48 protein-coding genes and 2 pseudogenes (2 of these 50 cut by a window edge) are annotated in these 57,671 nt (G+C 36.3%); 11 read left to right on the plus strand and 39 right to left on the minus strand.

The window, feature by feature from the left end; all coding sequences use genetic code 11:
* Both ACFFIX_RS12535 and ACFFIX_RS12540 read right to left on the minus strand, forming a co-directional pair.
* Window positions 1–3,776: the 5' portion of a lamin tail domain-containing protein gene (locus ACFFIX_RS12535; RefSeq protein WP_378934384.1), read on the minus strand. 2,188 nt of this gene lie to the left of the window's left edge; only the first 3,776 of its 5,964 coding nucleotides appear in the window; the start codon lies at window positions 3,774–3,776; its stop codon lies beyond the left edge, outside the window.
* 263 nt (window positions 3,777–4,039) lie between these two features.
* On the minus strand, window positions 4,040–4,495 hold the full coding sequence (locus ACFFIX_RS12540) for a nuclear transport factor 2 family protein (protein ID WP_378934386.1): 456 nt from the start codon (window positions 4,493–4,495) through the stop codon (window positions 4,040–4,042).
* Between the two features lie 204 nt (window positions 4,496–4,699).
* On the opposite strand from ACFFIX_RS12540, the gene ACFFIX_RS12545 reads away from it, so the two are divergent.
* Window positions 4,700–4,960, plus strand: coding sequence for a hypothetical protein (locus ACFFIX_RS12545; RefSeq protein ID WP_378934388.1), 261 nt, complete (start codon window positions 4,700–4,702; stop codon window positions 4,958–4,960).
* Between the two features lie 291 nt (window positions 4,961–5,251).
* Here ACFFIX_RS12545 and ACFFIX_RS12550 read toward each other — a convergent pair whose 3' ends face one another.
* Window positions 5,252–10,744, minus strand: a complete 5,493-nt coding sequence (locus ACFFIX_RS12550) for a pullulanase (RefSeq protein ID WP_378934390.1) — start codon at window positions 10,742–10,744, stop codon at window positions 5,252–5,254.
* A 518-nt stretch (window positions 10,745–11,262) separates the two neighbouring features.
* Between ACFFIX_RS12550 and ACFFIX_RS12555 the strand changes: the two genes are divergently transcribed.
* Window positions 11,263–11,493, plus strand: a complete 231-nt coding sequence (locus ACFFIX_RS12555; RefSeq protein WP_378934392.1) for a hypothetical protein — start codon at window positions 11,263–11,265, stop codon at window positions 11,491–11,493.
* Window positions 11,486–11,644, plus strand: coding sequence for a type II toxin-antitoxin system RelE family toxin (locus tag ACFFIX_RS12560; RefSeq protein ID WP_378934394.1), 159 nt, complete (start codon window positions 11,486–11,488; stop codon window positions 11,642–11,644). The genes ACFFIX_RS12555 and ACFFIX_RS12560 overlap by 8 nt, the downstream gene beginning before the upstream one ends.
* Before the next feature lie 390 nt (window positions 11,645–12,034).
* On the opposite strand, the gene ACFFIX_RS12565 is transcribed toward ACFFIX_RS12560, so the two are convergent.
* Complete coding sequence (locus ACFFIX_RS12565) at window positions 12,035–13,135, minus strand: plasmid pRiA4b ORF-3 family protein (RefSeq protein ID WP_378934396.1); 1,101 nt, start codon at window positions 13,133–13,135, stop codon at window positions 12,035–12,037.
* A 480-nt stretch (window positions 13,136–13,615) separates the two neighbouring features.
* On the opposite strand from ACFFIX_RS12565, the gene ACFFIX_RS12570 reads away from it, so the two are divergent.
* On the plus strand, window positions 13,616–13,801 hold the full coding sequence (locus ACFFIX_RS12570; RefSeq protein ID WP_378934398.1) for a hypothetical protein: 186 nt from the start codon (window positions 13,616–13,618) through the stop codon (window positions 13,799–13,801).
* A gap of 75 nt (window positions 13,802–13,876) precedes the next feature.
* On the opposite strand, the gene ACFFIX_RS12575 is transcribed toward ACFFIX_RS12570, so the two are convergent.
* The 9 genes from ACFFIX_RS12575 to ACFFIX_RS12615 form a co-directional block, all read right to left on the minus strand.
* Complete coding sequence (locus ACFFIX_RS12575) at window positions 13,877–14,656, minus strand: transposase (RefSeq protein WP_378934400.1); 780 nt, start codon at window positions 14,654–14,656, stop codon at window positions 13,877–13,879.
* A 1,032-nt stretch (window positions 14,657–15,688) separates the two neighbouring features.
* Entirely contained in the window at window positions 15,689–17,251 is a 1,563-nt protein-coding gene (locus tag ACFFIX_RS12580) for a CehA/McbA family metallohydrolase (protein WP_378934402.1), read from the minus strand.
* Between the two features lie 21 nt (window positions 17,252–17,272).
* Window positions 17,273–18,553, minus strand: a complete 1,281-nt coding sequence (locus tag ACFFIX_RS12585) for a hypothetical protein (RefSeq protein ID WP_378934404.1) — start codon at window positions 18,551–18,553, stop codon at window positions 17,273–17,275.
* A gap of 20 nt (window positions 18,554–18,573) precedes the next feature.
* Window positions 18,574–19,446, minus strand: a complete 873-nt coding sequence (locus ACFFIX_RS12590) for an ABC transporter permease (protein WP_378934406.1) — start codon at window positions 19,444–19,446, stop codon at window positions 18,574–18,576.
* The gene (locus tag ACFFIX_RS12595; RefSeq protein ID WP_378934408.1) at window positions 19,443–20,603 is read right to left on the minus strand and encodes an extracellular solute-binding protein; all 1,161 of its coding nucleotides are present in this window, start codon (window positions 20,601–20,603) and stop codon (window positions 19,443–19,445) included. Before ACFFIX_RS12595 ends, ACFFIX_RS12590 begins: the two co-directional genes overlap by 4 nt.
* A complete protein-coding gene (locus ACFFIX_RS12600; RefSeq protein WP_378934410.1) occupies window positions 20,590–21,711 on the minus strand; it encodes an ABC transporter ATP-binding protein in 1,122 nt (373 codons plus the stop codon). Before ACFFIX_RS12600 ends, ACFFIX_RS12595 begins: the two co-directional genes overlap by 14 nt.
* A gap of 13 nt (window positions 21,712–21,724) precedes the next feature.
* Window positions 21,725–22,546, minus strand: a complete 822-nt coding sequence (locus ACFFIX_RS12605; RefSeq protein ID WP_378934412.1) for an ABC transporter permease — start codon at window positions 22,544–22,546, stop codon at window positions 21,725–21,727.
* A 287-nt stretch (window positions 22,547–22,833) separates the two neighbouring features.
* A complete protein-coding gene (locus tag ACFFIX_RS12610; protein WP_378934414.1) occupies window positions 22,834–23,547 on the minus strand; it encodes a GntR family transcriptional regulator in 714 nt (237 codons plus the stop codon).
* A 1,278-nt stretch (window positions 23,548–24,825) separates the two neighbouring features.
* Entirely contained in the window at window positions 24,826–26,331 is a 1,506-nt protein-coding gene (locus tag ACFFIX_RS12615) for a bifunctional metallophosphatase/5'-nucleotidase (RefSeq protein ID WP_378934416.1), read from the minus strand.
* 494 nt (window positions 26,332–26,825) lie between these two features.
* Between ACFFIX_RS12615 and ACFFIX_RS12620 the strand changes: the two genes are divergently transcribed.
* Window positions 26,826–27,185: a helix-turn-helix domain-containing protein gene (locus ACFFIX_RS12620; RefSeq protein ID WP_378934418.1), complete on the plus strand. Its 360-nt coding sequence runs from the start codon at window positions 26,826–26,828 to the stop codon at window positions 27,183–27,185.
* A gap of 278 nt (window positions 27,186–27,463) precedes the next feature.
* On the opposite strand, the gene ACFFIX_RS12625 is transcribed toward ACFFIX_RS12620, so the two are convergent.
* Window positions 27,464–27,613, minus strand: a complete 150-nt coding sequence (locus ACFFIX_RS12625; RefSeq protein ID WP_378934420.1) for a hypothetical protein — start codon at window positions 27,611–27,613, stop codon at window positions 27,464–27,466.
* Window positions 27,614–27,824: 211 nt separating this feature from the next.
* Here ACFFIX_RS12625 and ACFFIX_RS12630 point away from each other — a divergent pair, with 211 nt between their 5' ends.
* Both ACFFIX_RS12630 and ACFFIX_RS12635 read left to right on the plus strand, forming a co-directional pair.
* Window positions 27,825–28,139 carry a transposase gene (locus tag ACFFIX_RS12630; protein ID WP_378934422.1) on the plus strand — a complete coding sequence of 105 codons (315 nt, stop codon included), beginning with the start codon at window positions 27,825–27,827 and terminating at the stop codon, window positions 28,137–28,139.
* Entirely contained in the window at window positions 28,070–29,005 is a 936-nt protein-coding gene (locus tag ACFFIX_RS12635) for an IS3 family transposase (protein WP_378934565.1), read from the plus strand. Before ACFFIX_RS12630 ends, ACFFIX_RS12635 begins: the two co-directional genes overlap by 70 nt.
* 986 nt (window positions 29,006–29,991) lie before the next feature.
* Here the strand turns inward: ACFFIX_RS12635 and ACFFIX_RS12640 are convergent.
* The gene (locus tag ACFFIX_RS12640) at window positions 29,992–30,699 is read right to left on the minus strand and encodes an SH3 domain-containing protein (protein ID WP_378934424.1); all 708 of its coding nucleotides are present in this window, start codon (window positions 30,697–30,699) and stop codon (window positions 29,992–29,994) included.
* A gap of 440 nt (window positions 30,700–31,139) precedes the next feature.
* Between ACFFIX_RS12640 and ACFFIX_RS12645 the strand changes: the two genes are divergently transcribed.
* Entirely contained in the window at window positions 31,140–31,454 is a 315-nt protein-coding gene (locus tag ACFFIX_RS12645) for a helix-turn-helix domain-containing protein (RefSeq protein WP_378934426.1), read from the plus strand.
* Between the two features lie 26 nt (window positions 31,455–31,480).
* Window positions 31,481–32,329 (plus strand): IS3 family transposase, encoded by an 849-nt coding sequence (locus tag ACFFIX_RS12650; protein WP_378934428.1) that lies wholly within the window; start codon window positions 31,481–31,483, stop codon window positions 32,327–32,329.
* A gap of 257 nt (window positions 32,330–32,586) precedes the next feature.
* Here ACFFIX_RS12650 and ACFFIX_RS12655 read toward each other — a convergent pair whose 3' ends face one another.
* From ACFFIX_RS12655 to ACFFIX_RS12765, 23 genes and pseudogenes are all read right to left on the minus strand, one after another.
* Window positions 32,587–33,717, minus strand: coding sequence for a DegT/DnrJ/EryC1/StrS family aminotransferase (locus ACFFIX_RS12655; protein WP_378934430.1), 1,131 nt, complete (start codon window positions 33,715–33,717; stop codon window positions 32,587–32,589).
* A 17-nt stretch (window positions 33,718–33,734) separates the two neighbouring features.
* Entirely contained in the window at window positions 33,735–34,298 is a 564-nt protein-coding gene (locus ACFFIX_RS12660) for an N-acetyltransferase (RefSeq protein ID WP_378934432.1), read from the minus strand.
* A 65-nt stretch (window positions 34,299–34,363) separates the two neighbouring features.
* Window positions 34,364–35,689, minus strand: a complete 1,326-nt coding sequence (locus ACFFIX_RS12665) for a nucleotide sugar dehydrogenase (protein ID WP_378934434.1) — start codon at window positions 35,687–35,689, stop codon at window positions 34,364–34,366.
* Between the two features lie 4 nt (window positions 35,690–35,693).
* Window positions 35,694–35,951, minus strand: coding sequence for a UDP-N-acetylglucosamine 2-epimerase (locus ACFFIX_RS12670; protein ID WP_378934437.1), 258 nt, complete (start codon window positions 35,949–35,951; stop codon window positions 35,694–35,696).
* A gap of 297 nt (window positions 35,952–36,248) precedes the next feature.
* Window positions 36,249–37,158 (minus strand): annotated as a pseudogene (locus ACFFIX_RS12675) (nucleotide sugar dehydrogenase); the annotation flags it as partial.
* A gap of 1 nt (window position 37,159) precedes the next feature.
* Window positions 37,160–38,257 carry a non-hydrolyzing UDP-N-acetylglucosamine 2-epimerase gene (gene wecB / locus ACFFIX_RS12680; RefSeq protein WP_378934439.1) on the minus strand — a complete coding sequence of 366 codons (1,098 nt, stop codon included), beginning with the start codon at window positions 38,255–38,257 and terminating at the stop codon, window positions 37,160–37,162.
* A 764-nt stretch (window positions 38,258–39,021) separates the two neighbouring features.
* Entirely contained in the window at window positions 39,022–40,626 is a 1,605-nt protein-coding gene (locus ACFFIX_RS12685; RefSeq protein WP_378934441.1) for an asparagine synthase-related protein, read from the minus strand.
* 20 nt (window positions 40,627–40,646) lie between these two features.
* A complete protein-coding gene (locus ACFFIX_RS12690) occupies window positions 40,647–41,939 on the minus strand; it encodes an oligosaccharide flippase family protein (protein WP_378934443.1) in 1,293 nt (430 codons plus the stop codon).
* A gap of 556 nt (window positions 41,940–42,495) precedes the next feature.
* Entirely contained in the window at window positions 42,496–43,698 is a 1,203-nt protein-coding gene (locus ACFFIX_RS12695) for an O-antigen polymerase (RefSeq protein ID WP_378934445.1), read from the minus strand.
* Between the two features lie 211 nt (window positions 43,699–43,909).
* A complete protein-coding gene (locus tag ACFFIX_RS12700; protein ID WP_378934447.1) occupies window positions 43,910–44,251 on the minus strand; it encodes a hypothetical protein in 342 nt (113 codons plus the stop codon).
* Between the two features lie 218 nt (window positions 44,252–44,469).
* Window positions 44,470–44,967, minus strand: a complete 498-nt coding sequence (locus ACFFIX_RS12705; protein WP_378934449.1) for a hypothetical protein — start codon at window positions 44,965–44,967, stop codon at window positions 44,470–44,472.
* 235 nt (window positions 44,968–45,202) lie between these two features.
* Window positions 45,203–46,315, minus strand: coding sequence for a glycosyltransferase family 4 protein (locus tag ACFFIX_RS12710; RefSeq protein WP_378934451.1), 1,113 nt, complete (start codon window positions 46,313–46,315; stop codon window positions 45,203–45,205).
* Window positions 46,312–47,166: an NAD-dependent epimerase/dehydratase family protein gene (locus ACFFIX_RS12715; RefSeq protein WP_378934453.1), complete on the minus strand. Its 855-nt coding sequence runs from the start codon at window positions 47,164–47,166 to the stop codon at window positions 46,312–46,314. Before ACFFIX_RS12715 ends, ACFFIX_RS12710 begins: the two co-directional genes overlap by 4 nt.
* Window positions 47,163–47,792 (minus strand): sugar transferase, encoded by a 630-nt coding sequence (locus ACFFIX_RS12720; protein ID WP_378934455.1) that lies wholly within the window; start codon window positions 47,790–47,792, stop codon window positions 47,163–47,165. Before ACFFIX_RS12720 ends, ACFFIX_RS12715 begins: the two co-directional genes overlap by 4 nt.
* Window positions 47,793–48,181: 389 nt before the next feature.
* Complete coding sequence (locus ACFFIX_RS12725) at window positions 48,182–48,556, minus strand: prepilin-type N-terminal cleavage/methylation domain-containing protein (RefSeq protein WP_378934457.1); 375 nt, start codon at window positions 48,554–48,556, stop codon at window positions 48,182–48,184.
* Between the two features lie 206 nt (window positions 48,557–48,762).
* On the minus strand, window positions 48,763–49,656 hold the full coding sequence (gene galU / locus ACFFIX_RS12730) for a UTP--glucose-1-phosphate uridylyltransferase GalU (RefSeq protein WP_378934459.1): 894 nt from the start codon (window positions 49,654–49,656) through the stop codon (window positions 48,763–48,765).
* A 17-nt stretch (window positions 49,657–49,673) separates the two neighbouring features.
* On the minus strand, window positions 49,674–51,494 hold the full coding sequence (locus ACFFIX_RS12735) for a polysaccharide biosynthesis protein (RefSeq protein ID WP_378934461.1): 1,821 nt from the start codon (window positions 51,492–51,494) through the stop codon (window positions 49,674–49,676).
* Between the two features lie 94 nt (window positions 51,495–51,588).
* Window positions 51,589–51,732 carry a hypothetical protein gene (locus tag ACFFIX_RS12740; RefSeq protein WP_378934463.1) on the minus strand — a complete coding sequence of 48 codons (144 nt, stop codon included), beginning with the start codon at window positions 51,730–51,732 and terminating at the stop codon, window positions 51,589–51,591.
* Window positions 51,733–51,805: 73 nt separating this feature from the next.
* The gene (locus tag ACFFIX_RS12745; protein ID WP_378934465.1) at window positions 51,806–52,570 is read right to left on the minus strand and encodes a tyrosine-protein phosphatase; all 765 of its coding nucleotides are present in this window, start codon (window positions 52,568–52,570) and stop codon (window positions 51,806–51,808) included.
* Between the two features lie 123 nt (window positions 52,571–52,693).
* A complete protein-coding gene (locus tag ACFFIX_RS12750) occupies window positions 52,694–53,395 on the minus strand; it encodes a CpsD/CapB family tyrosine-protein kinase (RefSeq protein ID WP_378934467.1) in 702 nt (233 codons plus the stop codon).
* Window positions 53,385–54,131: a YveK family protein gene (locus ACFFIX_RS12755; protein ID WP_378934469.1), complete on the minus strand. Its 747-nt coding sequence runs from the start codon at window positions 54,129–54,131 to the stop codon at window positions 53,385–53,387. The genes ACFFIX_RS12750 and ACFFIX_RS12755 overlap by 11 nt, the downstream gene beginning before the upstream one ends.
* Window positions 54,132–54,376: 245 nt before the next feature.
* Entirely contained in the window at window positions 54,377–54,508 is a 132-nt protein-coding gene (locus ACFFIX_RS12760) for a hypothetical protein (protein WP_378934471.1), read from the minus strand.
* A gap of 230 nt (window positions 54,509–54,738) precedes the next feature.
* A pseudogene (locus tag ACFFIX_RS12765) lies at window positions 54,739–54,894 on the minus strand (D-alanyl-D-alanine carboxypeptidase family protein); the annotation flags it as partial.
* Between the two features lie 276 nt (window positions 54,895–55,170).
* Between ACFFIX_RS12765 and ACFFIX_RS12770 the strand changes: the two are divergent.
* Together ACFFIX_RS12770 and srtD are read left to right on the plus strand one after the other, a co-directional pair.
* On the plus strand, window positions 55,171–56,340 hold the full coding sequence (locus ACFFIX_RS12770; protein WP_378934473.1) for a processed acidic surface protein: 1,170 nt from the start codon (window positions 55,171–55,173) through the stop codon (window positions 56,338–56,340).
* 3 nt (window positions 56,341–56,343) lie between these two features.
* Complete coding sequence (gene srtD / locus ACFFIX_RS12775) at window positions 56,344–57,009, plus strand: class D sortase, LPxTATN-specific (protein WP_378934475.1); 666 nt, start codon at window positions 56,344–56,346, stop codon at window positions 57,007–57,009.
* A 64-nt stretch (window positions 57,010–57,073) separates the two neighbouring features.
* Here srtD and ACFFIX_RS12780 read toward each other — a convergent pair whose 3' ends face one another.
* A protein-coding gene (locus ACFFIX_RS12780) for an HD-GYP domain-containing protein (protein ID WP_378934477.1) crosses the window boundary here: on the minus strand, window positions 57,074–57,671 show its 3' portion. 599 nt of this gene lie beyond the right edge of the window; only the last 598 of its 1,197 coding nucleotides appear in the window; its start codon lies beyond the right edge, outside the window — the gene reads right to left on this strand; its stop codon occupies window positions 57,074–57,076.

Consider the following 57,671-nt stretch of genomic DNA (forward strand, 5'->3'; position numbering starts at 1 on the left):
GCACCTTTATATTCTTTACCTTCAATAATAGTTGTTTCGATAACTGGTGCGGTATTGTCAACAAGAATTGTAGAACTTACCTCTTCATCAGAATCTTTTACCTTAATAATATGTTCTCCATCCGAAACAGATGTTGTATTCCATTTATACGTTTTTGATTTTGCATATTTATCTGTAATGTCAAACTTAAAATCTACAAATGGATTGTCATCATGCATAGCTAATACTTTAGATGAATCACTATATGATGGGTCTTTTATAACTGTTCCATCTGCTAGAACTAACCGTACATTACGAAGATCATAGTTATCACGATTTTCTGCTGATTCTAAATCAAAAGGTGAAGCTTTATTTCCTGACCGAATCGTGATCGTATTTTCACCTAATTGTAATCGCTCTGGCTCAATTGGAATGCTAAAAGTTTTCCAGCTTGAAAGCCAGTCATCATCCATCAGATAAAGGACTTCATCCCCTATCGTCACAGCATTTTTGAAGTAGGTATTAAGTCCATTTACTTCAAAAGCAAAGTAAGCAACCTGCTCAACGGAATGATACAGTCCTTCAGTTAACTCTGTATCATCTACATACAAGTTAACATTTTCAGGTGAATCTGATTGAGATGTTCCTTTAAGTGCTTTTTCACCAGTTAAAATGTCATTATCTTTTACATTTAAACGCAGACTTGAAGTATCTATATCACTTGTAATCTTAATTTGATAGGTCTCACTTCTTACTTCATTCGTACCATCTGAAGCGACAAAGTAGTACTCTACCTGTTCATTTCCAATCAAGTCAGGTGAAGGAATTGTATGGTGATAGAGAAGATCGTCATAATCTTCTTTCACAATCACATCTTTATACTCTGTTTGATTATCAATTTTATAAAAAAAGCGAACTGTTTTAACTTCTTTATCATCTTTGATATTTGCAACAAGGTTAATATTATCTTTCTGATTAATCTCACTCACATTTGTTAAATTTTCAATTGTTGGAGCAACAGTATCTTCCTCAATATGAACTGGCTGTCCTGGAACTTGGAACGATTCAACAGCACCTGGAGTCGCATCTTCAACTCCAATCTTGATCAGTTGTGTGGATTTATCTACTGGATATTTGTAAACAATTCCTTTGTCTTGAAAAGAATCATCAACATTTGTTTCATCATTGTAGTAAGAGACTGAAATTTCTTTCCCTGTATTCGTTGCAACGACTAGTCCACGCATGCTGCCATTTGCCATTCCGGCACTATAAATTTTAACAATATCCTGGTTTTCTACTAAGCTTGTTCGATAATGCGCATTAAAATCTGCGACTGTCTGACTTTCATTCTGTCCATTAATAATCCAGAACACCAGTGTTTCTCCGGCAGGAATTAGGACATCATCAGGTACGGATGCCCAAATAACATCTGAACTTGGATCTGATCCATATCTGTAATTCATTTTATAATCTTTAAAGTTCATTGCTTTGTCCGTATTGTTATAGATTTCTATGAACTCATAACCGTCTGCAGTACCTACATTTGTGGAATCTGGCACTACCTCTGTTACAAGAAATTGGGGTATCTTTTCGTAATTAACGTCTATTTTCTCAACAACAATCGTGTATTCTTCTGTTTTATCGCTATTCGTACCATCTGTCGCCTCGATATAGTAAATAAGATCTGATTGGACGCTTGTACTCGGAATCTCCGCAGAATAAATAGATGGGTCCTCTGCACTTGGATTCATTGATAACGAGGTAAACGTATCTGCACCTTCTTCTTTAAAGTAAAGCGTTACTAATGGAACAGCCAGATTGTCTGTAATTGTAGCCTCAACCTTTACTGGTGAAACCGAGTTGCTGTCTGTAATAGGAGCGTGTGTAATTTTTGGTGCTTCTGTGTCTTCCACTTCGTCTGGTAGTGTTACCGGTGTTGTTGGCACTTGAACAGGCTCAACCTCCCCTGGAGAAGGAGCAGCTAATCCCTTGTATTTCGCCATTTCCGTTCCTGATGATGGAAACTTATAGTGAATATCAGCTCCATTGTTATCATTATCTTCTCCAAGATAAGTGGCAGAGATTACTTCCTTTCCCTCATTACTTTTTAGTACAATGGCACGATTTCCACCATTAGAGAATCCAGGGAATCCATCCTTAAATTCAACAACTTGATTGCTAGTTAAGTTCTTTCCAAAGTTGGCATTAAAATCGGCTAATGCTCGATCACCGTTATTGAACCACAAAACCGTTGTTTCTTGTGGTTCAAGTGTATCAGCTGGAACTTGGAAAATTCTTTCTTCTCCTGTATCTGTATACCGGTAGATGAATGAATAATTCGTTAGAGATAAAGGCTGATTCGTATTGTTATAGAGTTCAATAAACTCATAATAATCCGTACCACCGCCTTGTGAATTTGGAGAAAGCTCAGTGATTAAAAGTGGTAACTCGCTGAATGTTTCTTCTTGTGTATTTTCTATAGTAACCGTTACTACTTCACCACTAGATGGATGAGTTGATCGGTTATTTTTATCCGTTACTTCAATATAATAGTGCACGCTTTCTGAAGTTAATGCATCGTTAGTTATCGTAGCTTCATAGCTCGTACCAGATAATTGATTCATAGGAAGTGCTACGAACTCTGAATCAGTCTCTGTATTGTAATAAAGTGTTGCTTTTATATCGTCATGATCGTCCGAGAGAGTTGCTTGAATCTTTAAGTCCTCTCCAGCTTTAATCGATGTTACAGGTGTATGTTCAATGATGGGTGCGTTATTCTCAGGCATTGCAACAGGTTCACTTGGAACTTGAGCCGCTTCTACTGTTCCAAGAGTCGGCGCAGCTTTATTTTCATGCTTGACCATTTCAATGCCACCTATAGGAGATGAGTAGTGGACTACTAAACCCTCGCCAATATCTTCTCCTAAATAACTTGCCATAACAATTTCACTATTTTTGTCACTTATGACCACACCTCTGTCACCGCCATTGGCGAAACCAGGTGCGCCACTATATTCAACAATTTCGTCAGCTGGTAGATTTACTCCATGATGACTATTAAATTCTTCAAATGTCTTATTTTTTAGGTTTAGCCAAAAGATAATTGTTTCTTTCGATCCTAGTGTAACAGGTTCAAATTCCATTTCGACGTCTTGTTTGCCACTTCCATCTAAATAACGTAGAGCAAAAGTGTAATGATCTAATACGACCGGCTTATCTGAGTTATTATAAACCTCAAAGTATTCAAATTGTTCAGTACCAGTATTATCTGGCATGATTTCAGTAATGAGTAACTCTGGTAAATTAGCCATTTGTGCTTCTGTCATTTCTGTAGTTGGTTCGGCTTCAACAACTGGTTCGGCTGTTTCTGCTTGTGGAGCAGTCTCTTCGACAACCGGAGTCTCAGTTTTGGGTTCTACTGACTGTGTTACAGGATCTGTAGATTCTACCTCAGTGGAAGGGTTTCCAGAAGACTGCTCAGTTTCTGTTGTTGGTAATTTCTCCTCTGTTGGGGCTGTTTGTGTATCGCTTGTATTTTGTTGATTATCAGTTGGTGGTACTTCTGATGTACTTTCCTGTGTTTCTACTACTTCTTGTTGAGCCGGCACGGCATTTTCTTCAGGAACTGAAGTCGTTTCCTGATCCCCTTCAACTGTTGTCGTTGAAGTAGATGTTGATGGCTCTTGGTTTATCTCTGCATATGTAACTTTTGATGGAATGAGAGATAGGAAGTTAGTAAGAACGAGAGTGAGGATTAATAGATAGATAAGTGCGGATTTTAACTTTTTTTGTCTCATAATGTCCTCCAATGTCTATTTTTCAGCACCTCCTTAGTGTAAATAATAATTGTTAGACAAATGTTAATTTTGTGTAAAATTTGTAATCATATGTCGATAAACCGCATAAATTCACATGTTTTTGTCATATGAGCACACCTTACAGTACAGTAAATTAATAAGTAATCGAAAAAAACACTAGGAAATTACTATTCCTTAGTGTTTTTTGTAAAATTTATTACAATTTGTAAATTAAGGTGAACTCTACCGTAAGAAACACCAGCTTAGTTATACTCCCAAACAACCTTCCACTCATCTTTATATTTAATCACATATACTTCCTGTTTGATCGTAAATGTGCCGAATTTACTTTTGAAGTTCTGTTCAACGATAACGGAGTATGGATCTTTGAACTCTGGTCCATCCTTTGACATTTTCCATTTTTTAAGTTTTTTACTGTCACCTAGTTCAAACTTGAAGGTTGAAACAGCGTAATGTCCCATATAGATATGCGATCTTTCTGTCACAAAAGCATTCTTTGAGAATTTATCCTTCATTATAGGGTGAAACAAATCCCATGCACTTCCAAAATCCCCTTCTTGCTCATACTTATAAAATGATTCGACAACATCTTTTGGTGCTGATTGATTAAAAAATAAGGATAAAGACCAAATTAAAAATCCTAAGAAGATTAGACTAACAAAGATAATTGGTATTGTTCTTTCTTTTCTTCGTCGCAAGTAACTCACCCTTTTTCTGCAATCACTAGTATTGATTGATTTCAAATCTTCAATTATTTGAAAAATATACTATTGCATGTCTACTCGATTTTATGATCACTTTGCGACAAATATTCAGTTCCCCATCTCACTACTTGACGAATAATTAATTAACATTTACCATATTCTTGTTCTATAAGGTTTAACACATTTGGAGGGAATAAAATGGAATTATCTTTTGGTTTAATATTATCCATTGTAATAGCAGTATATTTAGCAATCGATGCACCAAAGCACGGTAAAAATCCATGGTTATGGGGAATCTTAGGTTTTATTTTCGGACCACTTGTATTAGGGATTTACTTGATCAAAACTGGAAGGAAATTACTTGGGTGGATTATTGTCGGTATTGCTATTCTGTTCTTTATTCTAATTATTTTACTTGTCGTGATTGGTGGGGCTCTATTGTGGAGTGGTTTTTCATAATTGATAGTAGATTGAAGAGACACCAGTTTAATAATTGGTGTCTTTTTTGTCTTACTCTTTGATGGTAGTGGAGGAGAGCAGAAGCAAAGAACCGTCCCTTTGCTTTCTTCTATCGTTCAATAACCCTTTATTCGACAATACATCCTTGCGTGGTGGTACCGAGTACAAAAATAAAAGTTATTAAAAACCAAAAGAAGTAATGCTCTCCCTTAGGCTAGAGCATTACTTCTTTTCTTGTTGTGAAACATTGTGTGAAACAAGAAAATCCAGATGGTGACCAGTCACGCAGAACTATTTGAATCCTTTGTCTTTGTCCTTATCTTTACCTAGCTTTCCCCCATCCCCACTTACCTTAATAACAACCGTCGTTAAAGGATCCAGTGTGACCTTGCTAGCAGTTAGTTCAAAGCCTGTTCTTTCTGAAACTTTTTTTACGCCTGCTTCATCTTGGTCTACTAGAACATTGGCTTTCGTTAAGTCGTTTTTCAATGTTACCGTTCTAGCTTGTTTATCTGCGTTTACAAATACGTGATATACGTCGCCATTTGTTGCTTTGTTTTGATAGGCAACTAGTAAATCTTGAGCTTTTATCTCAGGTGCACCTAGCATTGTTACATTTTCATCGACTAATTCTTTTGAACCTAGTCGGAAAGCGTCAGTTGAACGACGTAATTCGATTAATCCTTCTGTGTATTCTCTTGTCACATTGTTGACTGGGTATACCTTTTTATTTGTTGCTTTTTCCCAATCTAATCTGTTGATGATGTCAGAAGAATCGTAAGAATCATGGATAAAGTATGGGAATTTGAATGGTTTTCCGTCCTTATCTGTCATGTAAGTTGACTTATAAGGTGCCGTATCCGTTTCCTCTCTCCACTGTTTGGTACGTCCATATTCTTGACCTGCGTGAATGAACGCTGTACCTTGTGATGTTAAGATCATTGCATTCCCAATTCGGATGCGCTTATGGATCTCGAGGTTGTTTTCTGGAATATCTGGATCCTTCTTAATTGATTGTGCAATTACATCGTATAATGTTAAATTATCATGTGCCGCGATATATTGAACAACATCGCCTGGTTGATCAGCTACAAAGTTATGTGGCTGCCCTTTAATGTTATCTAGAATTTGCTGAGTGTTTCTTGCTCCATCAGTAAGGAATCTTGGTTGACCTTCACTGCCGAATCCTGATTTTAGTTCATTACGAATTTCATCAGAGAAGCTCCCAACCGCTTCTGTATCCTGCATCCAATCTTGGTCAGCTGCTTGAACTGGCTCACCTTCATCTCCGGCAAATGTTCTCCAGCCTTCCCCAATCATCACGATGTTTGGATTTAATTTCTTCGCTTTGTCAAAAGCATTTTGAATACTTTCTGCATCATGGTCTCCCATCATGTCAAAGCGGAAGCCGTCTACTTTGTATTCACCCACCCAATGAAGAATCGAGTCTTCTAGTACTCTTCTTGACATTTTATGAGTGGTACCTAAACGTCCACCACCAAAGCTTGATCTTGGGGTGCCGTCTGCATCCATAAAATGATAATAGTTTGGTACTAAGTCTTCGAAGATCGATACTTGTGCCGTATGGTTGTAAACAACATCAAGCACTACCCCCATGTCGCGCTTATGAATTTCTTTTATTAATTTTTTGAACTCTTTTATTCTCAATTCTGGATCATTTGGATTTTCCGAGTACATACCAGATAGTGAGAAATAGCTATGTGGGTCATATCCCCAATTGTAGTTCGTTTCTGTAGAAGCATACTCTAGCATTCTTTCATTGTTTTTCAACTCGTCAGCAAAGAAGTAGCTCATCACTGGTAAAAGTTGAATATGTGTGACACCTAAATCTTCAATATAATCTAGCTTTTCAACAAATGCGGCAAAGGTACCGAATTGTGATTTTAAATCTTCTGCAATCGTAGGATCTGACGTAAAGTCACGAACATGTGCCTCGTAAATAATCGCGTCTTCACGTTTTTCAAAGCCTGGAATATCGGCATAATCAAGCTTTGGTCCAATCGAAGAAATATCAACGATTGCTGCCTTACCGACCGGGTCTCCTGCTTCGTTGTTCCATGCTGCCATCGATTTTGCGTAAGGATCTAGCGCAAGCTTCGTCTCATCTCCATGGGTAATTTCATAATGATAATAGTAACCTTTTAATTTCTTTACTCCTGTGTTGTTTTTAGACAGTGTTTGGGTCCAAACTCCACGGTCGCCTTTTTTCATCTTAATCGTGTCTACAACTTTGTTTTGGTCTTTCTTATCATACAATACAACAGAAACCGCATCCGCTTTTGGAGACCATACCTTTAAGGTAGCGGAACCATCCTTATTTAGCTTAGCTCCTAGCTCTCCGTCATAGCCGTACATTTCATCGATTAATTTCCAGCCAGATTTTACTGTAATCGTGCGCTCACCATAGGTTATCGTGTAAGGTATTTTTTCTAAATCAAATGTTCCGTGGATTTGGACGCGTTCTTCCCCTTCCACCGTTACATCTGTAAATGCTACCTCGTTACCATCAACGTCTTTTATCGTTATCTGTTGTGCTAATTTTTCTACATCTAATCCTTCTGTTTTAGAGAAACGAAGGTTGATGAGTTGATCGGAAAGTACTTCTCCTGATAGTAATGCAGTCTTTCCAGTCCCATATGGATCTGTGTAGACCTTATCGTCGCCTTCTTTTAAAAATAGTGTCTTATATTGATCCAACATTTCAAATGACATATCGCCTGTTTGTTGTCCGCTTTGCTTATTAACAAAAAGGAGATTCAACGTTTTTGCGTTTTCTTTAAGTTTAATGTCATAGTAAGAACCAAACTTGCCTATTCCGGCTGCATCTGTTGCACCGTTTGGCCAACCATCAGATGGAGCTGCAACATCTCCCCAATTCCACATTCCCCAGTCTTGATAATCCTTATTTTCTCTTTCATAATAAACTCGTACCGTATTTTCCGGTAATGTAGTAGGTTCGTATAAAAATACTTGATCAGAACCTTGTTTTATCCATATTTCATTAAGATTAGGTGAAAATAATTCTACTGCTTTATCGCCACCGTCTTTGTCACCATTGGTTGTGTTTAAAACTAAAAAGCCAAGTTCTTTTGCATCTGTCTTTAATTCAACATCAATGTAACTACCGTAGCTTGTTACCTGATCTGCATTAAAAGGTGTCCCACCTGTTGGCCAATTTTCAGAAGGAGTTGCAACGTCTCCCCATAGCCATACCCCTAAATTTTCATAACTGTTGTCTGTTCTTTGGTAGTGAATACGAAGTGTATTCTCTCCGATTTCACATGTATCTCCGGGCTCTTCCACAGGTACTGTTCCTTCTTCAACTGTAAGTAGCGTGGTTCCGCCATCTTCCATAGCTGGAATCTTAATCTTTACTTTCCCATCAGCTGAAGTTGTATACGTTTTGTCTCCATAGTGGTCTGTTACAACAGCATCAGCCGATTCGAAGTCTAGTACGACTTCTTTTTCAGCGTTAGCAGTGTTTAATCCGATGAAAGCTTCTTCATCGTTATAGCTACGTGAGAAGACCAGATACTCATCACTGTCAGAACCCGCTACTTTTGTGCGATCTCCTTTAGTAAAAATATCCGTGTATTCATTTCTAAATGCTAATAGTTTTTGATAATGAGAGAGCACTTCATTGCCTTCAACTTGGTCCCAAGGAAGGTTTGGTCGGTTATCGTAGATTGGGTAATTATTTTTACCTGGTAAACCAAGCTCTTCCCCGTAATAGATAACTGGCTGACCCTTAGCCGTCATTTGTAATGAGGCTGCCACTTGATATTTTCCTAGATCACCTTCTACCGCTTCTAAAAATCGATCTTCATCATGGCTTCCTAAAAATTGTCCTAGTGTGGCATCGTTCGATAAATTTTTATTACGATTTTCTAGCTTTGATTGTGCTGTATCAATCTTTCCATCTACTAAATCCTTAGCAATATTTTTAAAATCAAAATCTAGTAACGAATCCATCATTCCAGTATTTAAGTAGCCCTGGTCATCGTTAATACTCGCTCCCCAAGACTCACCGATTAGCTTAAATTCTGGATTCACTTTAGTTAACTCATTTTTAAATTTCATCCAGGTTGTGTCTTCTACATGCTTCACCGTATCGACACGGAAATAATCAATCGAATTGCCATTAGCTGTTTTAGACTTTTCAATCCAATCTACTTGCCATTGGACGATTTGGTCACGAACCGCTGAATCTTCGGTGATTAAATCAGGTAAACCCGATAATTCTCCGCGGACCGTATCCGTACCACCGTCACGAAGCATACCGTCAAAGCGTGCACGATCCTCATCTGATGGAAAATTAGCGATCCCGCTGCCAGTATCACTTGCTTTTAATCCATATCCCGTATGATTTAGCACAACGTCTACCATGATTTTTATGCCACGATCATGTGCCTTATCAATTAGTTCATGGAAATCGGCCATCGAACCAAAGTGTGGGTTCAATTCACCAAAATTGTTTGCCCAATATCCATGATACCCATAATAGGGAGTGTCAGGATTTTCATTTCTTACATCGTATTTAATATTGTCTACGATTGGATTAATCCAAATGGTATTAATACCTAGCTTATCAAGATAGTCTATTTTTTGCGTAATTCCTTTAAAGTCTCCACCTTGGTATGTTCCCATTTTTGATTGGTCATAGCCAATTTTGTAAGGGTCATTATTCGAGTCGTCACCATCAAAGAATCGGTCGGTAAGCATAAAGTAAACGACTGCTTCATCCCAGTCAAAGTCCTCTTCCTCACCAGTGAATGTACGCGCTTTAACCTCGAGCTTGACTTCCCCGTCATGACGGTTCCCAAATTCATCAATCACCACAATTGGTAAGACTTTTGTTCCAGCTGTTACACTTTGATCAACAGCTACAGTAAGTTCATTCAGTTTTGGATCAACGATGACTTTTTCTTTTCCACCAATAGCTGTTAAGTCTAAGTATATTTCGCGAGTAGTTGTTTCTGTTTCTGATCCAAGGTCCACCGTCACAACTGCATTTTCATTGTAGTTCACTGCAGTAGGCTGCACGGTGCCTGAAACCTGAATATCTGATACTAAATACGTTACACTAGATTTTCCGTCCACTGTGTTGTAAGGGTCGGTTACTTCCTTTGTCACTCCATCTACTGTTACAAAATACGTATATTCATGCACACCCTGCGGAAGATCGTTTAACGTGTAGGAAAAACGCTCATTCTCGAGCTCAGCCTTCATTTCATAACGTTTACCTAAGATTTCAAGCTCTACTTTTTCTATCTTTTTCATTTCATTTTGTGCATATAACTCTTTATCACGGAAGAAGAAAGAAGCATTGCCATCTTCTACTTTTGGGGCAGTCCCATCCGGTACAGTAAAAAATTCCTCGACGCCACTCTTCACGTGTACCTTTGTGATTGCATCCGTTTTATTCACGGTAATATACCGGTCACCATCAAAATCTTTTTCTGCCCAATCAGTTCCTTTGCGGATAACAAATCCAACACGATCTGCATCTGGTCCAACCTTAATGTTGAAAATGGCTTTTCCATCTTTTATTTCTGTATAATCAATCTGGTCATCTTGTGCTCCTGTTCCCCAAACCCAAAGGTTCCAGCCTTCATAATTCCCATCCTCTCGTTCATAGGATAAGCTTATATGTCGGTCTTCGGTTTGTGCTACTGCACTTGGTATGTAACCCGCAAACATCGAAACGACTAAGAGAAGTGATAATAATATAGCCATCCCACTTTGAAACTTTTTCCTCTTCATACACTTCTTCCCCCTTGTTAACTTTGTGAAATCGCTTGCACAATGTTGCGAGTTTGCTAAGTTGCGAAATCGTTTGCACAATGTTGCACAAAACCCCGAACTTCCCCAAGTTAAACGCACATGAACGTTGTGCAAGCGTTATCATTTGACCTTTATCTTAAGAGTACTATGAATATTTGAACTAATCAATATCTTTTAGTAGAATCGGGAAGCAAAGGGACGGTTCTCTGCTTCCAAACTTGCCTAGATGATAAAAACTCCTATACTATGCTTTAAAAATAAGGTTAGGCGAGACGCCGAAAAATCCTTGCAGCTTGGCGTTGTGATAATCCACTTCTTTTTTGCTTGTGAGAGACATTGAGGATGCAAGAGAACCGCACCATATTTCCACATACTCCCAACCATTAGGCAAGGAAGCAAGAGAACGTCCCTATACTTCCCCTCGAAACTCAGAGAGTGGCAGCAACCAACCCTGTTGTGTAAAATAAAGAAAAGCAATCTCTTCAAGGGGTGGTATAATGAGTATTCGCAAAGAAGACCTTTATTTACTTGTAGACCTTGTCAATGATAATAATAATAAACTCGTGTATGATCTTATTAAAGTTGTAATTGAAAAAGATCATGATAAAGAGATCGTTGTTGAAGCTGATAACTCCCCAATAACTGAACGAGAAAAGAAGATACTAAAACAGGCTGAAATTGATATTGAAAACGATGATCTCGTTGATTGGGACGATCTTCGTGCCTAAATATGATGTAAAACTGAGAAAGCCTGCCGCCAAGTATTACGAAAAATTACCAACAAAATTAAAAAGCAAAGTAAAGGAAGTCATTAATCAACTTAGTGAAAATCCATATGCTGTGACGAATATAAAAACCTTTGGAGGGATCCAGTCATGATGACTTTCGAATTCGGATTGGATCTCTTCGTTTATTGTATCGAATACATAATGACAGACTGATTATTCTTGTTTTAGACATCGGTCCTCGTGGAGATATTACAAATGATGATGTACCAACTTTTAAAGACTACATAGGACGAGATAGAGATTACACATGCAATTAAGAGAACTATATTCACAAGTACACTTTTGAGGAACCTGTCTCTTCAGAGAAAGTGCTTATAAAACAAAAAGAAGTAATGATCTTTCCCTTAGGATAGATATTACTTCTTTTTCGTTTGTGAAACACTGCTGTGAAACAAGAAAATTCGAGTGGTGACCAGGCACCCAAAACACCCCCAACCATTAGGCGAGGAAGCAAGAGAACCGTCCCTATGCTTCTCCAAAACTATCTTCTCAGCTCCCGATTAACCTCCTCCACATCAAACTCCCGATATCCCTGCCTTCTTCCCCAGTTCACCATATGCTCGTAATCTTGATGGTTTTTATCTCCAATTATATGAAGAAATTCTTCGTAGCCTGGTTCTCCTCCAACATCTTCCGGCGGGGCGTGTCCTTCGCCATCTAGGCAGACAGGAAAATTGACGTCATAATCTTCAATCATTCTAACTACCTCAATCGAATGCTTCCAATTATCTCCAAAGTCATAGTTGTATATAATCCTTACAGGAAGATAGTCAGCTAGCTTTATACCCGTTTCCATTTTCATTGGTATATCACCTTGGTAGCTTAGTGCTTCTTCGTCGCACACTAGATTTACAATCGGTTTATCTCGGTTGATCGGTATGACTTTGGCATCAGTGTTACTTGGATAAATATAAAACTCGTGTAGGTGGCTGTTCTGCCATTCAAATGCAATTTGTACTACTTTATGTAAATTAGAAAAAGTGGTATTGGTCGGAACGATGATTTTGCGCCAAACTGAGTATTTTTCAAGCATTAACGTTACTTTAAGCTCCACAGCTTCAGAAAGAAAAATAGGTTGTCCTGCAAACCCCTCTAAATGCGTATACATTTCTTTATTTGGATATATGTAGCTATTCTTTCCGTCTCCTACTAGTAGACTGCTAATCCTTAAGCTCATCTCTACTTGAATGATCGCGTCGTTATCGAGTAAGTCCTCAAAGTAATAAACATACTCGCATGCTTTGTTCATTCTTGCTACAGATGTTCTGTCTTTTGTTTTGGAAAAGACAACATTGTTTGAGTGTTGGATAAACTGCTCTATTATTTCATCCTTAATACACTCCGCTTGGAATGTTTCACGAACCACTTTAAGGATTAACTTATCTATATTTTTCATGTCCTTTGCCTTTAGGCCATAAAGAACAATTGCATATCGGTTTTTATCATTCACTAACACTAGCGTCTTCTTCCGACCAAGCTTTAATAGGTTGGCATGCCAAGAAAACAATGGATCTTTTTCTATCGGTGTATCAGGGGTTACCTTAAGTTCATCTAGTAGTTTTTTTGTACATTGGATTAGCATATGTAGTAGCTCCTTCTAGCAGATTGGCTGTTGGAATAGTGGTGGCTTTATCTTCAGTCGGCACATGTAGACATGAACTTACTTTAACATATATACTCAAGTCCAGACCCTTAACAAGAAACTGACCACAACCCTAGCTAGTAATCTTAAAATACCAATTTGCATTAAGTGGGGCATGGGATTAAGGGGTTAATAGAATAGAATTGAAAATCATGTGGCTCATCTTTACTTGATCAAACCCTAAAATTCAGATTATCAAATATATTATTCAACAAAATTCGGGTGATGACACCCAATACCAGGGATTTTCCATCGTAATTTGTTAAATAAGGATTGATATTTTAAATTCTTAATAAATTTAGATGATACATATAGAAAAATTTTTGTTTGCTACTTGTAGAAAAATATCATTTCTTCCCAAAAGTAATAAAGAGGACAAAACAAAAATCTAACAATTAAGAGGAAAGGTGGTCGTCGTTCGTGAACCGAGATTTAACATTACAACAAATCGCCGAAGGAATTTCAAAGTCTGTATTAAATGCGTCTGATAAAGACTTGGAAGGCTTCCAAAATATCATTGATGAAACAATTAAATTAAGAGAAGGACACAGAAATTTACAAAAAATGATTCAAAGCTATTCTACTTCTGTGATTCAGCGTTCTTAAATTTCGTAATCCGTTGGGAAGCACAGGGACGGTTCTCTGCTTCTCAACCTTGCCCAGAAGAAAAAACTTCCTATACTATGCTTTAAAAATAAGGTTAGGTGAGACGCCCAAAATCCTTGCAGCTTGGCGTTGTGATAATCCTTTGATTCTTTTTACTTTTCGCAACACTTCACTTCTTTTTAGCTTAGAAAAACTCTTTACTTGCGCGATCTCAAACTCACCAAGTATCTTCTTGATTTCCTTCCTTGCCTCTTCATCTGATAATCTTTTTCTTTCATTATATCTATCATCTAGACATGTATCATTATTATTTCTTTCGTTAAATTCTTTAAATTTTTCTCTGGCAATAGCTATATCATCGGAAAACATTCCCATAATAAAGTTATAATCGAGCATATTTATTGGATGATTAATTTTACCGTAATATCCAAGACAGCTACTCCATCTCCATTCATGAGCCCTCTTTGTTATTCCTGCTTTTACTGGATTTTGGTGGATATACCTTATAACCGTTAGTAAATACTTAACAGTTTCAACATTTTCACTTTTGAATCGATCCTGAAATAGGTGTCCAGTTGTACTGTATTTCCAGTTATAGTACGAGACAAAACTCACACCTATACGCTTCATTGTAATCGAAATATCTTCATTGCCTTCCCTTAAAAGTAGATGTACATGATTACTCATCAAGCACCAAGCATAAACTCTCATCTCTGATTTTATTTTGTATTTTTCAATCGTATCAAGAAAATTTATGCTATCTTCATCATCGTGAAATATTTCCTGTCTATTAGCACCTCTCAACATTACGTGGTATATTCTACTCTTACTTTTGATCCTAGCCTTCCGAGGCATCTCTATCACCACTATTCTGATTTTGATTACTCATAAAAATAAATACGATAAGGATCAAAACTCCGTGACTTATATTTTCTTAAGAACTCATCATTGATAACTAGATGGTGGGAATTACTTTGGATTTTCAAATAAGGGGAGTGCTTTCCTAGTAGTGGGGGATTCAAGGATTCGTTACGATAATTGTTACAAGGGGCAAAACGGACGTTCCAATTCTTTCATACTATCTTTTATTTGGGATTTAGTTATTTATATTGAAGGATGAATGTAATTAATTAGCGAAGCGTAGGAAAGAGCTTATTTGGTTGATTAAGTTTCGAATTAGTTCGAGTATAGGGCTATAGAACAATGGCTGTAAAAAAAGAGACAATAGTTTAGGGGGATTTTCATGAAGGCCTAGGATGACTATAAAGGTAGGATAGAAGTCACCTTTGTTAGGAAAAAGAAACTCCCAAATGACAATTCCAGCTAGCAAATCTATCATATACTATCTTTTAAAAGTTTTCATCACATTTTCAAAAAATCAATTTTAAAAATAGTGGACCCACTATCTAGTATAGATACTCCCAACCATTAGGTGAGGAAGCAAGAGAACCGTCCCTATGCTTCCTAAATATAATGTAAAACTAAGGAAGCCTGCCGCCAAGTATTACGAAAAATCACCAACAAAATTAAAAAGCAAAGTAAAGAAATCAACTTAGTGAAAATCCATATGCTGTGACGAATATAAAACCTTTAGAAGGATCCAATCATGATAATTTTTGAATTCAGATTGGATCTCTCCGCTTATTGTATCGAATACACAATGATAGACTAATTATTCTTGTTTTAGACATCGGTCCTCTTGGAGCTATTTACAAATGATGATGTAAACCACGATTACATAGAACGAGATAGAAATTAGACATGCAATCAAAAAGAAGTAATGATCTATCCTAAGGATAGATCATTACTTCTTTTTTGCTTGTGAGAGACATTGAGGAAGCAAGAGAACCGTCCCTATGCTTCCTTGAGGAAGCAAGAGAACCGTCCCTATGCTTCCAGGAAGTAAACCGGATTCGTAAACGCAATCAGTTCAATTTCTTCCTCATCCACTGAAGCATATAGTTCCGCTCGAATCCATCGAATGCCTTCCGTTTCACACTCATTCATTAGGCTTAAGTTACCCGGAGAGCCATGTGCGAGTTCACCCTTGTTTGAAAATAAAAGCAAGCGAAAGCTGCCCTTATTGATCCGCTCATTACTTGCCCATTGTTCTGAATGAACTTGTGCACACAGACGCTCTGTCTTATTATCGATAACTTCCCCAATCGTATAAACATCTTCTCCTTGTTGAATCGTAAGTTCAAGTGGCTTCCCATAGGATAGACTGACTTTACCAGAACGAATTGATGATAGAAAGGAAGATCTGAAGGCGTCCTTTTCCTCAGCAAGTGTTTTAGGCATCCGCACATATGATATGGCTGGTAAAGGATTAATCTGCTCATTATGATGCCAATCCCTTCCTGCAGTTGCCGTCAGCTTGTAACCTTTATTCAACAAATCCGTCCAAAATTGGAAAGCGCGTTTATTGTAGGCTTTGGATCCTGGTCTAACAGAATTCCACACCTCAATGAAATCGAAGGAATTCATGGTTTCGATAGGAAACTCCCAGTGGCAGCCTGTCCCAATTGGATTTCCTATGCGAAAGGGATGAGCGATCCCTGCTAGGGCGCCATGCTTGCGAATTTCACTGATTCCAGCTTCAATATTCAGAGGGCCAATGACTCTCCAGTCTGTATAGGTTGGGGTTTTATAGCCTATCGTCAGCATATGACCATAAAAAGTTGTCCATTCCAGCCCATACAGTATCTGGATGCCAGTGGCTTCTTTTGCTTTTTCAATATCTTGAAGTGGGCTGATTGTATTATGATCTGAAATTACAATGGTCGTGAGCCCCATATCCTTTGCGACAGTTGCCATTTCGAGAACAGACTGTTTTCCATCGCTGTGAAAGGTATGCGTGTGAAGTTCGGACGGCAGCCAGTACATTGATTTTTTTTCACTTGAGTGACTTGAAATCATCAGTTTGTTCTCGGTTACGTATTGTGTCAATGGCTTACTTTGCCAAGGAAGATTTAACACATTGTTATCATTTGAAGGTTGCATTTTTCGATAGATACATAGATTGATATGACAGTGCTCCGTCACCAGTGCGTGTATGCTAACAGTAACGGACCAAAGACCCGTTGGATTTTTCTTATTTAGGTATCCCGGAGTTGAATTGTTCTCACTAACAATCACATGCTGACTAGGGGAATGATAATGTCTTGCCCCTCTAAATCCGTCATCATCATCGATTGACAGTGTCAGCATATTACGGACAGGTTCATTATCCATCGTTGGCAGATCGGATTCATAATAGTTGAACGCTTCTTCAATGATTCTCGTATTCTTAATTGAATCCATTTGATGTGGTGGATCGAAGGAAAAATCTACATAAATTTGTTCTGTATTTTCCGGAACAAAAAAAGTATGTTTTAGATGCGATTGTGTACTCTTTTTGGAGATCGTAGATTGAATTTCGAATAATATTTGTTCATCTTCTTCTCTCATCGTGTTGTTTTCGCACCTTCCTTATTTTTCTCTTCGCCAAATAACCTTTTCCGATTCAACCTGGTTCAATTGCTGATTGAATTCAGCTTTAATATATTGCTGCAGCTCACTTTTTTCAGTGTATGCGAGCACCTTTAGATTTCTAACAGTAGCTTTGGGAAGTTTTTCATTAATTAGAACGACCTTGATTTCTTCTATATCCTGAATGAAGTTGACCTCAGGCAGCCGAATAGCTGTTGCAAAGTGATGATAGGGGCCAGTATAAGCAGCTGAAAACGAACCAATTTTTTTATCATGCAGGGAACTAGAATGCCACTCATCTTCTCCTTTAAGCCTGTAAAGAATATCTACAGTTGGTTGACCAAGCACAACGTCCCAGACTGACGATTGAATATAAATATATTGGGTTACATCCTGAATCGAATTATAAGGGAGCATTGAAGTTTTTAGCTGTCTCTCAGCTTCCCATCGCATGACTTGATTAATATAAGGGAACTTTTCCATGACAACCTCACGAGCTTCATGTTCTAATTTCCACTCATAACTTGGGATAAAGGAAAAGCTATAATCACTCGTGATTTCATCAGTGAAATTACCATTGCAAGTTGCCGTTTGGAGGAAAATTTGTTCCTCGCCTTTCAATAAGTTCTTGTATCGCTTTACTTTATGCTCCGGACCTTGATAATCGACATGATCGATCTCATCCCTATCATTCAGATAGACTCTTGCCATATATTCAATATCTAGTAAACGCCCCCATTTAGACATCAATAGAACTGCAGGGGTACCTTCATCCTCATGGCTAAACACCATGTGGTATTCAATAACTTTTCCATGGTCCCATTCATCAAAAAAATAAATCATTTCTAAAGGAATGTCGGTGAACAGGTTATCGTATCTACTGTAAACAGAACGGCCAAAAAGTGTTGGAGCATAATGAACAGCCAGGGATTCTTGATCGGATAATTCCAATTTTTCTATCGTAAGACTCTCGATCTCCGCATATGCCTGATTGTTACGAGGTGAGTCGCAAATCCATTCAAAATCATATGTCCCTTGTTTCATCTTTCCTAAGAGGCGTTTATATATGAAAGACTCCCTACCATAAAATAGAACCATATCCTGATGGTGCTTCTTGTCCACAGATATCCTGATCATGAGAGATTCATTGTTTTCTTCCTGCCAAGAAGTAGATGCAGATGCTTTTAGACAAATCGCATAATATCCTTCTTCCTTAATGTTGATCGTTGTTTTTCCACTTTCCAAATGTCTGAGTTTTAGAGAATTGAGCACCGAATCCAAAGAATCAACTCCTTTTGGTTTTAAAACATATCCTTCTTGGACTTCTTCATATTATTGTGAATATATACATAGCCGACAATGGAACAAAGGAAAAACATGAACACTGCTAAGGCACTTGATTGACCGATTTCATTGTATACAGAAAAGTGTTGTTGCATGGAAACACCAAGCATTTGCGGTGCATTTCTATCAATTAAAAATGGTGCGGTAAAACTACCGATAAGACCCATAAATAAAAAGGTAACAGCAACAAGCATCGTTTTATAAGAAAGAGGTAAAATGAAATGAATAAACAATCTTATTTTCGATGTACCTGCATCCTTGGCACTTTCGATGACAGAGTTAGGTATTCCCTGCAAAGCAGATAGCAAGAGCATTGTAGTAAACGGGATATTAAACCAAATATTGATCATGATCAAACCATTCATATCATAGATAATAGAAGGCATATTATTTTCACCAATAATTCTTGCAACCCATCCATTATCTCTGTAAAAATTGATAAATCCATAAATTGCAATAACACCAGGGATAAATAATGGAATAAAATACAGTTTATTAATGATTTTCGAGAAAACACTTTGGCTAAAATTCAAATAAATCGCTAGTGTATAACTGATACCTAAAATTAGGACGCAGGAGATAATCGTAACAACCAACGTGTGACGAATGTTTTGTAAAATTAAAGGTTCTGTGAAAATATAGACATAATTCTCTAACGAAAAAGCGTCCGCTTCATTTTGAAAGCTTTCCATCACAGCTAGAATAACGGGATAGATGACCAAAACAAGCAACGTTAGAAAAGAGGGCATTACAAGCCCTATTCCTAACAACGCTGATTTTGTTTTTTTATTTAAAACATATCCCTCAGTTAAGGTGATAGCCTTACTCATTGTGTGGCGACCTCTTTTTGCCATACTTTCGTAAGCTCACCTGATAGATCTCCACCATTAAAGATGCGGTATCCATCGCTAACTGATTCGAATTTTTTCTGGTCTTCCTCTGATAAAAGCTCCCACTTAATTCCTGGATATCCATACATTTTCTCAATAACAAGTTCTTGAACTTCTTGCGTAAGTACGTAATTTAAAAAGGTTTCTGAAGCTTCTTTTCGAGCTTCATTACCATTGTCAACAGCCATTAAATAAGCTGGTCCACCCGTAAATGCTGGTTGGATTTGTTTGAGCTGTGTTGTTTCTGGTAATAATTTTGCATTCATCTGCTCTAATGCCATATCAGACCATGCCGGAATCATATCAACCTCACCGTTTGCAAGCAGGTCGAGTGCTCCTTGATTTTTCTTAGGATAAATACCTTCTTTATAAAGGTTTGGTGCCATCTCCTTAAGAATTTGAATGCCTTCATCCCATTCTTCCATTATGCTCTCATCTTGACTATTCATGGCATCTTCATCAAGCTGGTTATATACAGTTGTTAATACAAATGAGCTACCTGCTCCTCCTGTACTTGGATCGTTATAAGCAAAGCGACCTGGATTTTCCTTAATCCATGCATTTAATTCTTCAGCAGTATTAGGAACATCCTTCACTTTCTCAGAATTGTAGGCTAGTACAACAGATGACGCACGATAAGGGACAGCTAGGTTTTGTGTACCTGCCATATTTGCTTCTTGAACATTTTCTAGATTCTCTATCGTATCGTCAGTAAGATCGTAGAAAAGTCCGCCTTCATCCTCGCTTCGCAAAATATCTGCTAGACCTCCTTCATAAATGTCAACATCCGAATCTTTATTTGCTTTTTTTGCAGCAGTGATTCGATCAATGGTTGCTTGTCCTCCTGTTCCAGATGGGACAAAGACAAATTCTACATCAATATTTTCATGTGATTCTTCAAATTTAGGGATAACGGATTCCCAAAAGAACTCCACATTTTGTGACCCTGAACTATAAAGTGATATTTTCGTTACATTATCATCTTCGGATTCAGATGTGGTATTCGTTTCATTTGCACCACATGCAGCAAGTGAAAAGGCACTGATCGCTAACATAGCTCCTGCGACTACTTTTTTTAATGAATTAGACTTTTGCATATTGTTCATTCTCCTCTTTTATTGGATTTTGGACTTTAGGTAATTCATTATTTTGTATTTCCTCAGGGAATGCTTGTATAGTTGCAAAAGCAATACGGATTTTATCGAGCACTTTAAACTGACTCATATCATTGCGATCAACAAACATTTTCAGCTTTGCATAATCTGTAGACAAACTCACCTCAGCATAATGTCCAAGCATCATGACCTTTTCAATTGTTGCTTCCAGACCATCTTCTGTCCCATTTACAATGACGATGTCTTCTGGTCTAACAGCTACTGTTACTTCTCCGATATACTGATTTAGATTCGGATAAGCAAGAGAACCAATACTAATTTTTTGACCTTCTGCAAAACCCTTCAGAAAATTCATTTTGCCTATGAATTGAGCAACAAACATGGAAGAAGGAAAATTGTAAATGTTCTGAGGCGAATCAATTTGTTCAATATTCCCTTTATTCATCACCACAATTCGATCTGAGATGGATAGTGCCTCTTCCTGGTCATGTGTAACAAAAAGCATTGTTAATTGCTGCTTCGCTTGGATTTCCCTTAATTCTTCTCGTAATTCATGTCTCAGCTTTGCATCAAGGGCTGAGAAAGGTTCATCTAATAAGAGGACCTTTGGTTCAAGGAGTAGGGCCCGTGCTAATGCAATTCTTTGCTGTTGGCCACCCGATAGCTCAGTTGGGTATTTTTTCTCGTAACCCTGGAGCTGAACTAAAGTTAGCGCCCAATTAACTTTTTCAATGATGTGAGCCTTCTTTAATTTCTTTAGTTTCATACTGAAGGCTAAATTTTCAAATACGGTCATATGAGGCCACAGATTATAGCTTTGAAATACCATGGCACTGGGTCTCTTTTCAGGAGGTAGATGTTTCACTTCATTTCCATCGATTTGAATGGATCCTTCATTTGGATCGATAAACCCGCCAACACTTCTGAGTACGGTCGATTTACCACATCCAGATGGTCCGAGTAATGTCACAAGCTCACCATTTCTGATGTCTAATGAAAAACGTTTAACACCCTCACCTGTTGAATAAATTTTGCTTAAGTCCCGAATTGATAATTGAATCGACAATTGATACCCTTCCTTTCTGCCCATTTGAGTCTGTCCTTTACTTCAATCGCATTCCGTTTGCAAATGAATCTGCGCCAACAAATTTTCTTGCAGCAAAGAGAAGGATAATGGTTGGCAATGTCAAAATAACGGAGAACACCGCACCTGCTGTACTTGGGTAATCTGCAATAATGGAATACATGATGACTGGCATTGTTTGGTAATCTGGAATTCCAACTAACAAGGTTCCTTGAGCTTCATCTAGTGAAGATAAGAAAGTAAAAACAGATGCTACGATGATTCCAGGCTTCGCCATTGGCAAGGTAATATGCCAGAAAACCTTAAATGGAGATGCTCCCACGTCACGAGCAGATTCCTCTTGAGATCGATGAATATTCTCAAATGCTGCAGAAGGAATCCAAGTCATTAACATGAGTGTATTGATTAGATGTATCAAAATGATCCCGATGAATGTATTCATTAAGCCATACTGATAAAACAACACAGCGATTGCTACATATAGTCCCATTTTCGGAAAAGCATTTGTTAACAAAAAGGAAAATAGAAAAAATCGTCTAAATGGAAAACTGATCCGTGCAAATGCATAGGCTGCAGGAATACAAATAATCAAAGAAATCAAGGTTACAAGTGTAGCAATTAAAAAGGATAACCACATTGATTTAAGGATCGATTCATCCTCCAGAACGAATTTCCACCATTCCATTGACCATGATGTCGGTAAAACATCTGGATATTGCCACTCTCCAGAAAAGGCAAGCAATAGCAAGTTAAGTAAAGGTCCAAAAAAGAACAATAGGAAAATTGCTAATACAATAAACTCAAAAATCTTTCTCTTACCTAGCGTTTTAAAATACCACAATTTCACAGCTCCTCTCTTTATGGATGTATAGACATCCGCACTCTCAATTCAGAAGATTAAAAATCTATAAAGGTCTATACTTCTTACCAACTACAATAGCACCCAAATGTTAATGTTCCTTATATTTTTTGTAACTTTCTTGTAAACATTAAACTTATCCTTTCTATTTTTACTCATATCCATCATCAGTTGTCTATACCTCTATGAAAAATAAAAAAACCGATCAGTCACATTAGCATTGATCGGTTTCGTTTGCTATTCATTTTTAAGAGACTTAAATTAACCTTTTATCTTGTTCTGTTTACAGTGAATTTAAAAATATCATTTCGGAAGTAATCGAGAGAATACAAAACCGGCCTATTTTGATAATCATAATGAAGCTGCTTTAGTAATAGAACGGTGGTTTCGGGGTGAATGAGAAGTTTTTGACAATTTCGATCTGTATGCAGTGGGACCACAATTTCTGTTGTTGCCTTTGCAATATCTATTTTACAATCTTCTTTTAAATAGTTGAAAAGTGATCCGATAGAGCCTTTATTTATCATGCTTTCATTTACAAGATTTTGCGGTAATATGTTTTTTGAAAAAACAACTGGCTCATCATTTGCTGTGCGAATTCGCTCGTGTATAATGACCTCTTCATCACCTTGAAGCTGCAGAAGGGTACTCCACTCAGGTAAAGGTTGGGTGATCTTTATTTTTTCACGTTTTTCACCATCTTCAAGGCCAGCATACTTAATCATGGAGGTAACACTCATTAGTTTTTCTAAGCTGCTTGGTGTGTAGGGGAGAGGGTTTACAACGAAAGTGCCTACACCATGTCTAACATACACTTTCCCCTCTTCTTCAAGGAGGCGAATGGCAGATCTTACCGTTTCACGGCTTACCTCGAATTCTGTTGCAAGCACAACCTCAGAAGGAAGGCGATCTCCTGACTTTAATTTTCCTCCTTGAATGTTTTCAGCAATCATCTCTTTTACTCGTATGTAAAGTGGTTTCATACTACCCATCCTTTAAGTTAAATTGATCGTCAACAGATTAATTTTCCAATAGTTTTAAATTTTCTCACACTAGTCGAGCAGTATGTAATCAACCCTCTTTTATATACTTGTTCTTGTATTCTATTTTGATCGTGAGTATTACATTTATTATAGGTAATACACAGTGTTTTTTTCAATGGACAGAACAAAGATTTGAAGTGAATTATGAAGAATCATTACTTCAAACAGATGTGGTCCAACTCCTAAGAACACTTTACACTATATACTTCATGGTCTGATTATTATACACTACGCAGAAAAAGCGACATAGAAATAAGGTTGAATTGTAAGGGTAGAAAGCCTGCTGTTAAGTATTATGAAAAATTACCACCTAAATTAAAAAACAAAGTTAATGTGGTTATTAGTCAGCTTCGTCAAAACCCGTTTGCTATTCAAAATGTAAAGCCTTTAGAGTAATCAGGACTTTCCGAAAGGCAGATTGCGACAAAACATGATATTTCAAGAAATACCGTAAGTAAATATAGTAAACAAACTAAATCTCCCTCAACTGTTCTCAGCAAAAGGTTTATGGAAATAAGATGAGACCAAACGAGTCTTGACGATGATTGACCAGTGCCTAGAAGATGATCTAAAGCTTTGGGGAAAACAACATTACACAGTTGCTAGAATTTATTAAAGATTAGTCACTGAATATACCTTTAAAGGATCGAATCAAATATTCGAAAGATTGTAGCCAAACACCAGAAGAAACTACAAAAAGTATTCATTCCAATTGATTTTCAACTCGGAGTCTCCCTGCTTCTTCGTGAGTATCAGTGGAAAACATAAGGTTACAAGCCGAAAATATGGAGCTTAAGAATCAGAAGGAAGTTATGCCTTTTTAACATACCTGCCTCCCTAAATTGGGTAGTCTGAGCAAGACGAGCAGAAAGTGTTCAATATAATGCAAAACTTGTTCAAAACTACTTGACGTCATTTACATACCTGATTTAAAGGAGTAGACAACCATGAAAAAGGTAACAGGACGGGCAAGAGAACCGTCCCTGTGCTTCCGGACCACTTGTCCTAGGGATTTACTTGATCCAAACAGGAAGGAAATTAGTAGGCTGGATCATTGTAGGGCTTGCTATTCTATTCTTTATTCTGCTTATTATACTTATCGTGATTGGCGGGGCTTTATTGTTTAGTGTTTTTTAATAAATGACAATAAATTGAAAAGACACCAGATTGATTTCTGGTGTCTCTTTTGAGAAGCAGGAGAACCATCCCCATGCTTCACTAAAGCACGGTAATTCTACCTTCCACTTTAACCCCGATAACCTCTAAGAACTTAGCATATTCAATCAATACCTCAGCATCAGTACGCGCATTTTCTTCACCAACAATCGCTTCACTGCCACTAAAATCATATCCATCCCCACCGTTATACATATAATTTGGCATTGCGACGAGATACTCTTTATTCAGCTGAATAGGTTCTTGATTTATTAAGATTTCTGTCACACGTTCTCCAACAGGTTTGGCAGGATCATATGAATAATTCAGTTTGGAAACCTGCAAAAATCTACCAGATAAATTTTCTACATTAGATACTCCATTTTCCAAAGCCGCGCGGATCGTTTCTCCTTTCACTTTGGCTAGCACAACTTTATTCCTGAAGGGGAGGATTGTATAAGCATCCCGAAGAGTAAAGTCTCCTGTATCGACGCTTGAACGGATACCGCCGCCCACCATCAATCCGATATCTGCATTGTAATAGGAACGATAGCTGTCAGCCACGAAATTCCCAATATTTGTTTCCTGATATCTTGATTGATGGTCTTCACCATACAACAGTGGTGTCTCTACTGTGGCAATGGTTTTTCCTAGTTCACTTTCCAATTTATTCTGATAGTGGTCAGCGAATTCTTTCATATCCTCATCTTCCTCCACCGTATGATCTACCTCAATAACTTCTGGCTGAAGTTCAATTTCATTCTTGTGTTTTTGAATATCTAGGCGAATAACGGAACCGATGTTGCCTTCGGGAGCTAGGATAAACTGGTCTCCATGAGGGTAGATAAAGGATTGGCCTTCCGCTTTTTCCTCTGTAAACACAGCGTCAATATCCGGAATTGCATCCAAAAGCATTTTGTCTTTTTCAAGAGACTCCTGGGTTAGCGCAACAATAGCGTCAACTTGTCGCGTTTCTTTCATCTTTTTAACCGCTTTTTCTGCTGAAGAAATCAAATCCTGCTGGATAACTTGCCCATCTTGAGTTGTTGTATACATATCATCTGTTAGGCCGATGACCCCTACTTTAATTCCCTTTAAATTGAAAATCTTGTATGTAGGTACATCAGCGAAAGGGTTTCCTCCTGCATCCGTTAAATTGGAGGATATCCACTGGAAGTCGGAATTAGCTACTAAATCTTTTGTAATTTCTGAACCAAAATCAAAATCATGTTGCCCGAAGTTCGCAAGATCAATATTCATTTTGTTAAAAGCTTCGACGATTGGGTAACCCTGAAAAACACCACCAAAAAGCGTTCCTCCTCCAAGATCGCCTCCGAACGTCACAATTGTCTTTTTATTTTCCTCTCTTACCTTGTTAATTACTGTTTGAAGCCGAGCCACTCCTCCACGATCTCCGTGGGAGTTCACGACAGGACTAATTTCATGGGCATCATTAAAATAAAGGACAGTTACGTTTCTTGAATTCTCTTTTGCACTTACTCCATTCATAACAGTAAAAATACTCACTAGTAAAGTAAAGGTCAACACGACGGAAAAAGTTTGTTTCATTTTCAAATCCTCCTTTTTTCATTCTGTTTCAGTAGGCTACTTATCATTAAGTAAAGTCCAATGATGAAAGATCATTTTAATGTCTATTAAAGTGTACAAGAAGAATGTTAACGGAAGATTAAGATCGTTTAAAGATATATGAAAGATTGTTGTGACATACACGCAAATCTGGTCCTCAACCTATACCAGAGCGTTCCTCCTTTTCCTGATTTGAAACAAAAAAATTCGGGTGACCATGCACGGAAAACCTGAATTCAGCCCTACAATTTATGTGTACAACGGAAGCAAATACCTCGGTAAAGCAACAGTTGATAGTAAAGGCAACTTCAATGGGAAGATTGCAGCTTTAGAGGAAGGATTCTACATGACAAAATATTCAAGTAACTAGCATAGATAACTTTGATTAGGAGAAAAATAGGATATATATAGTACCTTTTATATCATACGTAAAAAAATAGTCACACAAAACCACTTAAATTTCATAGGAGAACCTCATGAAAAAAACCTCTAAAGGTGAAAAGATAAGCGCAGCAATGAAGGGAAGGAAACTGACAGAGGAACATAAAGAAAAGTTGTCTAAAGCTAAGTTGGGCAAGGCTAGAGCGGAATCTACTAAGGAAAAAATTAAAAAAACGCTACTTGGTCAAAAAATAGATACATTAAAACAGGATCATCCATTAATCCTCAAAACTCATAATAGTCGATCACACCTAACAGCAGAAAACGTCAAGGAAATTAGGGATCTTTACACCAACGCTAAAAGTAATTCAATTCGGAAACTAGCAAAGGAATTTAATGTAAGTAGACACACCATTCATTCTATTGTTACCTACAGGACGTGGAATCAGCTATAATTACTTATACCCAATTGTGTATTAAGAGTTATGGTATTGTATGATTCAAAATTATAAGTACTAATTCATTTTCAGATAACCTATGACACATAACCTAAAATAGTTGATTCAGTAATACCCCAACTATTAAAAATGGAAGCAAGAGAACCTTCCCCGTGCTTCCTCCAGTTTACTTTATTTCAAGGTTTATTTCGTGTATAATGTGAATATACTAAAAAGAGAAGTGCGCTAACACTTCTCCCTGCAACCTCTACCGTCAGGGCGATGGTTGTCAAAAATTATTTGAATTTTCGAGAACCACCCTTTTGCTTCCTACGGCGCGGGGTGGTTTTCTTGTTTTCTAATACGTTTTTCCGAAAGAAATATGCACTTACTTCCCGCACAATCCCCTTCAGAACTTCTCGTAGAAATTCAAGAAATGTTTCCATGATTATCACCTCCTTCCATAACGGAAAGAAGAATGACAACCAACCACCCTCACAATATTAAGTTGCATCTCTATTCTATCACGATCTTCCAATCTACTAACCTAACAATCTTCGACAAATTCGGGTGGTGACCAATGGTCGACCCCCTTATAATAGACAAGTAGACCAAAATAATTCGGTGGTATACTTGAATACAGAGGGGGATTTTGTAATGAATAAAAAACCACGTAAACATCAGTTAGATCCCGAAATAAAAATTAAGGCAGCTCAAGAGTATTTAGCTGGTAGTAAAAATTCTACTCAGTTGGGGCAAGAATTAAATGTCGACCCCGATACGATCCTTAATTGGGCAAAAAGACATAAGCTTCATGGGGCTGATGGTTTCTATAAATTAGCTAAAAACCTATCAAAAGATACAGTAAAATTGCAAAAGGAAATAAACGAATTAAAATCAACATTAAAAGCAAAAGATGTGGAGATCGACATCCTAAAAAAGTTCCAGGCCTTTCTCAAAGAGAACGAATAAATAAGAAATACGATGGTATTTCTGCTTTGAGGAAGGAGTATCCCGTGACACTACTATGTCAGATTCTTAATGCATCAAAGAGTGGATATTACGCCTATCTAAAGCGTCCTAAACCAACCTTTTCTTCTAGTGATAAACGATTAATTACCAAAATTAAAAGAGCCTACAAACTACATGAGGGCACTTACGGTGCCAAAAGAATCGCCTCTTATTCAAAGAAGAAAGGCACTCGAGTCAACCACAAGAGAGTCGCTCGGTTGATGAGAGAAATCAATCTCCAAGCTACGGTTCGTCAGCCAGAAATCACTCATACAAGAAAGATTCAATCTGCCGGATATATCTACGAAAATAGGCTACAAAGAGACTTCCAAGCAATGATACCCAATGTGAAATGGGTAACCGAGGTTTCAGTAGAGGGACGTAAGCTCTATGTCTCCGCAATAATGGACCTGTTTAATCGCGAAATCCTCGCTTTAAAAGTCAGTGCTAGTCCAAATGCAGAGTTAATCAAACAAACGCTGCTGGATGCAAAAAAGAATCGTAAACTCTCTTCGTTGAAGGGAATAACGATTCATAGTGATCAAGGTAACGTCTATCGATCGTTTGCCTACTTTCAATGGAGCAAAGAACTTGGGTTTATCCCTAGTATGTCTAGAAAAGCGAACTGTTGGGATAACGCAGTGATAGAGAGCTTTTTCTCCACGCTTAAAGTAGAAATACCTTGCTTTTTCCCTTCAATATCGGTTGAGACACTAGAAAGCGATTTACTAAAGTATATAAGCTATTTTAACGAAAAGCGTAGTCAAAAAAGAGTAGGATATCAATCTCCAAAAGAGGATCTAACATTATATAAAAAAGCAGTTTAAAAATTTCATTGTTTAAGCTTTTTTTAGTGTACTCTTTTTAAACTATTTATATGATTAATATTATCTATTTCACCGAATTTTTTTAGTGTCTATTTTCAGGGGGCTTGACCACAGGCACCCAATACTAATAGGATGTCTACTTTCTTTTCAGGCAAAAACAAATCGCTATTTAGAAGCTTCTAATTTTGTCGATATCTACTCAGAATTTGTAGATATTTCTCGGGAAATTGTTGAAATTTGAAAAATGGTGAATCCGAATAGTCGGAACAAAGGAATTTCTACTTTTGATTTGGTTGCCTTAGATTTAAATAGTCATTAACGCAAATTTACTACTTGAATATCGTAAAGGAGACTCCAGAAAAGGTAATGAAACCTTTTAAATTGAGTGGGATAAAGTGTTATATGTATCGGTATCGCTATCTCTGTTTCATTGGATCATTCTAATCTTTCTTTTCACAAGGTCTTTAGATGTATCGTCTAGGAGCTTGTGCGTATCGCGTAACGCTATAAGCGCTATACCGAACCCTGCTTTTCTAATAAATATAAAGGATTTGAATTTATTTGCAAGTTATATCGCCCAGCGATACGAAACAAAAAATGAGCCGATCATCTCCTTTCTGGAGCAACTCTATATAAGGGTGACTCTTGTTTTTGAATGAGGTTCTCAACCGCCTCACATTTTATCAAACCATGCCTTTTTTGATTGCTTCAAGTCGTGTATTTTGTTTAGATACATATCGCTTAAACAAATATCTATTAATTTCCATTCAACCTTCGTTTGCTTTTGCTAGATCGTCCGATACATTGGTATCGCCGAGCTCTTACAAAGCAGGTACAAATCCTGTTAAATGATGAAATGCTCTTTCATATTTCTGTGTTTCAGCTATGCGAATCAAATATGGTGGCACTATGATTTTATTCAAGTTTTGTGGATTGGCATCCCAATGCTTTTATCGATCATTAAGCAAAAAACCTTAACAGGTACCTTATTTTCGGAATATGGAGAAAAGTCCACCCCATTTTTCTTTAGGTTTTTGTATCACTTCTTCTAAACGTTTATTAAAATCATTTTGTGAACTCCATTCTTTTTTTTGTTCGTCCCGCATATTTTGTATTTCTTTTTGTAAGAGTTCACTTTTTTGTTTTTCTTGTTGCAGCAATGTTTCGTATTGGGTATTTTGTTGTTTAGTTAATTTTTCAATTTTAGCATTAGTTTTTTGCGCTGAATTTCCAATACTAGAACTTATAACATGATGATCTTGCTGGAGTCCGGAAACCTTTGTTTTAAGCTGTGACATATCGTTTGTCAGTTGGACATTCATTTCACGTGTGGCTTCGAGTTCATTGACTAAAAACATTAAGACCTCTTTTAATTGATTGGGGTCGTGGGGTAAACTTTCATATGTATCGGGTATCGCAATCTCTGTTTCATTGGATTCTTCTAATCTTTCTTTTTGTTGATATACAATGTCTTTAGCTGTATCGTCTAGGGGCTTGTCCGTATCGCGTAACGCTATAAGCGCTACGATGTCAGATTGAACAAAGATACGTCGATCGCCATCTTTCAAAAACTCATATCCATTCTTCTCTAAGATTTGTCCATACTTTCGAACAGTGGGAGTTGCAATCCCCACTTCTTCTCCCACTTCCTTGGAAGAGAAAGCTCGTTCATTGGGTTGTATATCACGTCGCATATCGGACCACCTCTTCTATTAAATATGAAGGTTTTTAAATTTATTTGCAAGTTATATCGCCCAGCGATACGAAACTAAAAAAGAGCCAATCAGCCGCCTTCTTGAGGTATTCTATTAAGGAAAATGCTTGTTTATGATCAGGTTCTCCACTCCTAATGCCTCAATTTTTAACACCAAATTAATTATTTAATTTACTAATCTAATCCACTCCAAACCAATTGGAAGCAAGAGAACAGTCCCCATGCTTCCAGAGGAACCATCGTAAAACAAAAAAAGAAGTAGCGATCTGCCCCGTAGGTTTGATCGTTACTTCTTTCCCTGCTGTGAAACATTTCTGTGAAACAAGAAAAATCGGGTGGTGACAGTGGTCGACCCCCTTATAATAGACAAGTAGACTGACATAATTCGGTGGTATACTTGAATGAAAGGGGGATTTTCTTATGAATAAAAAACATCGTAAACATCACTTAGATCCCAAAATTAAAATTAGTGCTGCCAAAGATTACTTACATGGTTTTAAAACTTCTAGTGAGCTGGCGCATGAACTTAACGTTGACCCAGATACGATCCTTAATTGGGCAAAAAAATATAAACTTCATGGGCCAGATAGCCTCTATAAATTAGATAAATCCAAAACGAATGATACATTAAAATTACAAAAAGAAATAGAACAGCTTAAATCAACTTTAAGAGCGAAAGATGTGGAGATCGACATCCTAAAAAAGTTCCAGGCCTTTCTGAAAGAGAACGAATAAATAAGAAATACGATGGTATTTCTGCTTTGAGGAAGGAGTATCCCGTTACATTACTATGTCAGATTCTTAATGCATCAAAGAGTGGATATTACGCCTATCTAAAGCGTCCTAAACCAACCTTTTCTTCTAGTGATAAACGATTAATTACCAAAATTAAAAGAGCCTACAAACTACATGAGGGCACTTACGGTGCCAAAAGAATTGCCTCTTATTTAAAGAAGAAAGGCACTCGAGTCAACCACAAGAGAGTCGCTCGGTTGATGAGAGAAATCAATCTCAAAGCTACGGTTCGTCAGCCAAAAATCACCCATACAAGAAAGATTCAATCTGCCGGATATATCTACGAAAATAGGCTGCAAAGAGACTTCCAAGCAATGATGCCCAATGTGAAATGGGTAACCGATGTAACCGAGGTTTCCATAAAGGGGCGTAAGCTCTATGTCTCCGCTATAATGGACCTGTTTAATCGCGAAATACTCGCTTTAAAAGTCAGTGCTAGTCCAAATGCAGAGTTAATCAAACAAACACTGCTGAAAGCAAAAAAGAATCGTAAACTCTCTTCGTTGAAGGGAATAACGAATCATAGTGATCAAGGCAACGTCTATCGATCATTTGCCTACTTTCAATGGAGCAAAGAACTGGGGTTTACCCTTAGTATGTCTAGAAAAGCGAACTGTTGGGATAACGCAGTGATAGAGAGTTTTTTCTCCACGCTTAAAGTAGAAGTACCTTGTTTTTTTCCTACCATCTCTGTCGAAACACTAGAAAGCGATTTACTAAAGTATATAAGCTATTTTAACGAAAAGCGTAGTCAAAAAAGAGTAGGATATCAATCTCCAAAAGAGTATCTAACATTATATAAAAAAGCAGTTTAAAAATTTCATTGTTTAAGCTTTTTTTAGTGTACTCTTTTTAAACTATTTATATAATTTTTGAGATTAACATTTTCTATTTAACCGAATTTTTTTAGTGTCTATTTTCAGGGGGCTTGACCACAGGCACGCAAAACTATACAGCAACAAGCTTTGCAACACCAATTTTATGAATTGCTGCTGCATGCTTTTTTGCTATAAAGCCACATCCGACAATTGCAAAATTCATAACGAACCTCTTCCCTTTTCAGATATTATGCTTAAGCATTCATGAATTCTTGTATTACATCACATACTTTTGTAATATCTTCCTCTTTTAGATATGGATGCATTGGAAGTGAAAGAACAGTATCACAAAGTTTGTTGGTTACAGCAAAATTTTCCTCTTCGAATGATAGGTCTGCGAATGCCTGTTGAAGATGCATTGGTTTAGTGTAGTAGATCATACTTGGAATATCATTTTCTTTTAGCTTAGCCTGTAAAGCATCCCTTTGTTCTTTTGACTCAAGTTTGATTGTATATTGGGCAAAACTGGAATAATAACTTTCTGGAATAAAAGGTGTTTCCACAATATTCTGCAGTTTTTCACTATACAGTTGATAAGCTCTATTTACTCCATCAAGTTCATGTTCTTTAAATGCATGTAATTTTACATGCAAGATAGCTGCCTGCATGGTATCAAGTCTGGAATTAACACCAATTCTTACATTGTCATATTTGTTTTCACCTTTTCCATGCACTTTATAGGAACGAAGCAGTTCAGCTGTTTCATCACTATCTGTAAAGATTGCTCCGCCGTCTCCATAACAACCTAAAGGCTTAGCTGGGAAAAAGGAAGTAGTTGCAGCATCACCGAAACTGCAGGCCATCTTACCATTAATATTTCCACCAAATCCTTGTGCACCGTCTTCCAACACAAGCAAATCGTACTGTTTAGCAATCTTTTCTAACTCATCATAATTAGCTGGGAGCCCAAACAGATCAACTGGTATAATTACTTTAGGATTTAATTTTCCCTCTTCTTTCACTTTTTCAATTGATTGTGTAAGCTTATCAGGATCAATATTGAAAGTCTTTTCATCAACATCTACAAAAACAGGAGTCGCTCCGTTAAATGATACTACTTCTCCCGTTGAGAAGAATGTAAAATCTGGTACGAAAACAGCATCACCTTCTTTTACATCCCAAACCATTAAAACCAATGACAAAGCATCTGTTCCATTAGCACATGTAATACAATGCTTAACACCTACGTATTCAGCTAATTCTTTTTCAAGTTCATTTACTGGTTTTCCGCCTATATATTGGCCGCTATTTAACACATTTTGAATAGCATCATCTATAGCTGATTTATACTTATTATATTGAGTCTTTAAATCACGAAACTCCATACTCTACCTCTTTCCTCTTATTTTATTTCATTTAAACTACCCTCTATTAATTCGTAAGATCTATCACACTCTTTACAACTATAATCTTCCTTTAAAGGAAGGCCACATTCACAAACCCAACCAATCTGTTTTGCAGGTACACCTGCCATAAGGGCATAATCTGGAACATTTTTTGTAACTACTGCACCAGAAGCTACCATTGCCCAACTGCCAACAGTATTACCACATACAATCGTTGCGTTTGCTCCAATAGAAGCACCATATTTAACTAACGTTTTTTTATATGCAGTACTTCCCTTTGGATATTTACTTCTCGGAGTTAAATCATTAGTAAACACCATAGATGGACCGCAGAACACATAATCTTCTATTTCCACACCCTCATATACGGAAACGTTATTTTGAATCTTTACTCCATCGCCAATTTTAACGTTATTAGATACATTTACATTCTGTCCAATTGAACATTTTTCTCCAATTTCTGCACCAGAATGGATGTGACTAAAATGCCATACCTTTGTTCCTTCTCCTATCTTTACATCATCATCAATGTAGCTACTTTCATGTACAAAATACTGCATCTTAATTTCTCCTTATCTATTCCTTTAAATAATTAATTAAGGAAGAGGTCCTAATGGAAACCTTTCTATAGCAACTCTATATTTTCTCTATTCGTTATATCTTTCATTGCATTTTTCGTATCAAAAATAGCTTTTGCGTGCTGTTGTACGAGGGAATAATCAACCATTGTATGATCTGCTGTTATCATAACCAAGTCTGCTTCTTCAATGAGCTCAACTGTTAATTTCGTTTCGCCCTCTTTAAATTTTCCATGATTATTATACTCTGATATATAAGGATCAAAATAAGTAACATCTGCACCTTCTTTTTCTAATTCATCAATTACCCTAAGAGCAGCACTTTCTCTATAGTCTTCTATATCTTTTTTATAAGCTACACCAAGTACCAGGACTCTAGATCCATTCATAGCTTTTTTGTTTCTATTTAAGATTTTGCTTGCTCTCTCTACGCAATATTCAGGCATCCGATCATTAACCATCATAGAGGATTCAATCATTGATGTATGAAAACCGTATTCACGTGCCTTCCAAGAAAGATAGTATGGATCTAGTGGAATACAATGCCCTCCAAGTCCTGGTCCAGGGTAGAATGCTTGGAATCCATACGGCTTTGTTTTTGCAGCGTCAACAACCTCCCAAAAGTTAATCCCCATTTTATTACTAAGAATTGCAAGTTCATTCACTAAGCCAATATTAATATTTCTGTATATGTTTTCAAGAATTTTTTCCATCTCTGCTACTGCTGGTGAAGATACACGATGAATAGGCGCTTCTAAAATACTCTCATATAGAGCTGCTGCAACATCTGTGCATCTATCTGTGCATCCGCCCACTACTTTAGGTGTATTTTTTGTTTTAAAGTTCAAGTTACCAGGATCTACACGTTCCGGAGAATACGCAAGGAAGAAGTCCTCGCCACATTTCAAGCCAGATTCCTCAAGTATCGGTTTTAAAAGTTCTTCAGTTGTTCCAGGATAAGTTGTTGATTCTAACACAATTAACATGTCCTTATGCATGTAAGGGACAATACTCTCTGCTGAGGCTTTTACATAACTGAGATCAGGTTGTTGATACTTATCTAAAGGAGTTGGAACACAAATACTTACACAGTCTGCTTGGGCTACTTTTCCAAAATCAGAAGTAGCCTGAAGATATCCATCTGTAACTAGAGCCTGGAGATCTTCATTGACTACATCACCAATATAGTTTTCCCCCTTATTTACCATAATCACTTTCGACTCTTGAACATCGAAACCAATTGTTTTATATCCAGCTTTTGCTTTTTCAACAGCTAACGGTAGGCCTACGTATCCTAGCCCTATAACTCCAAGAGTTGCAGTTTTGTTTAATAATTTTTCTTTCAAATTACTAGTTATAGTAACGGAATTCATAATTTTAGTTTCCTCCTTTTAATATAGCATTGCAATTATTCTCCGCAGCTTTTCCATTCCCAAATAGCATAGGTTGTGGGTGTTGCAAGCAGTCTAGAGGCCTTGTAACAGAGTTTAGGATTGTATCACCATTAGTTGAACTTAAAACATTCCAATCATTTTCAAAAGTTTCAATCCATTCAGTTTGGTCTCTTATTGTTGTACATGGTGTTTTAAGAAAGTATGCTTCTTTTTGAAGGCCACCAGAATCTGTTACACCCATTTAAGCATTTGCAGTCAGGTATAACATCATTAAGTAACCAACAGATTTAATTAGTGTTACATTGTCTAATTTAATATCTAATTTATTAATTAATTTTCATGTTCTTGGGTGAATTGGTTTTCCAGACCAAGAGAACTCGTTTTCTTATATGGAGAGAGCATGCAGTGAGTGCTAGGAATTAGTAAAAGGACCTGTCGAACAATGCTGTAAAACAAGAAAAAACAAGTAGTGACTGGCGTTTAAAAATAAATGGTGAATTTAGGAAGGAAGCAAAAGAACCGTCCCCGCGCTTCCCCTTGAAGACTCAATCATTGATGTATGAAAACCATATTCCCTTGCTTTCCAAGATAAATAATAAGGATCTAGTGGAATGCAATGGCCACCTAATCCAGGACCAGGATAAAATGCTTGGAAACCGAAGGGCTTAGTCTTCGCTGCATCGACAACTTCCCAAAAATTAATCCCCATTTTATTACTTAGCATAGATAATTCATTTACTAGACCGATATTTATATTTCTATAAGTGTTTTCTAAGATTTTCTCCATCTCTGCTACAGCAGGAGATGAAACACGGTGAATTGGAGCCTCTAGTATACTTTCATAAAGAGTTCCAGCAATCTCTGTACAAGCTTCGGTTACACCGCCAACTACTTTTGGCGTGTTTTTAGTCTTAAAAGTAATGTTTCTAGGGTCAACACGTTCTGGCGAGAATGCTAAGTAAAAGTCCTCTCCACACTTTAGTCCTGATGTTTCTAATGTTGGCTTTAATACTTCCTCAGTTGTTCCTGGGTAAGTAGTTGATTCCAAAACAATTAACATGTCTTTATGCATAAAGGGTACAATACTTTCAGCTGAAGCTTTAACATAACTAATATCTGGTTGTTGATGTTTATCTAATGGGGTTGGTACACAAATACAAACACAATCTGCGTTAGCTACTTGAGCGAAGTCTGTAGTTGCTGAAAGCAAGCCAGATTGTACTATTTCTTCTAGATCTTCGTTAACCACACTCCGATGTAGTTTTTCCCTTCCATAACCATCTTAATTTTAGATTCCTGCACATCAAATCCAATGGTTTTATACCCTGCTTTTGCTTTCTCTACAGCTAGGGGAAGTCCAACGTAACCTAGTCCTATTACTCCGAGTATTGTGCCGTTTTAGTTAATAACTTATCTTTTAAATTACTACTCGTTGCTATTTTAGTCATTTTAATTCCCTCTATTTAATATTGAATTACAGATTTTTTTAGCAGCTTGTCCATCTCCAAATAATAGAGGTTGAGGATGGTTGAAACAAGTTAGCTCTCTATTAACTTTCTCTAAAATTGAATCCACATTAATGCTACTTAACTGGTTCCATCCATTTTCTAGTGTTTCTACCCACTCTGTTTGATCCCTTAAAGTAGTACAAGGAGTTTCTAAGAAGTAGGCTTCTTTTTGAAGACCACCAGAATCAGTAACAACCATACATGAGTTTGCTGTTAAATATAGCATTAATAGATAACCCACTGGCTCAATTACTTTCGTATTTTTCAGCTCTATATTGTGCGCTTCTAATATCTTTTTAGTTCGTGGATGTAAAGGGATTATAACTGGCTTATCCAGTTTTTCAAATGTGTTAAAAATTGTTTTTAATTTTTCAGGTTGGTCCGTATTTTCAGCACGATGAATTGTCGCTAAATAATAATCTTTTTCTTTAAGATCTGCTTCTAACCCATAGTTTTCTTTTAGTTCTTTTAACCAAACACCGTTATCAAACCATTTATTTGAGAGATTAATATTTCGAAGAACAGTATCATACATTAAATCTCCTGTATTAATAACTCCTTTAGTAATTCCTTCTTTTTTTAGATTGTTAACCGCTGTTTCTGTTGGACAAAGTAACAATTCAGATATATGATCCGTAAGAATCCGGTTTTGTTCCTCTGGCATTCTCTTGTTATAACTTCTTAACCCTGCCTCAACATGGAAAACAGGAATGTGTAACTTACTACCAGCTAATGCACCAGCCAATGTTGAATTGGTATCACCATATACAAGAATTCCAACTGGCTCTTCTTTAATTAGAATTTCTTCAATTTTTTCTAGCATCCTACCAGTTTGTAACCCATGACTACCTGATCCTACCCCTAAGTGATAGTTCGGCTTTGGGATACCAAGTTCTTTGAAAAATACATCAGACATATTAGTATCGTAATGCTGACCGGTATGAACTAAAATCTCTTCGCCATACTTTCTAAATTCCTCTGAAAAAGGAGCCGCCTTTATAAACTGTGGTCGAGCACCAATGATTGTTATTACTTTCATATTTTAGTTTCACCCTATTATATAGATTTTCATATATGCTCTACTGCTTTCCCATTATAAAATAGATTGTGGTGTTTCAAACAGTCCAACTCTCTTAAAACTGATTTTAAAATTTCATCACTCTCAATTGAATATAAAATATCACAATCATTCCCAAAAAATACTAGATCATTCTGTTCGGTCTCTTAGTGGTTGTTTTGCGGCCTTCGGAATCTGTTTGTAAACGCAAGAATAAAGTTAACAGCAGGCATTGATACCTTAATAGCCTCGTGACTCATTATAAACGCATCCTAACTCCATCATTTCCAATAGTAAAGAAAAAAATAAAGCTTCTTAAAACCGCATAAGTGCTCTTTAAGTAGCTTAGTCAGATAACTCCCGAAATAAATATCAAATCCGAGGGTTGACAGGCACTTGAACTCTAAATCTGCACTTGTTACTTGATAGCCTACTTGGGTAAAACAAACATCGGTTACGAATCCAACGTAACAGGTTACTGCAACAGCTATTAGTACATATCGTTTTTCTCTCTTTTACTTACTACAATTTGTATATGCAACAGGGATGGGTTCTCTGAAAAGTCACTTTTTAAGTTATATTTGTCCACTTGTATTTTTCTAACCTTGTTCTCACTGATTCCTTGGTATTCTTTAACACACTTTAAAGTCATAGGGCTCAGTTCCCGTTTCTCTAGAACTACGGAAATGCGTTCATTATTTGACGTTTACCTAACTATAGTCTAGCAGAAAGTACACTGAACCGATTTAAGACTTCTTGTTATCTTTCGACATATTTCGTGTAGTGACAGGCACCGAATACCACTTCTTTAAAAACTCTAAAGTCAAAACAGAATTAACACTTGAACCTTTTTTAACAAAATATCTTAGTTTCATTTTTGTACTATAAATACCAAACCAACCTTGCTCATCATACAAGATTGACTTTATTCTATACATTTCTAAGTAAACACTTTTAGGTATCTTATTTTTTAAAATATTAATAGTTTTAATTGATTTTTTATTTTTCTCAATTGCATTAAATTGCTGTTTTTCCTCTACGTATTTAAAAAATAAACCTCTATTTATTCTTAGTTGCATTGGAATTTTACTCCAGAAAGAAATAAGGTCGTTATCCCACAATGGTAGTCTCCACTCATACCCAAAGTATTCATATACCCGAACAGAGTTACAAATAAATTTTGCTTGGCGTTCCTGCCAATCCCACTTTTCAAGATCATCTGCAACTTCTGCATTGTTACTATACAGTTTAGAACCAATTTGTTTTTTTAGTTTTAGAACAAGCTTTTTATTTATTTCTCTTTTAGACCTATCCCACCTCCATAAATTATAATGTTTATTGATTATAGTTTTCAGTAAATCATTGTCAGATAATTGCACACTCTTAACGAAATTTGCAGGAATATGGCTGCCTGCCAAAAAATCATAAGCATGTCCAGGAACAAAAATTGCGTCATCATTAATAATCTTCAGTTTCTTTAACTCTTTAACAGCAAGAAAATCTTGTATATGAGCTAAAGATGAAAAATTGCTAGCAAAGTCTACATATTGGTTATATTCTTTGCTTTCGTAACACTTCTTCCATTTTGTTTCATTATAAGGGACAAAACACCACTTAAAACCAAGTTCATCTGCTACTTGTTTTGAAATTCTTGCCTCTGCATTATCTGGCTTACCATATGTAAAACATATGATATTTTTATAATTTAACCTCTTTAACATAACTGCAATTAACCTTGAATCATACCCCCCACTTAAGGGAATTACAACTTGCCTACCTTTAAATGTTTTTATCAAATTTTTAAATACGGAGATATGAATTGTGTCCAACTCCCTTATTAACTCTTCACTTGAAAATTGGGAGGGTTCTTGATGCCTTAGTTCAAAATAACTTTCAACTTCTAGGTTATGAGAGTTCGAGGAATATTTTAAACTCTCACCGGCTTGTAATTGTTTTATTTTAGGATATAGTGTATCTGTACCAGTAACGTAACCAGTTAGTAAAAATTCTTCTGAAGATACATCATCAATTTGCTCATCACCAATTTGTTCTTTTATCCATGAAAGATTATCACTAATTAAAAAGTCATCACTTGTTTTACAGTAGAATAGAGGAATACTCCTTAACCTATCAACTGATGCGAAAAGTATTCCGTCTTTTTCATATATGACTGAAAAAAAACCATTTAAATGAGGTAGTTTTTGTTCAAATTGTAAACCAAACTCAGAAGATTCATTTATATTAAAATACAGGTTCGGATTTGTGTTATCAAAAAAATAACCTTTAAAACTAACTCCTTTAAAGTTTTTCCACATAAAGCCATTGTTGTATGATAAGTTTACTTTAGTCATGTTCTCCACCACCTTACCTATTATCTAGTTTTTTTTACTACATTTAAAACATTGAACAAAAGTAGTAAATCCTTCTTTTCCGGCACTAATAATTCTTTAATTGTGAATCCTTCTTTTGTAACAAAAATTATTATATATAATAAACCATATATAAAATATGATAATGTCGAGGCTAAAGCAGCTCCCATCATTCCTAAATATGGTATTAAAATAATGTTTAATATGATATTACATAATAATGTTATAGCTGTTACTATCGTGTGAATAATTGGTCGACCCTCTGTAATAAAATATGCATAAGAAACTTTTCCAATAGAAGCAAAAATTATTCCAATAAACAGAACAAAAGTTATATTGGATGCATCACTAAAACTTTGGCCGTAAATGAAAGGTATAAGTGGTGTCATCCCCATCCCAATTATTGAAACTATCATTGCGATGTAAAAGGTATACTTTATAGTACTGTAAATAATAAATTTTTTATCTTCAATTTCATTATTAATGTTGTATAGTCTCCCTGTTAAAGCACTTGTTACACTCATTGGAACCAAAAATGCCAGTTCAGCTAAGTTTACTGCAATTGAATAAATTCCAAGCGACTCTATACCTAACATTGATTTGATAAGGAATTGATCGGCACGATAGTTTAAAAAAATAAATAATGCCGATAGATAAGCAACAAAACCATATTTTATTTCTTGCTTTATCAAAGTGGCATTTATAGAAAATTTAAAATTAATGCCTAATCCTTTAACAAAAAAAAGCATCCTCAATAATGATGAAACCACAAATAGAATTAGATAATTTCTAACGCTCAAAACTTCAGTAATACTTAATAATATTGTAGTTAAAAATATAAAGCTTTCACCTATCAATAAGAACTTATTAATTTCTACAATTCTTTCATTTCCAACATAAAACTCTTGTATTGTAATAATAATAAAATTAATTAATACATATGATAATCCTATTATGATTAAGTCAAAACTGTAATCTGTTAGAATTAATGATTGTATTCTTAAAATGAATACTAAAGAAGCTATAATACTAAAAATGATAAGTAGTATACTAATATTACTGTTGAATATCTCCTTCTGACTATAATTTGAACGCTTTTGAAAATATGCAGTTGCATGATTAATACCAAAATGACCATAACTTGCAATTAGGCCAAAAATTAGAATTATAAAAGTAATATACCCTCGACCTTCTGCTCCTAGTACCCTTGCAACTAAAATACTGGTTAAAAACATTAATATAATTCTAATTACTTGTGCCAATAAATTACTTGCAATGTTTTTTTTATAGCTCATCCTTTATTTCCTTTCGACTATTTTGATAGCACACTACTTCATTAGTAAATTAAAGAATATCGCTAAAGCAATAGTCAAATTTTTCTAAGGCAACTTTTTATAGTTTCACTTTAAAAAGTTGAACAATCAACTTCAATAATTCCAATACTTAGGAGATTAAAGTATTTAACTTTCGTCATTTAAAGACATTATTTATAGACTGTCTAAAATACTTGAAATTTCTTGGCCTTTTTACACCCTAATCAATCTTTATCCTATTTACTTTATCTATAATAATTTTTCAAAAAAGGTACTCTAATTTCCTTCTAAAGTTCCTAACACCTAGTACTAATACTTTGATCTTTTAAAGGCTTGCCTTCACTATATGATATTTACAGAAAGCTGTTAAAAACAAGCTCTGACAAACTGTTATTAATTTTACTAGCAGTCTCAACTAATAGTGTATGATACTTCTTTTCTCTGACTTACCAAGTGAACTATGTCTTTGAAGTGTACATTTTTTTGTCTAGCATCAATGATGCTATAATAAATTATTTTTTCGGAATAGTTCAATTAGTTATAACTTTCTTCCAAAAATAGAATGCAAAATGTGACCAGAAAAATACAATAAAATAGTGAGGAAGGTAACACCTATAACTCTAGTGTTAAAAATAAACTCCGAAAAAAGCCCGCCGGTAATACCTTGTGAAAACAAGAACATGATATATATCCACCAACCAGTAACCAATGGCGTTTTTGGCAGTTTATACAATAGCAATGTGAAAAATTGTAATATAAGCGCAACAATAAAAGGTGCAAAGGCTATCCCAATATAGCCGAAATTCGCATATGCCTCAGCTATAAAGAGAGAATTCATTACCCCAACTGTTCCCCTCTCTATTCCAGCTGGGTTAACAAATGTCATTACAACTCTAGCAGAGTCTATAAAATCCATTCCCAAAAAACGGAGAAAGGCAAAATCTGCACCAAATAAAAATGAATGGTATTCAGGGAAAACATTTAAAGTATTTACAAACCCTACTAATTGACCAAATATCATTCTCCCAATTGGTCCCCCACCAAATATTAATGTTTCATAATCCAATACTAGATCAATAAAATTTTCATTAGTAACTATATACATTAATAATACAACTGAAGTAACTATAATAGCTGAATTTATTATTTGTTTATTTGAAATTTTACCTTCAATTAGCACTTTTAAGAGAATGAAGCTAAGGATGTAAAAAGCAATCGCAGACTTAGACATACTAGCACCATATATTAGTGCTGAGTTAACAAACAAGATAAAAAACATTATCTTCCATTGGAATTTTTTATACATTTTCATATAACTGTATGCAATGTAAGAACAAAGTGGTAGAAATCCGTTTCCAAAGATACCTCTAATGAGTTCGGAACCCCCAGAGCCTCTACTATATTCAATTCTACTCTGCGATATATTTACACTTTTTCCTAATAAGAAATCGAGTAATGGCGAACCTATTAGTAAATAAATTGTTATAAAAAATGACAAAATAGTAATAACCCATAAAGGATAATATATATATTTATCGTTTATTGAAAATGTCGGTTTTAATGGTTTATCTAAGTATTTAATAAAAAGTATTTTTGGATCAATTCTCCAAATTTTATTAAACATAATAATAAATAATGGCAATGATAGTAGCACATAAGAAGTACACAAAAAAGTTATCAAATATAATCTTTCACTATAAATATGCCTAAGATCCGGATGACTAGTAAAACCAATATACATTAAACTAGCTCCGACAAATGAAAGTAGAACTAAATTATAGTAAAATATTAGTGATAGAGGTGTTAGTCTATTTATTCGTAAAGTCCCATTTGCTTTTTTAAAAAAGAGAAAAGAACATACTAAAATAAGTATTGATATAAATACCTTTAACAAAATCACCATTTTTTATTTCCTTTCCATATAGCTAGAGAAATTTCTGAATAAATTAAAACTACGATTTATCGAATAATTTTGTCATAAATTCCAATCTCTTTTTCTCTTTATAATCATTAAATATATGTTGAACATCACTTTTTTGGATTGTAATAGACCTTGAGTCATAAATAAATTGTTTAATACTGGATAACCCTTTTTTTATACTCTCTTCCTCATTTGTCAATTTTAGTAGAAAGGGTGCATCCGCGTCTATAAAATCACTATCTATATAACCAATAATTGTAGGAAGGCCATATTTTAAATACTCTCTTGTTTTCAATGGACAAGCTTCATTCATATTATTCCTATGAAGTGCTAAACTTCCAATTGCCACATCACTTTTTTTAATAATTTGCAAATACTCTTCCTCTTTTAAATATCCATATTGTTTAAGGTTTATTGGAGGATTTGCAATTTCATTGGTTCCAACAATATGAAAGTCAAATTCTGGAGTCCTGATTGCAAGTTCATTTATTTTATCAAGCCCATGCCAAGATTGATTGGGCGAGCCTAAAAAGACTACCTGTAATCTTTCATTTTCTTCTTCATTCTGACTTTTCCCGATAAATGGTAGAACTATTCCATTAGGAATAGTAACAGTTGGAAGATTATATATAGTATATTTTTTTCTAGTTCCTTTGTTACACAGACGAAACCTGCGGCATTTTTTATTAATTTTTTTCTTGTTAGCTTATCGAAATATCTAGCAAAATAAGGCATGTGTATTTTGTTTTGCTGTTCATCATCTGAGTTTATTTCCATTATAGTCGGAAATTTTTTAGCCATTGTATTAAAAGTATTGGTAAACAAATAAGATCTAAAATAAATTATATCAGGTTGCCAATCTTCTATAGGTATAATACTTTTATTACCCAACACAAAATTTATTCTGCTTTTGTAGTTTATAACCGTGTGCTCTATCTCTTTAAACATCGAATTTAATGGTTTGTTAGAAAAGTAAAATAACTTCACTTCATGTTTTGATTCTGTCCAGAACTTTATCTGGTTATATATCTTTTTAGAAACCCCATGTTCTTTACTTAAATTTTCAGCTACTACATATGCAATTTTCATAAAATCTCCTCAATGAATATTTTAACTTTTATTCCTTAACAAATGGCCTTTTGGTAAATTTATGTTTTTTCTCGCTGGTGAACCCATAATAAGCTGTACAATTTTAACGTATTTTGTTACTACACTCGTTGCAGCAACAGTTCCATGATCCTCTACTGTCTTTCGCGGCAAAATATGAATTTGCTTCAATTCTACCAACAGTTTTAAAGTAACAACATTAAGTTTACATATGGTTCTACATTCTAAGATATATATTTTCCATTTTTTTATTAACAACTTCTTTGTCGTATTCCTTTACTACCTTAATGTTATGATCTCCCATATCTATACACATCTGTTTGTTATTAACCAATGTCTCTATTTTCTCTTTGAATCCGTCTATATCTCCTGGATCAACTAAATATCCACCTGCACCATTTTCAATTAAGTCAGTATTACCCCTTATTCGGGAACAAACTACTGCTAACCCAGCAGACATGGCCTCCATTAAGGCAACCGGTAAACCTTCTTGATAAGAAGGAAAGACAAATATATCAGTAGCTGCACATATCTCAAATATGTCCTTTCTAAAACCCAAAAATCTAACATCAACATTCAACTCTTTAGAAATTTTCTGCAAATATCCATCTAAATCTCCTTGACCACATATAAAATAAATAATGTTAGGATTATTTATTCTTGCCAAAGCCCTAATCACGACTTCATGATTTTTTCTTTTACTAAGTTCTCCAACTGATAGTAAAGCAACTGCTTCATTCCTTATTCCAATTTCGTTTCTTTTTTTCTCTCGATCCACATTTCCTTTTTCGAACTTTTTGACATCGATTCCAACACCAGGTACATAAGCCATTTTTTTTGCATTAAACCTACTTGCCATATCATAATCTTCTTTGTTTATAGTAATAAGGATATCCGTGTATCTAGACAGCCAGCGTTCTACTGGATAGAAAATCAACCAGTTTTTTATTGGAGCACCTTTAAAAAAGTGAAAACCATGAGCTGTATATATAATTTTCATACCTTTTCGACGAGCTTTGATTGCAGCTAATCTTGTCAAAGCTCCACCCATAGGAGTGTGACAATGAATAATTTCATAATCATTAGACTCAATTATGTTCTGAAGTTGCTTGTAAACACTTATATTTTTAAAATTTAATGGTGAACGTTCAAATGGGAGGTCAAAATATCTATCACAGTAAGGGATGTCACAGTTCTCTTTTTTTTCATAATCGTTTTTTGCACAAACATGTACTTCATATCCATTATCCTTGAACCATTTTAAGTAAGAGATATGAAATACCTCTATATGCATTTTTACCACAGTAGCAACGAACAGTACTTTCTTCACTTTTTAACCCTCTTTTCCGTTTCTGAAATTGTAGATTTAAAATCAAGGAGACAATAGTGCTTCTTAATATTAGAAATTTCTTTATCATAATACAAGTTTCCAAACACCTTATTTAAAGTGCTAGTATTTATTAATCTTAACAAAGGATTAAGTAATTTTATCATTCTAATTCTCTTCTCATGTACTTCTGCTATTATCTTAACCATCTCTGAAGTACACACATATTCCTTATTTTGGGGGAAGAATATCCCACTCTTTGAATCATCAATTAAAAATCTTAAAAATTCACATAAATTTTCGATATAAATCATACTGCGCTTATTCTCAATACTTGGAAATAAAGGGAATTTCAGTGCCATCTTTGCCAATCTACTATAATTCCCTTTACATCCTTTGCCATATATCATGGGTGGACGAACAATTACAATATTATATTTTTCATCTGCTAAAGTTTTAATTAAACCTTCTGCCTGAAGCTTAGACTTCCCATAATTGGTCTTGGGTTTGAGAGGAGAATTTTTATCTATCACACCAGTTTCAATTCCATAAACACTCATAGAACTTAAAAATATGAATTGCTGAACACCCTCGCCTTTTGCCTTTTGAGCAACTTCATAAGCCATGTCACGGTTTATCTTGTAATATAGATCCGCATTTTCTTTAGTTTCCTTTATGTGCGCTATTCCGACAGCATGAAATACAACATCATATTCTGAAAACTCTTTTTCCTTCCATGAATCATTTCTTAAGCTAATCGAATCTATTGAATATCTTTCAGGATATTTTCCAAGCCATTTCTCAAGGCTCTTACCTACATAACTATTTTCCCCAGTAATTAGTATCTTTTTCATTTAGAAATACTCTCCTTAGTACTTGCAACTTCCCTTTTAGTTCCAGTCGCACCTTCAACCACACCATCCCTCTTCACAACACTTACGATGGTCCCAAAGAAACACTTAACATCCATCCAGAAACTAATCTTCTCAACATACTCCCCATCCAACTTTGCCTTAATCTCAATAGGAAGCTCATCTCTACCATTAATCTGTGCCCAACCCGTCAATCCAGGCGGTACATCATTAGCACCATACTTATCCCGCTCTGCGATAAGATCAAACTGATTCCAAAGTGCTGGTCTTGGCCCAATAATACTCATTTGACCAACAAAAATATTCCGGATTTGTGGTAATTCATCAAGTGAAGTCTTTCTCAAAAACTTACCCATTTTAGTAATGTACTGCTCTGGGTTCTCTAATAAATGAGTTGGAGTGTCCTTAGGTGTATCTATTCTCATAGTGCGGAACTTCAAGATATTAAAATGGGTCTTGTTGATTCCAATACGCTTTTGCTTAAACAGTACAGGACCTTTTGATTCGAGCTTAATAGCAATAATTAAAATTAAAAAAATCGGTGATAATACAATAAGTCCAATTAAAGAAAGAATAATATCTATTAATCTTTTAATCTTCATATACATCCAGCTACACTCCTTTAAATTTATTCTTTAGTAGATTAGGACTTAGTTAGAATCTGTTATTTTTTCATTCCAACCAACTACTAACCCACTAAACTCATCTACTACTGATACCCACCTCGTAATATCTATTCAATCTATCAAGCAGATACGAAATAGATATTTCTCTTTTTATCAACTCTAACCGAGTTTCTTCCTATTATATAAACCATTCAATCAATCTATAATTCTCACTATACTCACTAAAAATGCCCAAAACCCTTATCCCGCAAGGTTTCTAGCATTCTATCTAACTACGATAGTCAGTTCCTCTTCACCATTCAATAAAAAGGGCAAAAGTATTGATGTACTCCCCAGAACTTTCTCTCCTAACTCCAACCCCAAAACCTCAATCACAAAAACGGAACCTCTTCACCCTCATCTTCCTTGTCACTGTGATGAACATGCTCACTACACTCAACATTTCCATCCTTATACATATACACGCCTTCCACAGGACAGGGCTCTAACACATGTTCTTGAATGAACGCAGAAAATAAAACTTCACTATGCGTGCTAGAATGCAAAACTATCTCCCTCTCATACAACCGCTCTACTTCCAAACGATTTACTGCACAGACATCCGCTTCCACCTTTTCAATCATTCCAAGTATAGACGGAACCGCGATAGCCGCAATTATTCCTAAAATAACAACAACTACTAAAACTTCCATTAAAGTTAATCCATTTTCATTTCTTCTCTCGTTGACTATCCTCCTAAGAAGCATTCCACACCTCCTAGCCAAGCCTATTTATACAAAAAAATAGAGGGCATCCAACCCCACCTCACACCAAACCACCGACAACAAATGTCTAAGGCAAACCACCCACAGCCCAGCCGAGTACCCCCATTGATACAGGTAAGAAGACATCACCGAATACAAATATTTACACATACATACCTAGACCGAAGGTCTAGAGAGTTAAGTATCTACTAAACCCCAACTCCCTCTCTCCCCAAAACCTCACCCAAATACTCCAAAACCTCACCCTTCAACTCTTCCCTCTCCAACGCAAACTCCACCGTCGCCCTAATAAACCCAAACTTATCCCCAACATCATATCTTTGCCCTTCAAACTCACAAGCCATTACTCTCTCTATCCCATTCAACTTCTTAATCCCATCCGTCAACTGAATCTCTCCACCAGCCCCCGGCTTTTGCTTCTCAAGAAGATCGAAGATCTCAGGCTTTAACACATAACGCCCCATAATCGCATAATTAGAAGGAGCATCTTCCAACTTAGGCTTTTCAACTAAATTATCAATATTAAATACATTACGACCAATCTCTCCAGCGGCAATCGAAATCACCCCATACTTAGAAACATCTTGCTCAGGCACCTGCTGAACCCCAATCACAGAAGAACCATACCTCTCATACACATCAATCAACTGCTTCAAACAAGGCTTCCCAGGCGAATGAACAATATCATCCCCAAGCAACACTGCAAATGGCTCATCCCCAATAAACCGACTAGCACACCCAATCGCATGTCCCAATCCTAACGGCTCCTTCTGACGTATATAATGAATATTCGCCAACTTAGAAATCCCTTGTATCTCCTCTAACAGATCAAACTTCCCCTTTTTAGCAAGTGTTTCCTCTAACTCATAAGACTTATCAAAATGATCCTCAATCGCTCTTTTCCCTCGACCAGTAACAATAATAATATCTTCAATCCCTGAAGCAACAGCCTCTTCAATAATATATTGAATAGTAGGCTTATCCACAATCGGTAACATCTCTTTCGGCTGCGCCTTCGTCGCCAGCAAAAACCTCGTTCCCAAGCCAGCTGCAGGAATAATCGCTTTCCTCACCTTTTGCATCTAACTCACCCCATCTATTAATTTACATTTCTCACTAACATATCTTCATTCTTATTCGCTAACCCCAAAACGTAATCCCTAATATATCCCATATCATAACCATCATAATTCTCAATCAAAGTATTCACGGTAGAATAATCAAACTCCACAGACTTCCCAATAAATATCTTAGGAAACACAGCCTCCCCATGAACCTCATTCTCGCCCAATAACTCCTCAAACATCTTCTCCCCAGGACGAATCCCAGCATACTTTATTCCAATTTCTTCTTCTGTATAACCAGACAGTCTTATAAGATTCTTCGCCAAATCCACAATCCTAACCGGCTCACCCATATCCAAAACAAAAATCTCTCCACCACGAGCAAGCGCTCCAGCCTGCATAACTAATCGCGAAGCCTCCGGAATCGTCATAAAATACCTCGTCATATCAGGATGAGTAACCGTAACCGGCCCACCCTCTTGAATTTGCTTTTTAAAAAGTGGAATAACACTCCCACGACTACCTAAAACATTCCCAAACCTAACAGCAACGAAGTTGGTGCGACTTTCCTTATCCAACTCCTGAATCACCATCTCAGCAATCCGTTTCGTAGACCCCATCACATTCGTAGGATTTACCGCCTTATCAGAAGAAACAAGCACGAAAGTACTCACCCCAAACGTATCCGCCGCCTCCGCCACATTCTTCGTACCAATCACATTGTTCTTCACAGCCTCTTTCGGATTATACTCCATCAAGGGCACATGCTTATGAGCCGCAGCATGATAAACAACATCTGGGTTATGCTCATCCATCACATCAAATATTCTATGGCGATCTTGTATATCCGCAATTACTGGAATAATTTCAAATTCATCTTGATAATGATTTTTCAACTCCATATCAATGGAATAAATTGAGTTCTCTCCATGACCAAGCAGCAAAAGTTTCTTCGGCTTAAACCTACACACCTGCCGACAAATCTCCGACCCGATAGACCCCCCGGCCCCAGTAACAAGAATCGTCTTTCCAGTAAGCTTCTTAGATATACTCTGAATATCCAACTCAACCGGATCACGTCCAAGCAAATCCTCAACCTGAACATCACGAAATTGATTAACCGAAACCTTCCCAGTAACAATATCCTCAAGCATCGGCATAATCTTCGTCTGTGCTTTTGTTTTACTACACTCTTGATAAATCCTCTGAATCTCTGACTTACTAAGCGACGGAATCGCAATAATAATATGATCAATAGAATTTTTTTCCACAATTTCAGGAATATCCTCTATCTTACCTAATACAGTAACCCCATAAATTTGGAGCTTTTGTTTCGTTAAATTATCATCTACAAAACCCACTGGATTTAACTCACTATCATTGTTCTTCAACAACTGGCGAACTAGCATTGTTCCTCCAGATCCTGCCCCAACAATCAACGCATTCTTCTTCACTACTTCTGACTTTATAAAACGATCTCTCACAATTCTCCAAGAAAATCGAGAGCCGCCTATAAGACACATGTGAAGGAGCCACGTTATGACAAGAACGCGTATAAATGCACTTCCACTAATTAATAATTGAACACCGGCTGTAGCTACGATCGAATAAGTAACTGCCTTCACGATCGTAACGAGTTCACCAACACTCGCATACTCCCATGCCTTATGATATAGCCGATAAATAAAAGCAAATACATGGTGACATACAAGCAATGTTATTGAACTAATCACTAACATTTGAAGGGTATAAGTACTAAAATAAGGCTGTAGGATATAATATCCTACAAAAATCGAAAACATCACAATAAGAGAATCCAGCGTCATAAGCAATGACACTCTTTTTGAATAACTCAAGCTTAACCCCTTCTTTACATAGTATTTTTACAAAAAATAAATATCTTATTAAAAATCACACTTTATGTGTTCTTTAATCAGATATCTACAAAGACTAACTCATCTTATCTTTCAATCTTTTATCAATCACATCATTTAATAGTTTCTGAATCTCTATTAATTTTTCAGCAGGTGCATCCTGATAGATGTATCGAACTGTTTTCTGAATTGTTTTGGGAAGATCTTTAAAGTGACTCATCGTTTTTCTCCTATTATATAACTGCATTATTAATCCTTAGATTGTCATAATGAAAATTCAGCAAAGGAATTTATCAAAAAATCCCCAAAATCTTCTTCCTCTTCACTCGCCCAGGCGTCTCCCTATAAACCGTCAACCCCTGCACAACCAACTCCGCATTCTCCTGAAAATAATAAACCGCCTGCCCACCAAACTCCGCTTGAAGCTTCGCATAAGAATCCCTCAACCGAAAAGCCCTAGACGAAACATTATGCACATCCGAAGCCACAAAATGTGTCAACTGCGCCTCAACCAACTGCATTGAAAACTTCTGAATCTTCTTCCCAAAATGCCCAGTCAAGCTCCCAGCCGTAACCTGAGTAAGCGCACCTTTATTAACTAGGTTAAATAATATGTCTGAGTTTTCCATAACCTCTGCATTCCGCTCAGGATGAACAATAATCGGAGTCAACCCTTTTAACTGAATATCATATAATAACTGCTCTGTATATCTCGGTACATGTCCAGAAGGTAATTCGACGAATAAGTAGTTTGAATGATTAAGAGGAAGAATATCATCTTTCTCCAAGTCTTGGAGTATTTCTCCGTAAATGCGTGTTTCTTGACCTGGTAGAACTTCTAAAGCTATATTCTCTTTTTGAAGTTGGTGGTTAAGCTCTACAACTCTTTCAATGATGTCTGCCTTTTTGTTTGTATACTTTCCGTTTTGATGATGGGGGGTGGCGATGATCTTTGTGATTCCTTCTTCAACAGCCATTTTAGCCATATCGATTGAATCAACTAACCTCTGAGCTCCATCATCTACACCAGGTAGAATGTGACTATGAATATCAATCAATCGTTCCACCTCCAAAATCTATTTTTGCATTAAACATATAACTTTTTACCTATAATTTGACACATTTTTCATGGTAACACGGTAGTTAGCCAAAGAAAAGGGGGGTATTTTGTCGAAATGTGACTATTTTCCCCCGTAATAATAATATTGAGCTGATTCATCTTGTTTTTTGTTGTTAAGTACAGAGCCTAATATTTTTGCTTTTGCATTATCTAAAAGTTCTTTTGCTTTCTTAGCAGAATCTATCTCTGTCTTTCCGCTACTTACAACTAAGACAACTCCATCTACTAAATTCGACAATACCTGTGCATCTGTTACTGCAAGTACAGGAGGTGTATCCAGAATGATGATATCGTAAGTTTCTTTAGCCTCTTCAATAAAAGCCATCATTCCTTTTGAACCAAGAAGCTCAGACGGGTTTGGTGGAATTGGTCCACTTGAAAGTACAAAAAGGTTTTCTTGCGCTGTTAATCTTACTGCATCCTCAAGTGTTGATTTTCTTGTTAAGATGTTTGTTAAACCAACATGATTATCAGAACGGAATGTAAGATGAACGGTTGGTTTTCTTAAGTCTGCATCTATCAGTAGAACTCTTTTTCCTTGTTGTGCAAAAACTGCCGCTAAGTTAGCTGTTGTTGTTGATTTTCCTTCTCCCGGTCCTGCTGATGTGACGATCATTGTACGAATCTCCTCATCAACCGTTGAGAACTGGATGTTTGTTCGAATTGTACGGTATTGCTCTGAGATTGGAGACTTCGGGTTAGTCATTGAGATTAAGCTTCTACTTTGTAATTGAAAAATCTGTTTACGATCCTTACGAGCCAAGAGACTCACCTCGCGTTCTGTTAGCTATTGGGTTATTTTCTTGCTCCTTCATTTCCGTTTCCATATCTATACGTGTAATTGCACCTAAAACAGGCAATCCTAATTGCTTCTCTATATCCTGTTCATTTTTAATCGTGTTATCTAAGAACTCAAGTAAGAATGCTGCTCCTACTGCTGTCATCATCCCCACCACAAACGCAATCGCCATATTTAAGGCAGGTTTCGGTTTGACAGGTGAAGGATCTTCTCCTAATTGTGCTTCTGAAAGGATATTGACGTTGTTGACGTTCATAATTTCTACGATTTCTTTTTGGAACACTTTTGCTACTGAATTAGCAATATCTGCCGCTAATTGTGGACTTGCATTTTGAACAGAAATGTTTACGACCTGAGAATCTTGCTCACTTAAAACTGAGATCGATTCATTTAAATCATCTACAGACATATCTAGTCCCAATTCACTAATCACCTTGTCCAAAACAACAGGACTTTTAATAATAACGTTATAAGTGTTAATTAATTGGAGATTTGTTTGTACTTCTGCAGGGTTGTATGCTTGTTGATCACTTTTTTCTTGGTTTATCAAGATTTGCGTCGACGACTGGTAAATTGGCGTTAGGACAAAATAACTAATAATTCCGCTTGTTGCTGTGGCAAGTGCCGTTATGATTATGATGAGTGAAAGGCGTTTCTTTATTGTTTGAAACAGCTCCTTCAAGCTGATTGTTTCTTCCATGATGACCTCCGCTTTTGTTTTATGTCGAACCTTTTGTTAGTCATTTTAAAAACACATAGCCTATTATAATATGAGACTACGCACATTTCTACATTTTCTTACAAAAAAGGTAACCCTTCTTTGACCTTTCGACACCTGTTTGTGTCTCCTTGTAATATAATAGCAAGAAATTGTAAAGAAAGTGTGAGTTTTTGTCGTGTAAATAATTCCATAAAAAAAAACCGTGTCAAGACGGTCTTTAGGACTTACATACTATTTGCTAAAACTGTGATGATTGCAGCAAAAATAATCGCTATTACTGGTAATGAGAATGTTACCAATTTCTTTTTCATTTCTCTTCTGCGTTCCATTTCTTCTGGAGTAATCCACTGACTCAATTTTATTTCCCCCTGATGTGGTTCTATATATAAGTTTTGTAACGATGTCGACCTTTGTCGAACGATCCCTTGTTTATTATCGTCTGAAATCGCTTTATATTTTATAGTTCTTTGGGATTATTTTATTTATACTCTTCAAACACCAGCTTTTACTTTTTCATAGACTTCGCATGCTCTACTCCAACACAACGAATATACCAAGGCTCGGATATACACCCCGTGATGCTCTCTTAACCTTTTGGGTAACGAATGATAAATCCATAATTTGCTGCGTGGCTTTCCTCTTTCGTATGTACATATGAACCTTTTAGTGTGTATTGAACACTAGCGGTTGTAATATCGATTGAGAGACCTGTTTGTTGTTCACTTTCTCCTGGTTTTACACTAAAGGTGTTTACTTTTTAAGCCCGTGTTTCTTTACGTTGTTTTCAAAGATCTCTACCTACTAGTAGAATCATTAGAAAGTATTATTAAGTTGCCTTTTTGATTTACATACAATGAGGCTAGAAATCCATAGACTCTAAGATTTCCCTTAATAGAACGAAATAATTTACTGTTTTCAAAAAATGGTTTTTTAAGGTTAAAAATACCTATATCCAAAAACAAGTTACCGAATTATACTATTCTAGAAATTAGAAAGAATTTGACCATGGGGGTAGGATATGAAGTACTTATTAACACTTTTATTGGCTGTTGTATTTAGCTTTAGCGTATTACCTGTTTCGTCTTTCGCTATTGAGTCGAATGACCCCGACTTTGACCAATTTTTGGTTGAGATAGAATGGGACAAGCAAGATTACATTGATTATCTTGAAAGCAAAGATTGGCCTTTGGATTATTTTGAATCAATTGATGAGCTTGGAACACCTCTTTCGGAAGAAGGAGTTCAGTCTGTATTAGTAAAATACGAATTAACCCGTGATGAACTTAATGCACTTTTAGTTGAATACGGTGACATTGAGGAAGGTGAAGATGTTTTAGATGGCACTTACCTTATCTTTAATGAAGAACTAGACTCTTATGTTGACTCCTATTTAAATGATGTAGGTTATGAGGGCACTCCGATAGATGATGACAATCTCCAAACACTTCTAGATGATTACGGATTTGCATCAGTTGAAGAACTAGAGCAATTTTTAATTGAAAACGAGGATTCTCTTGATGACTATGAATTTATTGAAGACCTTGAATTAGCAGTAGACTTTTATATAAACGGTGATGACTACCTTGATGAGATTGACTCGCTTTTTACAGAGCTTGGCTTAACAGAAGAGGAGCTAGAATCTCTATTTGCTCACCTTGAAACATTAGATTTTGAAGATCCTGCTTTTCTTGATAAGCTGCTTGAGTTAAGTGATCGAATGATGGCATTTGAAGAATTTGAATCAGCTGAAGAACTTTCTGCCGAACAAACAGCTGAGCTTTTAGATATTTTTAGTGAAATGCTCCATTTGTTTCAGTTAGAAACAAAGTATTATCTCGTAAATGATAATGAAAAGAAACCTGTATCTTTTCAAACTCTTATGACAATGGATACAACTGAAGGCTATGATTTGTTAATGGAAGTCTATAACACTCAAGGTGACTTCCTAGCTGATATTTTGTTAACAGCAGATATGATTGGCTCTGATTTAATAAAGGAAACTGGTAAAGATATTAAACAAGCAGAAGAAATTGTTACAGAAAAAACAACAAGCAAACCTGTTAAAACAGTTAAAGGTGGAAAGCTTCCTGACACAGCTTCTGATTATGTTGCAAACACTTTAGTTGGCTTTGTTATTGCGTTAGCTGGTGTTGTGTTATTTCGCCGTATTAAAGTAAAAGGGTATTAATACATGAAGAAAAGAGCAAACAAAAGAAGAAGCAAGCGCAATACGCGTTTGGTTCTTCTTTCAATAGCAACCTGTTTCATTGTGTTTGGCCTGTGGTTTAGTGGCACGAGTGCGTATAGCTTTTTGAAGGGGTATCTGATCTTTAAGACTGGTCAGATTGATGCTGTGGAAGAGAAAACACAAGTAGACTCCACAGCATCTAACGAGGAAGTCGCTGACAAGGAAGGTCAAGATCAGGAACTTCTTTATCCAATACGCCCGAAAAAAGGAGAAGATATTGGCGAGCTTGTTATCCCTAAGCTCGAAGCTTCTTTACCCATCTATCACGGCACAGATGAAGATGAGTTGGAAAAGGGTGTTGGACACTATGCAGGAAGTGTCTTGCCTGGAGAAAGTGATAACTCAGTTCTTTCAGGACACCGCGATACCGTTTTTCGTAAGCTTGGTGAGGTTGGGAAGGGCGATATTTTAATTACTCGCACTTCTGCAGGGGAATTTACGTATAAGGTCAGAAAGGTACGGATCGTCGATAAAGATGATCGGACGGTTATTGTTCCTAAGCCGAAAGCAACTTTGACCGTTTCGACTTGTTATCCGTTTGATTTTATTGGAGCGGCGCCGGATCGGTATATTCTTGTTGCGGATTTGGTTTCTTTTGAGAGTCATTAATTTATGAACTATAAAAAGAAGTAACACCTTTACTATATGGTGTTACTTCTTTTAGTCGTGCTCTTTAAAAGAAGTCTGTTAACATCTCAAACTCCTTAATAGGATCATTAGAGTCTTTATAAATTCTTTTAAAGTCCAGTTTCACATAGTCTAACCCGTCAATTAGCTTCGGATCAAATTGCGAACCTCTTCCCTCTTCTAGTCTTTTGAATGCCTCATCTATTGACATCCCCGCTCGGTAGGAGCGGCTCGAGGTCATGGCGTCGAATGCGTCTGCTACTGCTAGAATTCTTGCATCTAATGGAATGGCTTCTCCGCTTCGTTTTGAAGGATAGCCCTTGCCGTCCCAGCGTTCATGATGGTAGAGGACACCACTCTTTAATGCTTGCAATCTTTCAATTCGTTCGACCATTCTAGCTCCGACGACTGTATGTGTTTTTATTACCTCGAATTCTTCGTCTGTTAGCTTTTCCGTTTTAGTAAGGATGTTTTCTGGTATGTTAATTTTTCCGATATCATGAAGCAGGCCACTTAATCTTAGTCTTTGTAAGTCTTCCTTTGGGTAGTCTGGTAGCTGCGTTGCTAGAGCGACTGCGTATTTACTAACTCGCTCGCTGTGTCCGAAGCTGTATTGATCTTTTGCCTCGACTGATACTATGAAA

Source organism: Metabacillus herbersteinensis (genome assembly GCF_042433335.1).
Classification (GTDB): Bacteria; Bacillota; Bacilli; order Bacillales; family Bacillaceae; genus Metabacillus; species Metabacillus herbersteinensis.

What these genes read in the sequence shown, in the direction of transcription:
- ACFFIX_RS12695 (WP_378934445.1), bottom strand. Translation starts at nt 43,698, where the DNA reads ATGTATATTGGTTTTACTAGTCATCCGGATCTTAGGCATATTTATAGT.
- ACFFIX_RS12640 (WP_378934424.1), bottom strand. Translation starts at nt 30,699, where the DNA reads ATGCGACGTGATATACAACCCAATGAACGAGCTTTCTCTTCCAAGGAA.
- ACFFIX_RS12575 (WP_378934400.1), bottom strand. Translation starts at nt 14,656, where the DNA reads ATGCCTCGGAAGGCTAGGATCAAAAGTAAGAGTAGAATATACCACGTA.
- ACFFIX_RS12715 (WP_378934453.1), bottom strand. Translation starts at nt 47,166, where the DNA reads ATGAAAAAGATACTAATTACTGGGGAAAATAGTTATGTAGGTAAGAGC.
- ACFFIX_RS12600 (WP_378934410.1), bottom strand. Translation starts at nt 21,711, where the DNA reads ATGGGCAGAAAGGAAGGGTATCAATTGTCGATTCAATTATCAATTCGG.
- ACFFIX_RS12725 (WP_378934457.1), bottom strand. Translation starts at nt 48,556, where the DNA reads ATGCTTCTTAGGAGGATAGTCAACGAGAGAAGAAATGAAAATGGATTA.
- ACFFIX_RS12590 (WP_378934406.1), bottom strand. Translation starts at nt 19,446, where the DNA reads ATGAGTAAGGCTATCACCTTAACTGAGGGATATGTTTTAAATAAAAAA.
- srtD (WP_378934475.1), top strand. Translation starts at nt 56,344, where the DNA reads ATGAAGAAAAGAGCAAACAAAAGAAGAAGCAAGCGCAATACGCGTTTG.
- ACFFIX_RS12770 (WP_378934473.1), top strand. Translation starts at nt 55,171, where the DNA reads ATGAAGTACTTATTAACACTTTTATTGGCTGTTGTATTTAGCTTTAGC.
- ACFFIX_RS12690 (WP_378934443.1), bottom strand. Translation starts at nt 41,939, where the DNA reads ATGAGCTATAAAAAAAACATTGCAAGTAATTTATTGGCACAAGTAATT.
- ACFFIX_RS12720 (WP_378934455.1), bottom strand. Translation starts at nt 47,792, where the DNA reads ATGTATATGAAGATTAAAAGATTAATAGATATTATTCTTTCTTTAATT.
- ACFFIX_RS12550 (WP_378934390.1), bottom strand. Translation starts at nt 10,744, where the DNA reads ATGAAGAGGAAAAAGTTTCAAAGTGGGATGGCTATATTATTATCACTT.
- ACFFIX_RS12660 (WP_378934432.1), bottom strand. Translation starts at nt 34,298, where the DNA reads ATGCAGTATTTTGTACATGAAAGTAGCTACATTGATGATGATGTAAAG.
- ACFFIX_RS12630 (WP_378934422.1), top strand. Translation starts at nt 27,825, where the DNA reads ATGAATAAAAAACCACGTAAACATCAGTTAGATCCCGAAATAAAAATT.
- ACFFIX_RS12545 (WP_378934388.1), top strand. Translation starts at nt 4,700, where the DNA reads ATGGAATTATCTTTTGGTTTAATATTATCCATTGTAATAGCAGTATAT.
- ACFFIX_RS12610 (WP_378934414.1), bottom strand. Translation starts at nt 23,547, where the DNA reads ATGAAACCACTTTACATACGAGTAAAAGAGATGATTGCTGAAAACATT.
- ACFFIX_RS12625 (WP_378934420.1), bottom strand. Translation starts at nt 27,613, where the DNA reads ATGGAAACATTTCTTGAATTTCTACGAGAAGTTCTGAAGGGGATTGTG.
- wecB (WP_378934439.1), bottom strand. Translation starts at nt 38,257, where the DNA reads ATGAAAGTAATAACAATCATTGGTGCTCGACCACAGTTTATAAAGGCG.
- ACFFIX_RS12665 (WP_378934434.1), bottom strand. Translation starts at nt 35,689, where the DNA reads ATGAATTCCGTTACTATAACTAGTAATTTGAAAGAAAAATTATTAAAC.
- ACFFIX_RS12655 (WP_378934430.1), bottom strand. Translation starts at nt 33,717, where the DNA reads ATGGAGTTTCGTGATTTAAAGACTCAATATAATAAGTATAAATCAGCT.
- ACFFIX_RS12565 (WP_378934396.1), bottom strand. Translation starts at nt 13,135, where the DNA reads ATGCTAATCCAATGTACAAAAAAACTACTAGATGAACTTAAGGTAACC.
- ACFFIX_RS12755 (WP_378934469.1), bottom strand. Translation starts at nt 54,131, where the DNA reads ATGGAAGAAACAATCAGCTTGAAGGAGCTGTTTCAAACAATAAAGAAA.
- ACFFIX_RS12670 (WP_378934437.1), bottom strand. Translation starts at nt 35,951, where the DNA reads ATGGGTGTAACAGATTCTGGTGGCCTTCAAAAAGAAGCATACTTTCTT.
- ACFFIX_RS12595 (WP_378934408.1), bottom strand. Translation starts at nt 20,603, where the DNA reads ATGCAAAAGTCTAATTCATTAAAAAAAGTAGTCGCAGGAGCTATGTTA.
- ACFFIX_RS12555 (WP_378934392.1), top strand. Translation starts at nt 11,263, where the DNA reads ATGAGTATTCGCAAAGAAGACCTTTATTTACTTGTAGACCTTGTCAAT.
- ACFFIX_RS12705 (WP_378934449.1), bottom strand. Translation starts at nt 44,967, where the DNA reads ATGAAAATTGCATATGTAGTAGCTGAAAATTTAAGTAAAGAACATGGG.
- ACFFIX_RS12580 (WP_378934402.1), bottom strand. Translation starts at nt 17,251, where the DNA reads ATGAGAGAAGAAGATGAACAAATATTATTCGAAATTCAATCTACGATC.
- galU (WP_378934459.1), bottom strand. Translation starts at nt 49,656, where the DNA reads ATGCAAAAGGTGAGGAAAGCGATTATTCCTGCAGCTGGCTTGGGAACG.
- ACFFIX_RS12645 (WP_378934426.1), top strand. Translation starts at nt 31,140, where the DNA reads ATGAATAAAAAACATCGTAAACATCACTTAGATCCCAAAATTAAAATT.
- ACFFIX_RS12685 (WP_378934441.1), bottom strand. Translation starts at nt 40,626, where the DNA reads ATGACTAAAGTAAACTTATCATACAACAATGGCTTTATGTGGAAAAAC.
- ACFFIX_RS12620 (WP_378934418.1), top strand. Translation starts at nt 26,826, where the DNA reads ATGAAAAAAACCTCTAAAGGTGAAAAGATAAGCGCAGCAATGAAGGGA.
- ACFFIX_RS12615 (WP_378934416.1), bottom strand. Translation starts at nt 26,331, where the DNA reads ATGAAACAAACTTTTTCCGTCGTGTTGACCTTTACTTTACTAGTGAGT.
- ACFFIX_RS12740 (WP_378934463.1), bottom strand. Translation starts at nt 51,732, where the DNA reads ATGAGTCACTTTAAAGATCTTCCCAAAACAATTCAGAAAACAGTTCGA.